This is a genomic window from Gemmatimonadota bacterium (assembly GCA_009838645.1).
Taxonomy (GTDB): Bacteria; JAAXHH01; JAAXHH01; order JAAXHH01; family JAAXHH01; genus JAAXHH01.
The window spans coordinates 1-54,986 of the sequence record VXRC01000020.1 but is presented as its reverse complement, the minus strand read 5'-3'; the positions used below and the strand labels follow the sequence as shown (position 1 = coordinate 54,986).

The 54,986-nt window shown below is 58.7% G+C and carries 37 protein-coding genes; 16 read left to right on the top strand and 21 right to left on the bottom strand.

Translation table 11 applies throughout. The features are described 5' to 3' along the window. Together mutS and F4Y38_06160 are read left to right on the top strand one after the other, a co-directional pair. A partial coding sequence (gene mutS / locus F4Y38_06165; protein MXY48872.1) for a DNA mismatch repair protein MutS occupies window positions 1-1,461 on the top strand: 1,461 nt, incomplete at its 5' end. Window positions 1,462-1,483: 22 nt separating this feature from the next. Next, entirely contained in the window at window positions 1,484-2,344 is an 861-nt protein-coding gene (locus F4Y38_06160) for an NUDIX domain-containing protein (GenBank protein ID MXY48871.1), read from the top strand. Window positions 2,345-2,414: 70 nt separating this feature from the next. On the opposite strand, the gene F4Y38_06155 is transcribed toward F4Y38_06160, so the two are convergent. The 3 genes from F4Y38_06155 to F4Y38_06145 form a co-directional block, all read right to left on the bottom strand. Continuing rightward, the gene (locus F4Y38_06155; GenBank protein MXY48870.1) at window positions 2,415-5,519 is read right to left on the bottom strand and encodes an efflux RND transporter permease subunit; all 3,105 of its coding nucleotides are present in this window, start codon (window positions 5,517-5,519) and stop codon (window positions 2,415-2,417) included. An 85-nt stretch (window positions 5,520-5,604) separates the two neighbouring features. Beyond that, window positions 5,605-7,035: an efflux RND transporter periplasmic adaptor subunit gene (locus tag F4Y38_06150; protein MXY48869.1), complete on the bottom strand. Its 1,431-nt coding sequence runs from the start codon at window positions 7,033-7,035 to the stop codon at window positions 5,605-5,607. A 15-nt stretch (window positions 7,036-7,050) separates the two neighbouring features. Continuing rightward, window positions 7,051-8,331, bottom strand: coding sequence for a TolC family protein (locus tag F4Y38_06145; GenBank protein MXY48868.1), 1,281 nt, complete (start codon window positions 8,329-8,331; stop codon window positions 7,051-7,053). A 517-nt stretch (window positions 8,332-8,848) separates the two neighbouring features. Here F4Y38_06145 and F4Y38_06140 point away from each other — a divergent pair. Beyond that, window positions 8,849-9,154 (top strand): hypothetical protein, encoded by a 306-nt coding sequence (locus F4Y38_06140; protein MXY48867.1) that lies wholly within the window; start codon window positions 8,849-8,851, stop codon window positions 9,152-9,154. Between the two features lie 92 nt (window positions 9,155-9,246). Here F4Y38_06140 and F4Y38_06135 read toward each other — a convergent pair whose 3' ends face one another. Continuing rightward, window positions 9,247-9,486, bottom strand: a complete 240-nt coding sequence (locus tag F4Y38_06135; GenBank protein MXY48866.1) for a type II toxin-antitoxin system Phd/YefM family antitoxin — start codon at window positions 9,484-9,486, stop codon at window positions 9,247-9,249. 7 nt (window positions 9,487-9,493) lie between these two features. Next, window positions 9,494-9,901, bottom strand: coding sequence for a type II toxin-antitoxin system VapC family toxin (locus F4Y38_06130; GenBank protein ID MXY48865.1), 408 nt, complete (start codon window positions 9,899-9,901; stop codon window positions 9,494-9,496). A gap of 360 nt (window positions 9,902-10,261) precedes the next feature. Between F4Y38_06130 and F4Y38_06125 the strand changes: the two genes are divergently transcribed. Together F4Y38_06125 and F4Y38_06120 are read left to right on the top strand one after the other, a co-directional pair. Beyond that, the gene (locus tag F4Y38_06125; GenBank protein MXY48864.1) at window positions 10,262-10,768 is read left to right on the top strand and encodes a MarR family transcriptional regulator; all 507 of its coding nucleotides are present in this window, start codon (window positions 10,262-10,264) and stop codon (window positions 10,766-10,768) included. Window positions 10,769-11,621: 853 nt separating this feature from the next. Next, window positions 11,622-12,098 (top strand): MarR family transcriptional regulator, encoded by a 477-nt coding sequence (locus F4Y38_06120; protein MXY48863.1) that lies wholly within the window; start codon window positions 11,622-11,624, stop codon window positions 12,096-12,098. 71 nt (window positions 12,099-12,169) lie between these two features. On the opposite strand, the gene F4Y38_06115 is transcribed toward F4Y38_06120, so the two are convergent. The 4 genes from F4Y38_06115 to lon form a co-directional block, all read right to left on the bottom strand. Then, entirely contained in the window at window positions 12,170-13,135 is a 966-nt protein-coding gene (locus F4Y38_06115) for an ROK family protein (protein MXY48862.1), read from the bottom strand. A gap of 49 nt (window positions 13,136-13,184) precedes the next feature. Next, entirely contained in the window at window positions 13,185-14,825 is a 1,641-nt protein-coding gene (locus F4Y38_06110; protein MXY48861.1) for a 2,3-bisphosphoglycerate-independent phosphoglycerate mutase, read from the bottom strand. Between the two features lie 213 nt (window positions 14,826-15,038). Beyond that, complete coding sequence (locus F4Y38_06105) at window positions 15,039-16,580, bottom strand: Do family serine endopeptidase (GenBank protein MXY48860.1); 1,542 nt, start codon at window positions 16,578-16,580, stop codon at window positions 15,039-15,041. A gap of 71 nt (window positions 16,581-16,651) precedes the next feature. Beyond that, window positions 16,652-19,150: an endopeptidase La gene (lon, locus tag F4Y38_06100; GenBank protein MXY48859.1), complete on the bottom strand. Its 2,499-nt coding sequence runs from the start codon at window positions 19,148-19,150 to the stop codon at window positions 16,652-16,654. Window positions 19,151-19,734: 584 nt separating this feature from the next. Between lon and F4Y38_06095 the strand changes: the two genes are divergently transcribed. The 6 genes from F4Y38_06095 to F4Y38_06070 all read left to right on the top strand — a co-directional run bounded on the left by F4Y38_06095 (window position 19,735) and on the right by F4Y38_06070 (window position 26,970). Next, window positions 19,735-20,241 carry a hypothetical protein gene (locus tag F4Y38_06095; protein MXY48858.1) on the top strand — a complete coding sequence of 169 codons (507 nt, stop codon included), beginning with the start codon at window positions 19,735-19,737 and terminating at the stop codon, window positions 20,239-20,241. Window positions 20,242-20,388: 147 nt separating this feature from the next. After that, window positions 20,389-20,859, top strand: a complete 471-nt coding sequence (locus F4Y38_06090) for a hypothetical protein (protein MXY48857.1) — start codon at window positions 20,389-20,391, stop codon at window positions 20,857-20,859. 19 nt (window positions 20,860-20,878) lie between these two features. Then, window positions 20,879-21,877, top strand: coding sequence for a VOC family protein (locus F4Y38_06085; GenBank protein ID MXY48856.1), 999 nt, complete (start codon window positions 20,879-20,881; stop codon window positions 21,875-21,877). Window positions 21,878-21,923: 46 nt separating this feature from the next. Further along, window positions 21,924-23,159: a GNAT family N-acetyltransferase gene (locus F4Y38_06080; protein MXY48855.1), complete on the top strand. Its 1,236-nt coding sequence runs from the start codon at window positions 21,924-21,926 to the stop codon at window positions 23,157-23,159. 116 nt (window positions 23,160-23,275) lie between these two features. Next, window positions 23,276-23,521 carry an AbrB/MazE/SpoVT family DNA-binding domain-containing protein gene (locus tag F4Y38_06075; protein MXY48854.1) on the top strand — a complete coding sequence of 82 codons (246 nt, stop codon included), beginning with the start codon at window positions 23,276-23,278 and terminating at the stop codon, window positions 23,519-23,521. Window positions 23,522-23,607: 86 nt separating this feature from the next. Further along, on the top strand, window positions 23,608-26,970 hold the full coding sequence (locus F4Y38_06070) for an NgoFVII family restriction endonuclease (GenBank protein ID MXY48853.1): 3,363 nt from the start codon (window positions 23,608-23,610) through the stop codon (window positions 26,968-26,970). Between the two features lie 71 nt (window positions 26,971-27,041). Here F4Y38_06070 and F4Y38_06065 read toward each other — a convergent pair whose 3' ends face one another. Then, window positions 27,042-28,268 carry a WYL domain-containing protein gene (locus F4Y38_06065; GenBank protein MXY48852.1) on the bottom strand — a complete coding sequence of 409 codons (1,227 nt, stop codon included), beginning with the start codon at window positions 28,266-28,268 and terminating at the stop codon, window positions 27,042-27,044. Window positions 28,269-28,282: 14 nt separating this feature from the next. Beyond that, window positions 28,283-29,086: a hypothetical protein gene (locus F4Y38_06060; GenBank protein ID MXY48851.1), complete on the bottom strand. Its 804-nt coding sequence runs from the start codon at window positions 29,084-29,086 to the stop codon at window positions 28,283-28,285. A 228-nt stretch (window positions 29,087-29,314) separates the two neighbouring features. Here F4Y38_06060 and F4Y38_06055 point away from each other — a divergent pair, with 228 nt between their 5' ends. The 3 genes from F4Y38_06055 (at window position 29,315) to F4Y38_06045 (ending at window position 36,630) form a co-directional block, all read left to right on the top strand. After that, window positions 29,315-32,623 carry an SAM-dependent methyltransferase gene (locus F4Y38_06055; GenBank protein MXY48850.1) on the top strand — a complete coding sequence of 1,103 codons (3,309 nt, stop codon included), beginning with the start codon at window positions 29,315-29,317 and terminating at the stop codon, window positions 32,621-32,623. Between the two features lie 214 nt (window positions 32,624-32,837). After that, window positions 32,838-36,341: a hypothetical protein gene (locus F4Y38_06050; GenBank protein MXY48849.1), complete on the top strand. Its 3,504-nt coding sequence runs from the start codon at window positions 32,838-32,840 to the stop codon at window positions 36,339-36,341. 127 nt (window positions 36,342-36,468) lie between these two features. Further along, complete coding sequence (locus F4Y38_06045) at window positions 36,469-36,630, top strand: type II toxin-antitoxin system HicB family antitoxin (protein MXY48848.1); 162 nt, start codon at window positions 36,469-36,471, stop codon at window positions 36,628-36,630. Window positions 36,631-36,735: 105 nt separating this feature from the next. On the opposite strand, the gene F4Y38_06040 is transcribed toward F4Y38_06045, so the two are convergent. From F4Y38_06040 to F4Y38_06015, 6 genes are all read right to left on the bottom strand, one after another. After that, window positions 36,736-37,428 carry an adenylate/guanylate cyclase domain-containing protein gene (locus F4Y38_06040; GenBank protein MXY48847.1) on the bottom strand — a complete coding sequence of 231 codons (693 nt, stop codon included), beginning with the start codon at window positions 37,426-37,428 and terminating at the stop codon, window positions 36,736-36,738. A 23-nt stretch (window positions 37,429-37,451) separates the two neighbouring features. Continuing rightward, window positions 37,452-38,360 carry a cyclic nucleotide-binding domain-containing protein gene (locus F4Y38_06035; protein MXY48846.1) on the bottom strand — a complete coding sequence of 303 codons (909 nt, stop codon included), beginning with the start codon at window positions 38,358-38,360 and terminating at the stop codon, window positions 37,452-37,454. A gap of 46 nt (window positions 38,361-38,406) precedes the next feature. Continuing rightward, the gene (locus F4Y38_06030; GenBank protein MXY48845.1) at window positions 38,407-38,727 is read right to left on the bottom strand and encodes a DUF1330 domain-containing protein; all 321 of its coding nucleotides are present in this window, start codon (window positions 38,725-38,727) and stop codon (window positions 38,407-38,409) included. Between the two features lie 47 nt (window positions 38,728-38,774). Continuing rightward, window positions 38,775-40,052, bottom strand: coding sequence for an ABC transporter substrate-binding protein (locus tag F4Y38_06025; protein ID MXY48844.1), 1,278 nt, complete (start codon window positions 40,050-40,052; stop codon window positions 38,775-38,777). 35 nt (window positions 40,053-40,087) lie between these two features. Continuing rightward, complete coding sequence (locus F4Y38_06020; GenBank protein ID MXY48843.1) at window positions 40,088-41,812, bottom strand: serine hydrolase; 1,725 nt, start codon at window positions 41,810-41,812, stop codon at window positions 40,088-40,090. An 87-nt stretch (window positions 41,813-41,899) separates the two neighbouring features. Further along, the gene (locus tag F4Y38_06015) at window positions 41,900-42,682 is read right to left on the bottom strand and encodes a hypothetical protein (GenBank protein MXY48842.1); all 783 of its coding nucleotides are present in this window, start codon (window positions 42,680-42,682) and stop codon (window positions 41,900-41,902) included. Between the two features lie 149 nt (window positions 42,683-42,831). Here F4Y38_06015 and F4Y38_06010 point away from each other — a divergent pair, with 149 nt between their 5' ends. Continuing rightward, complete coding sequence (locus F4Y38_06010; GenBank protein MXY48841.1) at window positions 42,832-44,676, top strand: hypothetical protein; 1,845 nt, start codon at window positions 42,832-42,834, stop codon at window positions 44,674-44,676. 162 nt (window positions 44,677-44,838) lie between these two features. Next, entirely contained in the window at window positions 44,839-45,954 is a 1,116-nt protein-coding gene (locus F4Y38_06005; GenBank protein MXY48840.1) for an aminopeptidase, read from the top strand. 17 nt (window positions 45,955-45,971) lie between these two features. Here F4Y38_06005 and F4Y38_06000 read toward each other — a convergent pair whose 3' ends face one another. From F4Y38_06000 to F4Y38_05985, 4 genes are all read right to left on the bottom strand, one after another. Next, complete coding sequence (locus F4Y38_06000; GenBank protein MXY48839.1) at window positions 45,972-48,482, bottom strand: tetratricopeptide repeat protein; 2,511 nt, start codon at window positions 48,480-48,482, stop codon at window positions 45,972-45,974. Between the two features lie 17 nt (window positions 48,483-48,499). Beyond that, the gene (locus tag F4Y38_05995) at window positions 48,500-50,989 is read right to left on the bottom strand and encodes a GWxTD domain-containing protein (GenBank protein ID MXY48838.1); all 2,490 of its coding nucleotides are present in this window, start codon (window positions 50,987-50,989) and stop codon (window positions 48,500-48,502) included. Window positions 50,990-51,085: 96 nt separating this feature from the next. Further along, window positions 51,086-53,464 carry an FtsX-like permease family protein gene (locus F4Y38_05990; protein MXY48837.1) on the bottom strand — a complete coding sequence of 793 codons (2,379 nt, stop codon included), beginning with the start codon at window positions 53,462-53,464 and terminating at the stop codon, window positions 51,086-51,088. 179 nt (window positions 53,465-53,643) lie between these two features. After that, a complete protein-coding gene (locus F4Y38_05985; protein ID MXY48836.1) occupies window positions 53,644-54,978 on the bottom strand; it encodes a hypothetical protein in 1,335 nt (444 codons plus the stop codon). Between the last annotated feature and the right edge of the window lie 8 nt (window positions 54,979-54,986).

Genomic DNA, 54,986 nt, shown 5'->3' with positions numbered 1-54,986 from the left:
GCGCGGGCCCTGCTGGACCATCGGCCCCTTTGGCGGCCGCCGGGCGGGCTCATCCGGGGGGGGTACAACGAGGAACTCGACGACCTGCGGGTAATCAGTTCGGGCGGAAAGCGCTGGATCGCCGAACTGCAGCAAAAGGAGCGCGAACGCACCGGGATCCAGTCCCTCAAAGTGGACTACAACCGCGTCTTCGGCTACTACATCGAGGTCACGAAACCGAACCTGGACCGGCTGGAAGGCGAGTACATCCGCAAGCAGACCATGCGCAACGCGGAGCGGTTCATCACGCCGGAGCTGAAAGAGTACGAAGAGAAGATCCTGGGCGCCGAGGAGAAGATCGGCGAACTGGAATACACGCTCTTCCTCGAACTGCGGGAGGAAGTGGCCGCGAGCCTGGGCGAGATCCAGGGCAACGCCCGGGCGATCGCGCAGCTGGACTTCCTGACCGCGCTGGCGGAACTGGCCGTCCGGAACGACTACGTGGCCCCGGAGATCGTGGACGGCCCGGTCCTGGAAATCGACGACGGCCGCCACCCGGTGGTGGAGCAACTGCTGCAGGGCGAGGCCTTCGTGCCCAACGATACCCAGCTCGACAACCGGACGAAACAGATCGCCCTGATCACAGGGCCGAACATGGCCGGCAAGAGCACCTATCTCCGCCAGGTGGGCCTCATCGTCCTCATGGCCCAGATCGGTTCCTTCGTCCCGGCGCGCTCCGCGAAGATCGGCATCGTGGACCGCATCTTCACCCGCGTGGGCGCCTCCGACAACCTGGCCCGGGGCGAGAGTACCTTCCTCGTCGAGATGAACGAGACCGCGAACATCCTCAACAACGCGACACCCCAAAGCCTCGTCCTTCTCGACGAGATCGGCCGGGGCACGAGCACCTTCGACGGCCTGAGCATCGCCTGGGCGGTCACGGAATACCTCCACAACACGACGGAACGGGCGGCCAAGACCCTCTTCGCCACGCACTACCACGAACTGATCGAACTGGCGTCGAGCCTCGACCGGATCGCCAACTACAACGTAGCCATCCGGGAACAGGAAGACCAGATCGTGTTCCTGCGAAAGGTGATGCCCGGCGGGAGCGACCGGAGCTACGGGATCCAGGTGGCGCGCATGGCCGGTCTGCCGCGCAGCGTGGTCGAACGGGCCCGGGTCATCCTGGCCGACCTGGAGGATGAGGATCTGTCTGCGGACGGCGTGGACGGCGTGGAGGGAGTGGGCGCGGCGGGAGGACCGGATGGTGCGGGTGACACGCCCCGCGGACCGAGCCCGGTGCGCCACGGAAGGCCGAAGGCGGAAGGCGCCGAATACCAGCTCAGCCTGTTCCTGCCGGCGGACCATCCGGTCGTCGAGGACATCAAGGAACTCGACCTGGACCTCATGACGCCGGTCGAAGCCATGAACGCCCTGTACCGGCTCCAGCAGAAAGCCGCCGGCCCCGACGGTGATTAGCTCTGTTCAGAAGGATGCAGCCGTGTCCGTCATCTCCTCCGCAATGCTGGTCAACTCAGACGGCGACATCCTCATCAACCTCCGCGACGACGATCCCCGCATCATCTTCCCGAACAAGTGGAGTCTCATAGGGGGGTACGCACAAGAAAAGGAAGACCCCGAACAGGGCCTGATCCGTGAGGTGAAGGAGGAGATTGGTTACGAGGTAACCGACCGCAGTCTGCTGGCGACATTCTTTGACAGAGCGGATGTGTGGCACTTGTATCTGGCGCCAATTAATGTACCCATCGATTACCTTATCCTGGGCGAAGGACAGGCCATTCGGTTCATCGACCCCGCCAGAGCGCTCACTGAACTGGATCTCTGTGTCACCAGCCGGTGTTTCATAGAGGTTTACCTGAGATACCTGGATTTCCAGGATTACGCCCGCTCACGAAAACCTACCGTGTCCGTTATTTCTTCCGCCATGCTGGTCAACCCCGCCGGCGACATCCTCGTCAACCTGCGCGACGACGATCCCCGCATCATCTTCCCGAACCAGTGGAGCCTCATCGGGGGTCACGTAGAGGAGAACGAAAGCCCGGAAGAAGGCCTGGTACGGGAGGTGGAGGAGGAGATTGGATATCGGTTGTCCGACTACGATCTACTGGCAACTTTCTTCGATGGCACGGACATACGGAATCTCTATATCGTCCCCATCGACGTCCCCATAGATGACCTTGTGCTGGGCGAAGGTCAGGCTATTCGGTACATCGACTCCGCACGGGCGCTAAACGAACTGGATCTGTGTGTCACCGGCCGGCGGTGCATAGAGGTGTATTTACGACACCTGGAATTCCAAGAGTACGTACGCTCGCGGACAGATGTCGGATCCCAGGCGTAGTAGTCAGTATCTACCTCCCTTTGATTCCCCTGGCTGAATGCGTAAGCACTGGTTCTTCTCAAAACCCTCCCTAAGCCTTCCTTAACCCCCACGACCTGACCATGTAGTAGATGACCGGGATGACCACGAGGGTCAGCACCGTGGATGTCACCATGCCGCCGACCATGGGCGCGGCGATGCGCTGCATGACCTCCGAACCGGTGCCCGTGCCCCACATGATAGGCATCAGGCCGGCGATGGTGGCCGCCACCGTCATCATCTTGGGCCGCACGCGTTCCACGGCCCCGTGCATGACCACCTCGTATAGATCCCGCCGGGTGTTGAGCGCGTTGCGGCTGACGCGGTCCCGGTAGGCCTGCTTGAGATAGAGCAGCATGACGACCCCCGTCTCCGCCGCCACGCCGGCCAGGGCGATAAAGCCGACCCCCACCGCGATGCTGAAATCGTAGTCCAGCAGGTACATCAGCCACACGCCGCCCACCAGCGCGAAGGGCAGCGACAGCATGACGATCAGGCTGTCCACCACGTTGCGGAAGTTCATGTAGAGGAGCAGGAGGATGATGGCCAGGGTGACCGGAACGACGATCTGCAGGCGCCGCTGCGCCCGTTCCAGGTACTCGTACTGTCCGCTCCACACCATGCTGTATCCCACGGGCATCGAGACCCGCTCCGCGATGAGCCGGCGGGCCGATTCGACGTAGGCGCCGATGTCCGTATCCTGGAGATCCACATACACCCAGGCCGTGGGCCGGGCGTTCTCCGACTTGATCCCCGACGGTCCCTTGCGGATCCGGATGTCGGCCACCTGGCTGATGGGAATCTGCGCCCCCGAGGACGTGGGGATCAGGACGCGCCTCAGGTCCGAGACCTCGTCACGCAACTCCCTGGCGTAGCGGATGTTTACCGGGTAGCGCGCCAGTCCCTCCACCGTATAGGTCACGTCCACGCCGCCCACCGCCGACATGATGATGTCCTGCACGTCGCCCACGGTCATCCCGTAGCGGGCCGCCTCGACGCGGTCGATCTCGAAGTCGAGGTAGTTGCCGCCCAGGGTCTTCTCGGGGAAGGCGCTGAGCGTCCCCGACAGGTCCTGCAGCTCGACGGCGACCTGCTGGGCCAGGTCCGACAGCACGGCCAGGTCGTCCCCCATGATCTTGATGCCGACCGGGGTCCGGATCCCCGTGGACAGCATGTCGATCCGGGTTCGGATGGGCATGGTCCACGCGTTGGTCAGCCCCGGGAACTGGATGGCGTCGTTGAGCGCTTCCACGAGCCCCTCGCGGGTCATGCCCGGCCGCCAGTCCTCCTCGGGCCTGAGCATGATGGTGGTCTCGATCATGGACAGCGGCGCGGGATCGGTCGCCGTGTCCGCCCTTCCCACTTTTCCGAAGACCCGGTCCACTTCCGGGAAGGAACCGATGATCCTGTCGGTCTGCTGCAGGAGCTGGCGCGCCTTGGTGACCGATATGCCCGGGTCCGTGGTGGGCATGTAGAGCAGGTCGCCTTCGTAGAGGGGCGGCATGAACTCGGAGCCGATCCGCTGCAGGGGATACCACGTGGCCGAAAGGGCGACGACCGCGACCCCGACCGTCAGCCACCTCACGCGGATCGCCGCCCGGATCACGGGCCGGTAGAGGAAGACGAGCAGCCGGCTCAGGGGGTTCCTGCGCTCCGGCAGCAGGCGGCCCCGGACCAGGTACCCCGTCACGACCGGCACGAAGGTGATGGCCAGCAGGGCGGCCGCGGCCATCGTGTAGGTCTTGGTAAAGGCCAGCGGCTTGAAGAGCCGGCCCTCCTGGGCCTGCAGGGCGAAGATCGGCGCGAAGGAGAGCGTGATGATCAGTAGCGAGTAGAAGAGAGACGGCCCCACTTCCTTCGCGGCGTCGAGCACGATCCGCCAGTGGTCCTTCTTCCCGCGGTCCCGCTCCATGTGCTTGTGCGTGTTCTCGATCATGACGATGGCGGCGTCCACCAGCGTGCCGATGGCGATGGCGATCCCGCCCAGGGACATGATGTTGGCGTTGATCCCCTGCCAGGACATGACGAGGAAGGCGGCGAGCACGCTGATCGGCAGGGTGAGGATGACCACCAGGGCCGAACGGAAGTGGACCAGGAAGATGATGCAGACCAGGGCGACGATGAGGCTTTCCACCAGCAGCTTGTCGCTCAGATTGTCGATGGCTCGTTCGATGAGGTTCGAACGGTCGTAGGCCGTGATGATCTCCACGCCCTCCGGCAGGCCCGACTTGAGCGACTCCAGCTTCTCCTCGACATTCCGGATGACCTCCATGGCGTTCTCGCCGTACCGCATGACGACGATGCCGCCGACGATCTCTCCCTCGCCGTTCCATTCCGCCAGTCCCCGCCGAAGTTCCGGTCCCGTCGTGACCCGGGCGACCTGGTGAAGGAAGACGGGCGTCCCGAATCCGTCGACGCCCAGGGCAACGTTCTCCAGATCCTCCACGGACTGGATGTAACCCAGCCCGCGGACCATGTACTCGGTCTCCGCCATTTCCACGACCCGGCCGCCCACGTCGTTGTTGCTTCGCTGGATCGCCGTCTTGATCCGGTTGAGCGGTATGTCGTAGACCAGCAGCTTGTTGGGGTCGACCTCCACCTGGTACTGCTTGACGAAGCCGCCGATGCTGGCGACCTCGGACACCCCGTTGACCGAGGTGAGTTCGTACCGGAGAAACCAGTCCTGGATGCTCCGCAGTTCCGCCAGGTTGTGCCGGTCGCTCCGGAGCACGTACTGGTAGACCCAACCCACGCCCGTGGCGTCGGGCCCGAGCGCGGGGTTCACGCCCGGCGGCAGGCGGTCGGTCACGTAGCTCAGGTACTCCAGTACGCGGCTGCGGGCCCAGTAGATGTCCGTGCCGTCCTCGAAGATGATGTACACGAAGCTGAGCCCGAAGAAACTGTAGCCGCGGACTGTCTCCGCGTAGGGCACCGCGAGCATGGCCGTGGTCAGGGGGTAGGTCACCTGGTCCTCCACCACATCGGGTGCCTGGCCGGGATACTCGGTCAGGACGATCACCTGCACGTCCGAGAGGTCCGGTATGGCGTCGAGCGGGATCTCCACCAGGGCCACGGTTCCGCCCGCGATCAGCAGCAACGTGACCAGGATCACCAGGAACCGGTTCCTGACGGAGTATTCGATAATGCGTTGCAACATGATGGATTCCTTTAAGTTCCGGTCGGGCCGGAAGGGACGGGCAGGCCAAACGGGCCGTGCAGGCCGGTCGACCCGGTCGCCCCGGTCAATGCATCATCCGGTGGTCGAGCATCTTCTGGATCGCCTCCTGAAGCCGGCTTTCCGAATCGATCAGGAACTGGGCCGAAGTCACGACCCGGTCGCCGGCGCGGACGCCGCTCGCGGCCTGCACGTAGCCGCCCTCCCCTTCCATGCCGAGGATCACCTCGCGCGGTTCGAACCGGCCACCTTCGAGGGCTATGAAGACCACGTTGCGCTCGCCGCTGTGAATGACCGCGCTGCCCGGGATCACGAGCACGGGCCGCACGCTGCGGGTAGACAGGCGGATGTTGGCGTACATCTGGGGTTTCAGTTCGAGACTCCGGTTGGGGAAGACCAGCCGGATCTTGATGTCCCGCGACGCGCGGTCGAGGTAGGGATAGATGTAATCGATCGTGCCGCGATAGACCTTCCCCGGATTGTAGGGCAGTTCCATTTCGGCCGCCAGCCCCGGACTCAGCCACGGAGCATCCGCGTCGTACACGTGGGCGAAGGCCCAGATGGTGGACAGGTCGGCCATGCGGTACATGTCCATGCCGGGCGTGACCCGCATGCCCAGTTCGGCCATCCGCTCCACGACGATGCCTTTCGAAGGCGCATGAATGGTCATCGTCCGGGCGATCGTGCCCCGTTCTTCGAGTTCCCGGATCTGCGCCTCGGTCACGTCCCAGTAGAGCAGGCGGCGCTTCGATGCGTCCAGCAGCGACTCCGCGCCGCGCGTGATGTTCTCGAACGTGCTGTTCTCCAGGTTTTTCACGTTCTGGAATGCCAGCAGGTATTCTTCCTGCGCCGCAACGAGCTCCGGCGAGTAGATGTCCAGCATCGGATCGCCCCCGGCGACCTGCTGGCCCGTCTCGTTCACGTACAGTTTCTCGATCCACCCCGCGTACTTGACGTTGATCCGGGAGAACATCTCCTCGTTGTAGTCCAGGTGGCCGACCGTCCGTATGGACCGGGTCAGCCGCCGTTCCTGGACGGTCGCGGTCTGGACGCCGATATTCTGTATGGTAACCGGGTCGATCACGATGGCCGCGCCGCCGGATGTACCGGTAGATTCGTCCGTGGACGCCGCGGACATTTCATCATCCGCATGCTCGTGTTCCATTTCAGTCTCGCGCCCCGCGTCGGCGGCCGGGGCCTGGTCATCCGCGGCCTCGTCCCCCGCGGCCAGTTCATCCGCTTCGGCCGTACGCTTCAACGGCGTCAGGTTCATCCCGCAGATCGGACACTGGCCGGGCTCCTCCGCGATCACGTTCGGGTGCATGCCGCACGTCCACAACTGGACCTGCGCCGTTTCGCCGCTCTCGGACGTGCCCGTCGACTCGGGGTCGCCGCAACCGGCGAGCATTGCGGCCGGCGCGACGGCCACCGTGGCGGCCAGCCACAGAAAGACCAGTAACCGAGACGCCCCGCGGCCTGTTTGTTTGACGAATCCCATGACATCCTCCTGTGGCTACGGGAGCGATCCTCCGGCGGCCCGTTCCAGCTGGCTGAGGTATTTGCGGTAGTTTGCCGTTTCCGCCACGTAACCGAGCCGGGTACGCAGCACCATGCGTTCCGCGTCGAGCAGGTTGAGAAAGTCCATCTGCCCCGTCTGGTAGGCGGCCAGCGTCGCCAGCACGCTGCTTTCCGCCTGGACGATCAGGCCCTGCTCGTAGACGTCGAGGGCCCGCCCGGAATGGCTGAGCTGACCGTAGGCCCCCGCGACTTCCGCCGTGACGGCATCCCGGATGCGCTGCCTGGCATGCCGGCTTTCTTCCACCCGCGCCATGGCCTCCTGCACTTCGGCCCGGGTGCGACTCCTGAACACAGGCATATTCACGCTCAGCATGACGCCGAATGCGTCTTTTCCCGCGTCCGAAGCCGGATGGTCTCCGATTTTCGGAACGGTGATATAGGAACCCTGCACCATGAAATCCGGCCGGCTGGCGAGGTGGGCGAGGCGGACGCCCAGTTCGTTTCGACGGATCCGGGCGTCGGCCGCATCCAGCTCCTGACGGACGGCCAGCGCCTGTTCGACCACCATGGACTCGGGCTGCGCGTATCTCGTGGTGTCAATGGACGCCACCGGATCGACCGGCGAATCGGACGGGCGGCTCAGCACGCCGTTGAGCCGGGCCGCGAGGGCGCTGCGCTCGCCTTCCAGCGTAATGCGCTGCTTCACAATCTCCGACGCTTCCACGTGGGACTTGAGCACGTCGGCCTGCGAACCGCTTCCGGTGGCGTACTTCTCCTCCGCGGCGGCGGTGAAGGTCTCCAGCAATACCAGGTAGTCCTCGAGGATGCGCAGGGACCGGTCGACCCGGTAGAGATCGTAGTAGACGGACTTTACTTCATAGGCGATATCGCGGGCGATGGACTGGATGACTGCGGTTTCGACCGCCGCCTCTTCTCCGGACATGTCGCCGCGCAGGCTCCGTTTGCCCGGATAGGGGATCGTCTGACCGAAGGCCAGCACGTTACGCTGAGGCCCGACGCGCGTTTCCGGGGCGGACAGCCACCGCGTGTACGACAATGTCGGGTCCGGGTAGGATGCTGCCTGCGGCCGACGGTGCTCCGCCGCTGCCCTGCGCTGACGCGCCGCCTGCAGGGCCGGGCTGCGGTCCAGGGCCTCGGCGACCAGCGCCTCGAGGCGCGGCGTCTGCGACCGGGCCGGCTGAACGGCGGAAGCCAGGGCGAGAGACGTAGCCAGTAATGCGATCAGAACGCCCGCGTATCGTGGGAATACGGACATGGGCCTGTTCCTCGGTTAAATACAGATGAATGGTTGCCAGTTGAAACGGCCGGGCGAGCGAATGGGCGGCCCCTGAAGGGATACCGCGCCAGATTCCGGACCGGACGCGTCGCATTGCGGTCGAGAAGTACCGCACTCCGGCCCGGCCGCACCGCATTGCGACGGAAACGCACCGCATTGCGACCGGGACGCACCGGAAGCCGGACAGCAACGTATCCGAAAGTCCAGGTACACGATACCGGTTACGCGTCGCGGGTTACGCGCACGGCCTGTTGTTACGCTATGGAGAAAGGAGTATTAAATGAGGTAGGTGCAGTAGAGTGTGCGCAATGGGGGTGGAGACCGGTTGGTTTCCATGTCGGAAGACCATCGCGTGACAAGAACCACCGGTTCAACCACCTGGAATCCCCGCAGCGGCGTGGTCAGGTCCAATTGATCGGGTTGAAAGGGAACGGATGCGGGAAGCGCGGCCGTCCCGGCTTGCCGGTAAGGGGCCGGCTCCACGCTGCAGCAGGACATGGCCAGCGTCCCCTCGGCGCATGTATCCGGCGTATGGGCTGTCGCGCATGAGACCGGTGCCGGGGTCGTCGCGCAACAGGCGTGCACGCCGCCGGTGGGAGTCGCGGCGGGAGTCGGGGCCAATGCCGTGATGCACGACGTGCCTACCGCGGCCGTAACCGCCAGGGACGGTGACGACATCGAGAGAACAAGCATGAGGACAGTGAATCGCCTGGTCAGCCTGGTCAGCCTGGTCAGCCTGGTTTGCCTGGTCAGCCTTTTCATGAACGGATACTCCGGGGAATCAACGGCGATCAATACGTAGAATCTACGCACATCCGGGTGAAATCGCAAACGAAAACCAAACCATCGGGCCGCATACGGGGCCGGGCCGGCCTCAAACGCGGACTGCTTTTCTCACTCGGATCCCCTCTTTTTTCCCCTGACGCGCTGGCGTCTCACGAGTTTGACCATTTCCTTCACCGTGATGCTCGTCTCGACCGTCGGCATATCCAGCGGTGATACGGGTGGCAGTTCGGGGACGACGGCGTATCGCCGACCATCTTTCCTGCGAATGATGACCTTGCCGGTCGATTCCGCTTCGTCGAGCAAACTCGACAGATGCTGCCTCGCTTCGGAATAAGTATATACGTCCATGGTGTAGTCAGCCCCCCTGATTTCCCATTCGCACCACGTCAATACCGAGCGACTCCGCGGCGCGGCCCAACGACCGGTCCAGGGTCAACAGCGGCGCGTTGTACCTGACGGCGGTCTCCAGCAGAAACGCGTCTGCCGCCACCCCCTTCATTCGAGACGCGATCGAAAGAACCTGCTCCATGTCCACGTCCACGTAACGCAAGGGTATATTATCCAGGATCTCCATCCCTCTTCGCGCTTCCACGACGTCTATACCTTTCTGCCGAATCATGACGGACAAGGCCTGGCAGACTTCCCACCGTACGAATCCCGGCGCGATGAGGACATGACCCGAAGCCGCTTCGGCAAGGGCATCCCGTTCAGGACCCCGCATGACCGATGCGATAATCGCCGATGTATCGATGACCATATTCATGCAGAAACCTCCTTTTATGATATTGTACAATTGTACATTATCATGTCAATGAAAACCGCAAATGATCCGTATACCCGGGCCTATGTAGTTTACCGGAAGGATCACTAAGCGTAGTCCGGCCTCAAAGACGCGGGACGCCGTTTAAAGGGGGTTCCACGTGGTCATTTCGTGATTTTTCTCACAATTATCCTCTTTCAGCGTCAATTATTCACACACTGGTCACACTTTTACCGTTATACTCAGGTAGAATGGGCGGTTTTGGACCGACGCACTTCCAAAGCCTGAGTCATCGTCACCTTATAGACATTGGACCACGGGCCGTATATACGCACGTTAATCACGTATTCGGGGAAGGCGCTCATGAACGGTGCAATGGGAGAAGGTGTCAGGGGAGAGTTGACGGACCGGTTTGTCTGTGCGATACAACATCTGAGTCGGTTGATGCACAATGAACGTCTTGGCGAGCTGAAGAAACTCGGATTGAACGCGCACCAGGCAAACACACTGATGATGTTGTACCACCACGGACCCACGCGGATGGGTGCCCTGGCGAATTACCTGGGCAGCAAGCTGCCGCATATGTCCATCATCGTAGATCACCTGGTTGGCAAGGGTTACCTGCAGCGAAGTTCGGATCCGAGCGATCGCAGAGTGGTCATCTGCGAGTTTACCGATGATGGCAGGAAGGCTACGCAGCGGATCATAAACCATACGAGGATTCGCGCGAAAAAGGTAGCCGAAAAATGGGATTTCAAGCAATTCGAGTCCGTGGTCGAGTCGCTGGAATCGTTATGGAGCACCGACGAGGAAAGGTCTGTCTGCATCGTTTCGGATCCAAACAAAGACAGGCTGTTCAACAAGATGTAAAGCCGGACCAGCAGGAAGCGTCCCGCTGGCCGTATGGAAGCGGTCCTTCCCGACCAGGCCGGGACGCCAATCAACGCCGGGACGCCAATCAACGCCGGGACGCCAATCAACGCCGGGACGCCAACCTCCTCCCGGTGGCCCGACCGGGTCGGGAGCCAACCCCGCGCCGTGATGCCAACCCGCAAGGGGCGCCGTACTTCTCCGTCCCGTAATCAACACATATGCTCAAATCCGGTGATCGCCGTCTGACGCGCTCCGGTGGCCGCCGGTTTCCTGCTCCCCCAGGGCGGGTGCCGCCATATCCACACCCGGCGATCGACGGACCTTGATCTCTTCAAGGCGATGACCGCCAAAGAACCCCAGTAATCGTCACCTTTTCCCACCTGGTGATCGGCGTCCTACCTGCTCACCGGTAATCGTCGCCGCCATCCGCCTTCGTGTACCCTTCGGACCGTATCTTGTCGCCCGCTTTATCGGACCGTTCCAGATCGGACGGATTCAGCGTGCCCCGCTGAATCCCGGTGAAATCGCTCCGGCGCCGTATCGCGGCAGCGCACACCGAAGGTCATGGGAAATAACTTAGCCGAGTTAAAGTTTGATTTGACAATTGTTAATTTGCTGGATAGTTTCTTATCAGTTTTGTTGAAGTGTATGATTTTTCACAGTACATTCCTTGCATCGGATCATTCGGTTTTAACTGACGCAGGTACGACCCGAAAGAACCGAAGGAAGTACCGCATTCGCCTTCCGGGCTGGGTCGACCGTTCCCGGGGTTGTTGCTTAAGAATCGGAACCATTCGATCCCGCAGAAAAGTTGCCTTACGAACCGCTCGCTTAAACCCTGGTGTCCGATTTGAACAACGAACGCAGACAGGATATCTCGGACCGCTACCTGAGTTCCGTGGAAGAAATCAACCGGATCATGTACAGCGGCCGTTTGCATGAATGGCAGGGGATGGACCTCTCGATTTCCCAGTTCAATACCCTGGTCATGCTGAAGCAGATGGGTTCCATGCGGATGGGGATGATCTCCTACTACCTGAAGAACACGCTGGCCGCCACGACATCGATCGTAGACCGCCTGGAGAAAAAAGGCCTGGTAGTTCGGACCAAGGATCCCGACGACCGAAGAGTGGTCATCTGCGAATTGACGGAAGAGGGACAGAAAGCCACGGAGCGGTTCTGGCGTGTCGCCCGGGAGGCGGCATTGAGGGTTGCCGGAAAGTGGGACCAGGAGCAGTTGGAGTCCGTGGTCAAGGCGCTGGAACTGATCTTGCGGACCCATAAGGAGATCGTTCAGTCCGGCGTTTCGTCCAGGGCCAACGAGTAGCCTCAGCCTGCCGACCGGGTAGCGCAGATCGCCTGGTTCTGCCTTAAGCGAACATTCCAGAACATCCAAAGCTACGTGGTACGGCTCAACATGAAGTGACGCGCGGCACCGATGATGCCGGCGTCGTCGCCGAGTCTGGCAGGCACGATTTCGAGGATGCCCGCGGACCACTTGTAGGCGCGCCGCGCCACCTCCGCGCGGACGGGGCCGAAGATCAGATCGCCCGCCTTGATGACGCCCCCGCCTATAACGATCATTTCAGGATTCAGCAGGTTGGTGAGACTGGAGACGGCCGTGCCCAGCAGCGTGGCGGACCGGTGCATCACCTCGCGCGCCGTCTCATCGCCCCGGTCGGCCGCCTCGGCGATCATCGCGGCATCGATGCGGCCGGGGTCGCTGCCGGCCAGTTCCGTCAATACGCTCGTCCGCCCGCCCCGCAACAGTTCCCGCGCCTGTTCGGCGATGGCCGTCGCCGAGGCATAGGCTTCCAGACACCCCGGCGCGCCGCAGCCGCACATTCTGCCGTTCTCCACGACGGTCATATGGCCGATCTCGCCGCCCGCGCCGTTTGAACCGCGCCAGACTTCGTTGTTCATGATGATCGCGCCGCCGACGCCCGTCCCGAGGGTGATGCATATGATGTTGGCGTAACCGGCGGCGCCTCCGACCCAGTGTTCCCCGATGGCGGCCGCATTGGCGTCGTTCTCGATCGCCACCGGAAGCTCCAGGCGTTCCCGGAGCAGCGACTGGAGCGGGAGATCCACCCATTCCGGCACGTTCGGAGCGTAGACCACGGTACCTGAATCGGCCGGGATCAACCCGGGCGTTCCCACGCCCACGCCCGCCACGCGGTCCCTGCCGCAGGAATCCATGGTCGTCTCGACGCAGGCCGCCAACCGGTCGATCACCTCCCCGGCGGTTCGGCTGCCCGATATGGACTGCCAGGCCCGGTGGGATATGCGGCCCCCGTCATCCACGACGGCGCTGTTGACGTTGGTTCCGCCCAGGTCCACGCCTATGACCAGGTCGCGCTTCATGCCCGCTCCGTGCTTCCGGAAAACGTGGCCGGACCGCCGTGGTCTCGCTTCATGCCCGCTCCGTGCTTCCGGCCGGATTGGCCCGGTTATTTGAACCGGCGCGATCGGCCGGAATGTCCGGGACCGCCAGGTCCGTGCCCGACATCGACTCCGGACAGGAAATGCCCATCATGGACAGCACGGTCGGCGCCACGTCCGCCAGGCGCCCGCCAGTGCGCAACAGTCCGTATTCACGCTTGTCGTCCACGAGGATGAGCGGCACGGGATTCGTCGTATGCGCGGTGTGGGGTTCGGAGGTGGCGGGGTCGACCATCCTCTCCGCGTTGCCATGGTCCGCCGTCACGACCGCTCCACCGCCGGCCGAGCGGACCGCGTCCATCACCACACCCAGGCACCGGTCGACCGTTTCCACGGCCGCGACCGCCGCGGGGAGCGAACCCGTGTGGCCCACCATGTCCGGATTGGCGAAATTCACCAGCACGAAGTCGTATTCCCCGCCGCGCAGGGTATCGGCCACCCGGGCCGCGACCTCGGGCGCGCTCATTTCGGGCTTCTCGTCGTAGGTGGCCACGTCCCGCGGAGAAGGGACCAGGATCCGGTCCTCGCCATCGAAGGGCCGCTCATCGCCGCCATTGAAGAAATAGGTGACGTGTGGGTACTTTTCCGTTTCCGCCACGCGCAGTTGCCGCCGGCCGGCCAGGCTGATCGTTTCTCCCAGGATTTTACGCATGCGTTCCGGGGGACGAAAGGCGCAGGGCACATCGAAACGCGCATCGTAGGGCGTCATGGTAGCGATGCGTATGTCCGGCACGGCCCCGCGATCGAATCCGTCGAAATTTGTTTCGATGAAGGCCCGGACGAGCTGTCGTCCCCGGTCGGCCCGGAAATTGAAGACGATCACCGCGTCGCCGTCCGAGATTACATTGGCGGGTCGTCCCGGTGCTGATTTGGCGGGACCGTCCGGCGCCGCACCGATCACGGTAGGCGATACGAACTCGTCCGTTTCGCCCCGGTCGTAAGCCGCCTGTACGGCTTCCGCCACGGTACCGGCCCGGTACCCCTTTCCTACGGTAAAAAGCTCGTAGGCCCTGCGCACCCGCTCCCACCGGTTGTCCCGATCCATGGCGTAGTACCGCCCGGTCACGGTGGCGATGCGGCTCACACCGAGTCGCTCGATGGCCTCCTGCAGCGTTTCGAGATAGGCCGGCGCGCTCCGGGGTGACGTGTCGCGGCCGTCCAGGATGGCGTGAACCAGGACGCGATCGCCGGTCAGACCCCGCCGCCGGGCCATTTCGAGCAGTGCCAGGTAATGCTTCTCGGCGCTGTGGACCAGTCCGTCCGACGTGAGTCCCAGCAGGTGCAACCGGCCTCCCGTCCCCCGAAGCCGTTCCAGGACCTCGACGAGTGCGGCGTTTTCGAAGAATGAGCCGTCGTCGATGGACTCGTTAATCCGGCTGACTTCCTGGCGGACCACTCGTCCGGCGCCCAGGTTGAGGTGGCCGACTTCCGAGTTGCCCATGATCCCGGGCGGAAGACCGACGTCTTCGCCCGATGCGCTCAGCATGGTATGGGAATACTGCTGCCACAGCCTGTCGAAGTTCGGCGTCTCCGCCAGCAGAACGGCGTTGGCATCGCCGCGGGGGGCGATGCCCCAGCCGTCCAGGATGACCAGTGCGACGGGAGCATTCATCTGGAAGTACGTACTCCGGCCGTATCGATGCGGGTACCCGATACCCTTCGGCCTAAGGGCTCATTATGAAGAAAACGCGGAAGGCGCTCCGCGTTTTCTGATGAGTTAAATGATGTTCCTGGAAGCCGGACGCGCGACGGTGTGCCGGACGCGCGACGGTGTGCCGGACGCGGCTTCAGCGTCTCCCGTTCGGACTATATGTTATTCTACATGTTATTCTTCGGGAATCCGCAGCCCCACCAGGAATTGTGCGTCGCCTCGCTGAATCCTGAAGCGGATCGCCTGGCCGGCTTCGAACTGCCGGACAATTCCGAGGAATTCCTGTACGCTGGACACGGATTCGCCGTTCACCTCGCGGATCAGGTCGCCCCGCTGAAGGTTCTTGTCCTCGGCCACGCTGCCCGATCGCACCTGAGTGATTACCACGCCCGAACCCGATTCGTAGAAACGACTCCATTCCCGGGTAACATCCATGACATCGATGCCGAGGTTGCTCGCGGGACTTCTTTCTCGCGAATCCTCCCTCGACGAGGTACGCGAGGGATCTCCGTCGGGCAATTCGCCCAGTTCGATCGCGACCGTCACGGGTTCGCCGTCACGGATAACCTCGAGTTCCACTTCCGTACCCGGTGCGATACTCGCGATCCGTTTGCGAAGGTCGTCCGAGTTCTCCACGTCTACGCCATCAACCCCGACGATCACGTCCTCTACCTGGAGGTCGGAATCTCTCGCCGGCCCGTCGTTGGTGATCGTGCTGATCACCGCTCCGTCAGTACCATCGAGCCCCATGGATTCGGCCACGACATCATCTAAATCACTGATCCCAACACCCAGGTACCCTCGGCTTATGCGTCCATCCTCAACCAGCCGGGTCATGATGTCACGGGCCATATTGGCCGGTACCGCGAAACCGATGCCCTGGTACCCGCCGGTCCGGGTTGCGATGGCCGTGTTAATGCCCATGAGGTTTCCTTCCAGGTCGACAAGGGCGCCGCCGCTGTTCCCGGGGTTGATGGCTGCGTCCGTCTGGATGAAGTTTTCGTAAGAGCCGTCAACCGGCAGCACTCTGTTCCTGCCTTTTGCGCTGACGATTCCGGCCGTGACGGTGTGGTTCCGTCCCAGGGGATTGCCCACGGCCATGACCCATTCGCCCACGCGCAGCTTGTCTGAATCGCCGAAGGGCAGCACGGACAGTTCATCGAGATCCACTTTGATGACAGCCAGATCGGTTCGGGGATCCAGGCCGACAATCTCCGCTTCCGCCTCGCGCTCGTCGATCAGTTGAACGGTCAGTTTTTCCGCGTCTTCCACCACGTGGTTGTTCGTCAGGATGTAGCCGTCTTCCGACACGATGACCCCGGATCCCACCCCCGAGAACGGCCTGGGTTGGACATCGGGCTGCTGCCGGCCGCCGAAGAACTCCTCGAAGGGACTCCAGAACCGACGCGCCTGCGCTTGCCTGACCGTCCGTTTACTCTCGATCAGCACCACCGAAGGCTTCACCCGCTCGGCTATGGTGGCGAAAGTTTCACTGAAATCCTGAAGCGATCGCTGGTCAGCAGCCACGACCGGCGTGATCGACCGGTATACGTCCCGTTCTGCAACGGATGCGTCCCAGTTGGAAATGAACAGTGCCCCGAGCACCATGCCCGTGACGAGCAACGCCGCGGCGGCCAGGCTACCGAACTTCCTTTTCTCCTTCATGCTCGATCTCCCTTTTCTGCTGGCTGAACCCAACTTGATCCAACAATGCATATTACCGGGCGCGCGTCCCGGCGTCAATCGTTTACGCCATACCTCACATAACGTCTTACCGAGTTTCCCGTTCAGTTCAGATTCGCGTCGCGGGGCGCAACCGCCACGCCGCCTTCAAGGCTCTCCGCCCACGCCTCGTCGCTTTCCGGTGCGTCGACGGGCTCAGCGTCGACGGGTTCATCGTTGACGGGCTCAGTCTCGACGGGCTTGTCCATGAGCGCCAGTTCCAGGACCTGGTCGATGTGGTCGACCAGGCAGAAACCGAGCTTCTCCTTGACGGCCGCGGGCACGTCGTCCAGGTCTTTCTCGTTCCGGCGGGGCAGTATGATAGTGGTGATGCCGGCCCGCATCGCCCCGAGGACCTTCTCCTTGATGCCGCCGACGGGCATGACCTTGCCGCGGAGGGTGACCTCGCCGGTCATGGCCATGTCGTTCCGTACGGGCCGGCCCGTGAACAGAGAGGTGAGCACCGTCACGAGCGCCACGCCAGCGGAGGGTCCGTCCTTGGGAATGGCGCCCACGGGCAGATGGATATGGATGTCGTGCGCGCCGAAGAACGCCGGGTCGATCTGCCAGTCCGCGGCGTGCGCCCGCACGTACGTGAGCGCGGCCCGGGCGGATTCCTTCATCACGTCGCCCAGTTGGCCCGTGAGCGTCAGTCCCTTGCCGCCGGACATCTTGCTGGCCTCCACGAACATGATCTCGCCGCCGGCGGGGGTCCACGCCAGTCCGATGGCCACGCCGGGTTCGCCGGTGCGCTCCGCGGTCTCAGAGAAGTACTCGGGCGGTCCCAGGTACCGGTGAAGGTCGTCTTCGGACACCGGGAAGGGGGGCGCCTGCCCTTCGGCGACCGAACGGGCCGACTTGCGGGCCACCGCGCGGATCTTGCGTTCCAGGTTGCGCAGGCCCGCCTCCCGGGTGTAGTCGGCAATGATCCGGCCGATTGCCCGGTCGTCGAAGACCACGTCCTCGGTGGACAGCCCGTGCGTCTCCAGTTCCCGCGGGACGAGGTAGCGCCGGGCGATCTCGATCTTCTCCTCTTCCGTGTATCCCGACAGCTCGATGACCTCCATGCGGTCGCGCAGCGGCTCCGGAATGCCGGCCAGCATGTTGGCCGTGGTCACGAACATGACGTTGGACAGGTCGAAGGGCAGATCGATGTAGTGATCGGTGAAGGTGTCGTTCTGTTCCGGGTCGAGCACTTCGAGCAGCGCCGAGGAGGGATCTCCCCGGAAGTCCCGTCCGAGCTTGTCGATTTCGTCCAGCATGAAGACCGGGTTGTTGGTGCCCGCCTTGCGGATGCTCTGGATGATGCGGCCGGGCAGCGCGCCGATGTAGGTCCTGCGGTGCCCCCTGATCTCCGCCTCGTCGTGCACGCCGCCCAGCGAAATGCGCACGAACTGGCGGTCCAGGGCGCGGGCGATGGACTTGCCCAGCGAGGTCTTGCCCACCCCCGGCGGTCCGACGAAGCACAGGATGGAACCCTTCAGGTCCGGCTTCAGGCTGCGCACGGCCAGGTGTTCGAGGATGCGGTCCTTGATCTTCTCGAGGCCGTAGTGGTCTTCGTCCAGGATCTCCCGGGCGCGCTCGATGTCCAGCTGATCTTCCGACGAGACCGACCAGGGCAGTTCCGACAGCCATTCGAGGTAGGTCCGCAGCGTCGAATACTCGGGGGAGATGGACGGGATGCGTTCCAGGCGCTGAAGCTCGCGTTCCGCCTCCACCCGGGCCAAGTCCGGCAGGCCCGCCTCATCGATCTTCCCGCGCAGATCGGACAGGTCTTCGCCCTGACCTTCGCCGTCTTCGCCGAGTTCCCGCCGGATGGCCTTCATCTGCTCGCGGAGATAGTACTCGCGCTGGGCCTTGCCCATCTTGTCCTCGACCTGCGACTGGATGCGGCTGCCCGTTTCCGCCACTTCGACTTCCTGGGCGATCAGGAAGGTCAGCGCCTTCAGCCGGTCCTTGACGTCGCTCAATTCCAGCATAGCCTGCTGGTCTTCGAGGGAGATCTTCAGGTAGAAGGCGATGAAATCGGCCATCTTGGAGGGCTGGTCCTCCAGGTTGAGCAGGGGTATCCGCAACTCCTCGGACATGGTCGGGACCAGTTCGATCAGGCGCTGGAACTGCTCCGCCAGGTTGTGGGCCAGGGCCTTGCCCTCCATGGACTCGTTCTTCCGCTCAGCCTGAAGCTCCACCCGGGCACGCATGACGGGCTCGGTTTCGAGCACTTCCAGCACCCGGGCGCGCGCGACCCCGTGGACGACCGCGTGGAGGCTGTCCCCGGGCAGCTTCATCATCTTATAGATCCGGACCAGCGTTCCGAATTTGTAGAGATCGTCCGGCGTCGGCTGGTCCGTCTCCGGGTCCCGCTGCGCCAGGATCAGCACCATCTTGTCTTGCTGCAGCGCTTCGTCCAGCGCCTTGACGGAACCCGGCCGGTCGGCCACCAGCGCGGCGGCCATGTGGGGATACACGACCAGGTTGCGCACGGGCAGCACGGCGATAGACTCGATTACCGAATCTTCCTGAAGGTTAGTCTGGATTTCCTGGAGTGCCTTGACCTCGGCCATGCGCTACCTCGCTTTCCCTGCCTTTGCTCCGCGACATCAAGAACCGCGTCATCAAGAGACTGTCGGCCGCTCGGGAGACGGCTGGCCGCTCGAAAGACGGTCGGACGCTTGCGCGTGCCTGCCTGTGGTGCACCCAATCGGCGGACGACCGGCCGCGACTCGCGGTAAGCTTACCCTCTTTATACGCACGAACCGGCCTGTACGCTTCATTTGGCCCGAAAGTTCGTGCTGTACTGCATAGATGGAGGGTGCAAACATCATGCCACGGCGATTTCAGGCCTGTGTAACGGCGATTCCGAGCCTGTGTGGGATGTAATTGGGGCGCCGGCACGACGATTCCGGCCCCGCGCACGATAGGCTCTCACTGCGATATGCCAAATTGGCAGTTCGGGTGGCAACAATTGACAAATTGGCATATCATGGACACTGTCGGTCCAAAATGCATTTATCGGACGATACGCGTTTCCCGGATAAGGCGTACACGGCGTGTTGCGAAGCAATCGATCTGCGTCCGGGCAGTTTTCATTGACCTTATCGCCAACTCTCCTACCTTGTTGTTGAATCCCACCATGGAGGAAGATCACATGTATCGCATTCTTGGATTTGTATTGATTGCCGCGGTCATCTCACCGGTCTATGCCCAACAGACAGAGGTGATGATGCTTAATAACGGCCAAATCACATCGCCTGAAAATTTCTATACTCCTCCAAAGGAGCGGGTAACCGAAAAGAACCCCTGGATAGCGTTTCTGTTGTCGACTGCTATAACGGGCAGCGGGCAGTTCTATAACCAACAGTACAGCAAGGGTTCCGCAATGTTCGTCGGTGCTGCCACAGGAATCGGCATGTATTTCTTCTCAAGAGAAGACAACTTCACGCACTCGATATCCTTCAAGCATATCGATCGGAAAGACAACGATAGTATGGGTAATGTAGGAATAGGTTTGACATTGGGTTTCATCGTGTGGTCCATGGTCGATGCGCCAGTTTCGGCCGTTAGAATAAACGAGCGCAATCAGCAGGTTATGACCATGAGACCGATGATTGCCAGAGATCAGATTGGGGTGGTATTCAGCCTGAATTTCGATTGAGCGCAGGTCTTCAATACCGCGCGATGACCGTGCGTTAAATGAACGATCTTTTGGCCTGTTCCATCGTCAATATATGCGTGTTCCCGGCGGGAATCGCCCCGGCGGGAATCGTCCAGGAAACTCCCTTTCTCCAGAAGAGGAACACCCATGAAACGTCCTTTCAATCGGATCGTGACTTCCGCCCTGGCCTGCTTCCTGATCGCGGGATGGGCCGTGGCGGGTTGCGGCGGCGAAGACGGCGGTGAAAGCCAGGACCACGGAGCGGAACCGGCCGAGATCGAAGCGCCCGATCCCAATATGGAGGCCCGCCAGGAGCATATGAGAGAGATCGCCCGGCTCTGCGAAGGCATCGCCAGGGCGGTCGAAGAAGGTTCGCTGGGGACGATCGGGTCCGACGTGACCCATCTCAAGGAGATCATGGAGGAAGTGTCGACGATGCCGCCGCGGTACGACTCCTCCAGGTACGGGTTCTACGCCTCCGACTTCCAGATACGCGCCGAGACGCTCATTGCCGCCGCGGAGACCGGTTCCGCCATCGAGGCCGACTCGGCGCTGCAGGACCTGACCATCACCTGCGGCGTTTGTCATTACAACTGCAAGTTTCCGGCCGATCCGTAATCCCCGGCAAGGAGGAATCATGATCCGCCAGTTCACTGCCGCGCTGGCCTGCGCGGCGCTCGTAACCGTGGCGTGCGGACAGTCCGCAGAGCCCGAACCGTCCGAAGCACCCGCGCCGCCCGAAGAGGAGTCCGCACCCGTGAATCCGATGAACGAATACGGCATGACGGCCAGCAACGTTTTCCTGTATTACGCCGACGTGGAAGCGGCGACGACGTTCTACACCCGGACCCTGGGCTTCGCCGTGGCGGCCGACTACGGGTTCGCCAAGATCCTCCGCGTGGGGCCGAGTTCCTTCATCACCCTCGTCGACGAAGAGATGGGCATGCACAGCGCCAGCGATCCCAAGACCGTCGCCATCGCCCTCATCACGGACCAGCTCGACGAGTGGTGGGACTACATGAAGGACCAGGACGTGGAGATGCGCTTCCCGTACAACCCGGTCGAGGGACGCCCCCACCACGGATTCGTGGCCATCGACCCCGAGGGCTATCTTCTGGAGTTCGAGCGGTTCAACGAACACGCCGAGAACGAGATGCTGATCCCGGTGCTGAACGAGACCGAGACCATCTATCCCGCCGAAGGGGCGTCAAACGTGCCTCCGGGACTGGGTTTCAAGGCGACCGTGGTGTGGTTCTACTACAAGGACATGCCCGCGATCCAGGCGTTCTACGAAGAGGTCATGGGCTTCGATCTGATCGTGGACCAGGGATGGACCAAGATCTACCGCATATCGCCCTCGGGCTACATGGGCCTCGTGGACGAAACACGCGGCATGCACAACTTCACGGAGACGAAGGCCGTCACCATGTCCTTCTGGACGGACCGCATCGACGACTGGTACGCCTACGTCAGTAGCCATGGTTCCTTTGAGATGCGTTCGGAGAAGGTCGAGGAAACGGACCGCTACCGCGCCTTTGTCGCCTACGATCCGGAAGGCTACTACCTCGAGTGGAACGTCTTCAAGGACGCGCCGGACAACGAGACCCTGCACCGGATGCTGCGGGGCGAGGAGTAGCCCGGGGCGAGGAGTAGCCCGGGGCGAGGAGTAGAAGGAAAAAGGAATGGCGATCATCAGGGCCTATGACCCGAAACGCGACCAGGACGCGATCATCCGGGTCTGGCGGGAAGTCCACTGGATCACCAGCGATGAACAGGCCAAGTGGGCGCCTCAGTTCATGGAGAAAGCCCGGACCGATGTGGCTGAAGTGAACGGTGAAGCCGAATGCCAGGCTTCGTCGGCCGACGGCACGTTCCGTTACCTGGACGAAGACCTCACCATGTCCGCCATCGTGGGGGTGACGACCAGCCGGATCGCCCGGAAACAGCGCCTGGCCCAGCGGGTAACCGCGCACCGCATCGCCCAGGACGCGGCGAACGGCGTGGAGATCTGCACGCTGACCATGTTCGAACAGGGATTCTACGACCTGATGGGGTTCGGCACGGGTCCCTACGGCCACAGGGTACGCTTCGATCCCGCCGACCTCACGGTAGACCGTCCGTTCCGTGTGCCCAGGCGCCTGAAAGCCGACGACTGGGAGATGATCCATGCCGCCATGATAAACCGGAGGCTGACGCACGGCGGCTGCAGGTTATATCCCGCGGAATTGTTGCAGGTCGAGCTGAATCATGCGGAGAAATCCTTCCTCCTGGGGTATTGCGATGGCCCCGGCGGCGAGCTGACCCATTTCTTCTGGGCCAGCGACCATGAAGAACACGGTCCCAGCTATATCTACATGATGGCCTACCAGGACCACGACCAGTTCCTGGAACTGCTCGCGCTCATGAGATCCCTCGGCGACCAGATCCGGCTCTTCCAGATGGTCGAACCCCCTGACGTGCAGCTTCAGGACCTGATCAAACAGCCCTTCCGGGCCAGGATGGTCTCCGAAAAGGGATCATTCAACACCCTGATCCGGGGTGATGGATACTGGCAGGCCCGGATCTGCGACCTGGAAGCCTGCATGGCCAAGACCCATCTGGACGGACCGCCGGCGCGGTTCAACCTGGCGCTGCGCGACCCGATCGAGAAGCACCTGGATACGGATGCGCCGTGGCGCGGGATAAGCGGCGAGTACGTGATTTCGCTCGGTCCGGAATCAAGCGCCGGACTCGGCGCCGACCCCGCCCTGCCCACGCTGACCGCCTCGGTGGGCGCCTTCACCCGCCTCTGGCTCGGCGTCCGTCCCGCCACCGGCCTGGCCGTCACCGACGACCTGGACGGTCCCCCTGAACTGCTGTCCGCGCTGGACCGGACCCTGCGCCTGCCCGTGCCGGGGTTGTGCGGGTGGGAGTACTAGGTTTCGTAAGGCTTCTCCGACTAGTGCATCTACGTGTTTCCCGGCGGATCTATATCATATGAGGAATCCCGGTCGAGAACGTACAGCGTGGTCGAGCTAACGGTTAGAGTTTCGATATGTTGATTAAGATCGATCCTGCAGGACAGGTTACCTTACCGACAAGTGTTCTGGACGCCCTCGGTGTGGGTCCCGGCGACCGGATCGAAATCGTAGAGGGGCCGGATGGGTTCATCCTCAGGCCACCAAGGAAAATCGACTACTCCAGTCTGGGGACATTGAAGGACAAAATCAGGGGCGATTATGAACCGCTCGATATCCATGTCTTCCGCGAGCAACCTTATGACCCGTCGCTTAGAGACTGATGTGTTAATCCTCTCAGACTGCTGAACAAAATATGGCCAATTTGACTGTTGGGAATCGCCTTTAGCAGTTCTTCGGGAACGCCTACATGCCACAGATTTTCGATAACATAGAAAAGTCCCTTCTGCCGGCACTTGCACAAACCATGAAGTTGTCTGACAGTGCAGACTTCTGCGTGGGATACCTTAACTTGCGTGGCTGGAGATCCATCGACCAATACGTGGAGAAATGGAGTGGTGGAGAAGGCCACTGCTGCCGATTGCTGGTGGGAATGCACCAACTACCCCACGATGAATTCCGGGCGGCAAGCAGCCTGGTCGAAAGCCGATCTGCCCTGGATAACCGGAAGGTAATTCAACTAAAGAAACAGCTAGCTGAAGAGTTCAAAGATCAGTTGGCAACGGGGGCACCAAGCAACGCGGATGAACAGGGACTACGAAGGCTTGCCAAACAGATAAAAGAAAAGAAAGTCGTCGTTAAGTTGTTCCTCAGACACACGCTGCACGCAAAACTCTACCTGTTGTTTCGTCCTGATCCTATAAACCCGATCGTCGGGTACCTGGGAAGCAGTAATCTCACTCTGTCCGGTCTCTCCAAACAGGGAGAACTAAACGTCGATGTTATGGAACACGATGCCTGCGAGAAACTAGCTCAGTGGTTCGAAGCACGCTGGGATGATCGCTGGTGCATCGATATATCCAAAGAGCTTGTTGAGATCATCGAGGCAAGCTGGGCAAGGGAAGAACTGATACCGCCCTACCAAATCTACCTAAAGATGGCTTACCACCTTTCGCAGGAAGCCAGGGCGGGGCTCGCCGAATTCCGCATTCCCCGCGATTTTGGAAACAAGCTGCTGGAATTTCAAACGGCAGCGGTGAAGATCGCTGCGCATCATTTGAATAAGCGCGGCGGTGTTATCATTGGAGACGTTGTTGGATTGGGCAAGACGCTCATGGCCACGGCGCTGGCGCGCATTTTCGAGGACGATCACAATCTCGAAACCTTAATCATTTGTCCCAAGAATCTGGTGGCCATGTGGAAAGATTACCGGGAGCAATTTCGGATGCGCGCGCGGGTGTTATCGATCAGTCGTGCCATAAACGAACTGCCCGGGATGCGCCGGTATCGTGTAGTAATCATCGATGAAAGTCACAATCTCAGGAATCGCGAAGGTAGGCGCTACAGGGCTATTCGGGAATACATCAGTGAAAACGAGAGTAAGTGTATCCTGCTGTCGGCAACCCCGTACAATAAGACGTACGTCGATCTGTCCAACCAGCTACGACTCTTCGTTCCGGAGCATGAAGATCTTGGGATAGCACCGGAGCGCATGCTTCGCGAAATGGGCGAAACAGAGTTTATACGCCATCATCAAGCTCCTGCCCGATCACTGGCCGCTTTTGAACAGTCCGACTTCGCGGACGATTGGCGCGAACTGATGCGGCTGTACCTAGTACGAAGAACGCGCAGTTTCATCCAGGACAACTACGCTGCCACTGACGAGAACGATGACCGGAAGTACCTTACCTTCGAGGACGGAAGTCGGTCTTATTTCCCAACGCGTATACCCAAGACGGTCGAGTTCGAGATAGACGACCAGTATGCCCGGTTATTTTCGGACGATGTGGTCGATGCTATCAACAGCCTGGAACTTCCTCGCTATGGTCTAGGAAACTACGTTGCGGAGGAACCGGCCGTAGCACCTTCGCAGGAAGAAAAGAAGATCATCGAGGATCTGTCACGGGCTGGCAAGAGACTCATGGGATTTTGCCGAACCAACCTGTTCAAACGTCTCGAGAGTAGTGGCCATTCCTTCATGCTGTCGGTCGAACGTCATGTTCTGCGCAACTATGTGTTTCTTCACGCCATCGAACAAGGACTGCCGTTACCGATTGGTACGACGGATACTGGAATCCTGGACACACAGTCCTACGACGAAGATTCGGATTCGGCGACAGGCAGCATCTTCGATATGGACGAAGAAGATGAAAACGAGGCCCCGAGTAGCGAGACCGGTCTTAAGGTCGAAGAGGATTTTAGAGCAAGAGCAGCCGAGATCTACCAGCTTTACTCCGGTCGGTTCAAGAACCGGTTTCGGTGGTTGCCGTCACAGCTATTCGTCACGGGGCTAAAAAAAGTACTCACATCTGACACTAAAACACTGACGAGTCTCATCGAAAGATCCGGACCATGGCAACCGACGCAGGATGCAAAACTGGATGCGCTGGAGAAGGTTCTGAAGGAGAAACACAAAAATCAGAAGGTCGTTGTTTTTTCACAATTTGCTGATACGGTGCAATACCTGGACAACCAGCTCAAGGTCCGCGGCGTTTCTGAGTCTTCCCCGGTCACAGGCGATTCAGTAGATCCCACCGCGCTGGCGTGGCGTTTCAGCCCGATTTGCAACGAGAAACAACAGTATGCGACCGACCACGGCGAGATACGGGTCCTTGTCTCCACCGATGTGCTCAGTGAAGGACAGAATCTGCAGGACTGCGCCATCGTGGTAAACTATGATCTACCGTGGGCTATCATACGGTTGATTCAACGGGCAGGCCGAGTAGACCGTATTGGCCAGAAGGCAGCAGAAATCCTGTGTTATTCATTCCTTCCAGTCGAGGGTGTGGAGCGCTTGATACGCCTTAGAGCGCGGGTGCGTACACGTCTGAAGGAGAATGCCGAGGTCGTAGGAACAGACGAGGCATTCTTCGAGGATGAGGATACGAAAACGGTGTTCGACCTTTACAATGAGAAATCCGGTATTCTCGACGATGACGACGAATCGGATGTCGACCTTTCTTCGTATGCTTATCAAATTTGGCGTAATGCAACCGATGCAGATTCGTCGCTCAAGAAAACCATCGAGGATCTTCCCTCGGGTGTTCATTCATCAAAATCCTACAGTGTACGCCCGAAACGACCGGATGGGGTGCTCGTTCATATGCGGACTGGTCAAGGGAACGACGCCCTGACGTGGGTAAACAGGAACGGTGAGAGTATCTCGGAGAGTCAGTTCGAGATTCTTCGTTCCGCCGAATGCGATCCGAATACGCCGGCGATGGTTCGTCACGATACACACCACGAACTCGTGACGCAGGCGGCGAAACATATACGAAGGTCGGAAAAACGCGTTGGCGGGCAGTTGGGTCGGCCGTCAGGCGCGAGGTTTAGAACCTATGAAAGGCTTAAGAGCTACGCCGACAGCGTTCAGGGCACTTTGTTCGAATCTGACGCTTTACACAAAACGATTGATGAAATCTATCGCCATCCCTTACGACAAGCTGCGGTGGATACGTTAAACAGACAACTACGTAGTGGAATTTCAGATGAAATCCTGGCCGAACTGGTAATTGCGCTCAGAGACGAGGGCCGACTCTGTATCGTGCAGGAAGATGACGAAGAACTGGAGCCAAGGATCATCTGCTCGATGGGGTTGATTTCGGAAGACTAATCAGATGTCCAGAGTTCAAGCACCAGTGGTCTCGATAAATCCCCTCAGTATTCCATATCAACCCAATGCCGTTACCATCTTGATCCCCAGCGTTTTGCTGAAGGTTTAATCTTGTAAGGCCCGGTAGGCGTCAACTCAATTTCGTGCCGCGGCACGAAGGCCGTACTGGTCAATCGAGCATCTTCAATCCGATCAATCCTGTAACTCCTGTGGGCGTTCTTGTCTACGTTATGCGCGTGAAGTATAACATTGCCCACCCTGGATCGTCGCAACGAATACGGTTCGATTTTTCGTGTCCTACCCTGGTAACGCAATTCAGCACATATCCGATTGGCGGCAGCAAATCGAATAACCTCGAGATGTGCTCGCGCCCTCCTTGGAACTGCATTAACGATATACCTGTCCCGAATCAATTCCTCCCCTTCCTCACCCGTGTATGGAGCAGGTCTTTCAGGTATTAGCTTACCGAACAACCAGAGAAAGAACTCTTCGAGTTGATCCCAAAAGTGTTGCACTGGGAGTAGTGCCGGTAATTGATGTCCCAACATTGACTCCCATGCGCCCTCCAGCTCCGGTCTGAACGGCTCCAGCATATCCAAAGTTGGTACGTCGATTCCCTTGAATTCGCATTTGGAACGTAGCACATCGAGTAGCACTCTCGCTGAAGGACGAATACCCTCATTTCGGTATAGGTTGATTACATCGTATAAGTCCCGCGGCCGGGTTCTCTCACCCAGGGCACGTACTTTTTCGGCAAAGACCTCCTCATAGGCATAACACTGCACAACGATTCCGTTTTCAGGATCGTCACTGAATGGATGAAATATACGGGTCTGAATCGGAGGTAAGGCGATACGTTCGTCTGATATTAGATCGAGTTTGATCCTCGGTGCGTTGTTCCCATGAGGCGATACAGGTCCTCGATATCCGACACGCCCCTGACAGGCATTCTCACCACGTTGGTTTTCATAGATTTCGAATTGCCTGAATTCAGCTGGCAGTGCAATCCCTGTTTCTTCGTGGATCCTTTCGCATGCCTCGGTGAATGCTGATTCGAGAAATTTGGCGTTCAAATGTGATGGATCCATTATTGTAAAGTCTAGATCTTCTGAGAAACGATAGGTCTCGAAGAAACACTTCTTTAGGCAAGTTCCGCCCTTAAACACCCAGTTTCCAGCGAGTTCCTCGTTTCCGAATATACCCCACAGTACCCACCCCAAGACGTAGTCTTTTTCGGTGATTTGGGGACGGACTTTAGATATCTCCGCGGCGCCGAGAATCTCTCTTCTATCGATCATTAATGTTTATCCTATTACCAACCCGGTGGAACCCACAACCGCCATTTAGTTACTAAGCGCGTACATTTAAGTGCGGAATCAATCCTTGCGTTACCCGTGGTCATATGCTCTTTACACCATTTCGTGAGCTTTGATGGACCGGACAGCCGTTCTATCAAGAAGCCCAAGCGCTTCAGTACTGCTCCATTACCAAGTTTCTCTGCAAATGCCATCAACGATTCATCACTTCGTTCCGGCTTCTTCAAGTATTCATCCAGGCAATCCGACACATGTTGTATGCCACCACCTAGCTTTGGATTATGCAACATGTCGATAATGGTTCGGTGAATGTCCGAGAGGGTCACTCTTGTGCTTCCTCGCCAAACCGTCTTAGTGCCGAACACCTTGCGCTTGTGAACATGAAACACCAGGAACCTTGCTCCATGTCGGATCTGCTGCTTTTGTCTAACCGGATTCGACGTCATCACGACTGTGTCATTAAACAGTTGTTCCGTCAGGTCCCAGTACTCCGCAGCGGTCCATCCACCAATGTAGGATGATCCGTAAAGTGATGGCACTAGTACCCAGTGATCGTCCAAAACATAGCGACTGCCAAGTAAATCCAAAGGAACGGGTATGTAAGTCCCACGCCCTACTCGTCGCAACCAACCTTGACCGGCCCATCTGGATAATAGCTTCGAGGCTTCGATTCGTGTTACAGATAGCGTCTTGACTACATCGTCGGTTTCGATGACTTCGTTCGCGTCTTGCAATACCGTTGAAAGCCTTAATCTTCCAATTGGGTTTGATCGTTTGTCATCGGTACTAGTATTTATCATCGTTATTTCTCATTTAATGTGAATTAAAGTAAGTGAGTTATACTAGTCAGAAAATACGGATTGATTCTTTCGTTGTCAAAAACATTTTATGTTTCAAAGATCGTTTGTATCTCGATAACACTATAACCTTAGTCGCAGTAGATTAGTAAATCCTGAATGTTTTCTAGTACGGGTTCCTTACTAAAATCGGCTCAGATCAACAAGCAGCATACTCATCTGGAAATACAAATGCCTACTCCAATTAACAAAGAACAGGTTCGAGAACGTCTGGAAGATTTCGACCTACAGCCACTCTTCATTGAGGATCTAGGCTGGGATCACGGTGGAGAGAACCTCGAGGTAACGGTAGGTGATCGTGCTTATCGTCTCGATGCCATAGCGCATAAGCGCGGAATGGTCGCGTATCAGCAAGTGGCACAATCAGATGGCGACTTCCCGGACTATCCCACCCGTCAGAAGATTGAGAAATCGGTCACCAAAGCCGTACGCGAACATATCATCGTCTACACGCCTCACGACCGTTCGTCGCAACACTGGCAGTGGGTGAAACGTGAGCCGGGGCGACCAGACCGCCCTCGATCGCATTTCTACAGTCAAGAACAATCGGGCGAAGCATTGATACAGAAATTGGAGCGTCTGGTTGTCAGCATTGAAGAGGAAGAAGATCTGTCCATTGTCGACGTATCCGGCCGTGTTCGTGCTGCATTTGACGTGGAGAGGGTCACCAAAAGGTTCTACGATCGATTCAAGACCGAACACCAGGCCTTTCTGGGATTCATCGAAGGCATCCTGGAAATGGCCGACCGCGAGTGGTACGCCTCGATCATGCTGAACCGGATGATGTTCATCTACTTCATCCAGAAGCGCGGGTTCCTCGACAGCGACATAGACTATCTCCGAAACAAACTAAACGCGGTACAAGAAGCAGAAGGGGAGGGCAAATTCCACGGCTTCTATCGACTGTTTCTCATGCGTCTCTTCCATGAAGGCCTTGGCCGACCCGAAGCGGATCGGTCAGCGGAACTTACGGCGCTGATCGGCAACGTCCCATATCTCAACGGCGGTCTCTTCGATGTGCATGACCTGGAACGAGACAACCCGCAGATCGAAATCCCCGATGAAGCCTTCGAGTGCATATTTGATTTCTTCGACGCCTACCAGTGGCACCTTGACGACCGAATTCTGCGCAATGACAACGAGATCAACCCCGATGTGCTCGGTTACATCTTCGAGAAATACATCAACCAGAAGCAGATGGGCGCCTACTACACCAAGGAGGACATTACCGGGTACATCAGCCGCAATACCATACTGCCCTATCTCTTCGACGAAGCGAAGAAACACTGCCCCATCGCTTTTACGTCCGGTGGCGGTGTCTGGCGATTGCTACAAGACGATCCTGACAAGTACTTCTACGACTCGGTGCGTCACGGTATCACGTATGACGTCCATGACGGTAAGCCGTTAGTTGAGAAACGTTCATTGCCACCGGATATTGCCGCTGGCCTGCAAGACGTGACCAAACGGGACAACTGGAACGAGGCTGCCCCTGCCGAATACGCACTTCTAACTGAGACCTGGCGCGAGCATGTCGCCCGTCGCGAGCGTTACGAAGAAATCTACGCCAAACTCGCGAGCGGCGAAGTCACTGCCATAAACGACCTTATCACCTACAATCTAAACATAGAGCAATTTGCGCAGGACGTGATCAGCAAAAGCGAAGGGCCGGAGTTGGTCCGCGCATTCTGGAAGGCCGTCACCAGCATATCGGTCCTCGATCCGACCTGCGGGTCCGGAGCCTTCCTGTTTGCCGCCCTAAATATCCTGGAGCCCGTATATTCCGCCTGTTTGGACGCGATGCAACAGTTCCTTGAAGACCAGTACGTCTCGAAACGGAAACATCACCCGGAGAGCCTCAAAGACTTCCGCAATGTGCGCGACGAGGTGGCCAGTCACGACAACGAAATCTACTTCATCCTCAAGTCCATCATCATCAACAATCTCTATGGCGTGGACATCATGGAAGAAGCCGTAGAAATCTGCAAGCTGCGGCTCTTCCTTAAACTCGTCGCCCAACTGGAAAGTTACGATCAGATCGAGCCGTTGCCTGATATCGACTTCAACGTTCGAGGGGGTAATACCTTAGTCGGCTTTGCGTCGCTGGCCGAGGTGGAACGAGCACTTGGCGGCGATCTGTTCAAATTGTCGGAACTTCCCAAGATCGAAGCGCGAGCCGGAAACGCCGATCAGGCTTTTCGACAGTTCAAAAGCATGCAGACACAGCACGAAATTGATGCGGGTGGCGTTGCCAACGCGAAAGCTGTCCTTCGGGGATGTTTGGACGAACTTCGAGTGGAATTAGATAGCTATCTGGCAGGCGAATACGGCATAAAAACCGACGACTCGTTGGCTTACGAACAGTGGAGAGAAAGCCATCAGCCCTTTCACTGGTTCGTCGAGTTCTTCGGGATAATGCAGAGTGGTGGGTTTGACGTGATAGTTGGGAATCCACCGTATGTGGAATACAGCAACGTTAAAGCGGACTACACCGTAATAGGATACTCTACGGAATCCTGCGGTAACTTATATTCATATGTACTAGAGCGCTCATATGCCACACTACCTTCAGGCGGTCGTATGGGAATGATCGTACAACTATCGGTTTCCTGTACTCAAAGGATGATACCCGTCCAAACCAAACTCCACGACGATAGTGTCGGTCTTTGGTTCTCCCATTTTGATGACCGTCCAGCCAAGTTGTTCGATGGATTGCAACATATACGAGTCACGATCATACTTTCGCATAAGGAAAAAACCAATAACAAGCGTACGTATTCCACTTCCTATTCACGCTGGAGATCAATTGCACGGGTGCAGTTATTTCATTCTCTGGCACTGACTTCCATAGGGGAATATCTGAGCATCGTTGAAGGGTCAATTCCAAAAATTGGACAAGTGTTAGGTTCAAAGATAATCCACCGTATTTCAGACCACGAGAAGCTTGGTAACCGACTACTTCAACACGGATCTGGTCTGGTTTATTTCCATAACGCCCCTCAATACTGGATCCGTGCGATGGATTACGCTCCATATTTCTGGAACGAACGAGACGGAGAGCAAATTTCTACGCAGGTTAAGAAGCTGGTTTTAGATAAAAAACCGGATGCTGCTGCGACAGTGGCGGCACTTAACAGTTCGCTTTTCTACTGGTGGTTCTTGATACTGTCAGACTGTAGACACCTGAATCTACGAGAAATCGAGTATTTTCCGCTTGGGCTTGATCGAATGACGGTGGACATGAAAGCTCGCCTCGCCAACCTAACTGACCGACTAATGGCAAACTTCAATAAACACAAGACGCGCAAGGAAACTCTGTACCAAACAACTGGAAAAGTCATCTACGACGAGTTCAATCAGAAGCCGTCGAAACCTATCGTTGACGAAATCGACCGGGTGCTTGCTGAACACTACGGATTTACAGACGAAGAGTTGGATTTCATCGTAAATTATGACATCAAGTACCGCATGGGGCGGTAATGTTCACAGACGTAGATTCTGATGATGTCCACCTTCTCAAATCGTAGTCTACAAACGTTCCTGCAATCCCCTCAATAAATGTAAACCTGGTATGCGACACCCTCCTACGAATCTGTACATTGATACAGAAGTGTTTTGCAGGAACGACCTTAACCTGGACACTACGCATTTCAGAATCCTCAATGAGACCTTTGTAAAAGGAGGACTGAGATTATTGATTCCTGCAATGATGGAAAGGGAACTTGCGAGAAAATACAGAGAAAGAGCAAGTGAAGCGCGAAAGACGTTCGAAAACGCTGTCAAAATACACCCTGTCAGTTCTCTTGGATTTGAGGATCTCCCGTCAGGAGAAGAACTGGAGGAGCAATGCCTTGCCGAACTGCAACAACAATGGGAGGTTTTCAAGGAACACTTTATTGTTGAAATGCTGCCCCTCGTGGGGAGCTTAGAAGAGGTTGTAAATTGGTACTTTGCGGTCAAACCGCCGTTTGCTTCGGGTAAAAAACAAAAGGAATTTCCCGATGCATTAATACTGAGTGCTTTGGATCAATACCACCATCAGCATGGTGCGAGCATAGCCATCGTGACAGCAGATCAAGTGTTTAAAGAGGCATGTCAACCAAGACCATATATAAACCACTATTCTAAATTGGCCGATTACATTAGAGCATTTGAGCCTGAATTCAAACCAGACACATCCAAAATCGAACCTGTAGATCTGTCTAGCCCTATAGTCACTGAGGACCTCACCGTACTCAAGGAGGTACTAGGAAGGGGCAGTTCCGTTACACAGATTGAAATTGACCGTGTGATAATGTTACTGCGAACTCACGGTACAAACTACACCTACTTTTTTTTAAACTGTAGCGATCCAGATTGGTTAAGTCGTCTCAAAAACGACTACTTTCAAAATCCCCCCAGTAAAATCGTTCTCCCTGACGGTACTGTTCAATATCCATCTTGGCCCGAACTTTTCTATCTTCAAAAGATATGCCAGCACGTACCAGATGATGTCATAGATATCGTATTGGAACTCCCGAAAGTCGATAACCCAAGAATCTATGAATATGTTCTGGAAATCGCACTGTCACTTGATGGTGGCCAAGCCGTCAGCCTACAGCCTAAGATTCTGGAGTACGCCAGCCTGAGTCGCTATCTCATACCACACAGATTCGCTGAGATATTAGCCCATTGGACTACCGAGGATCAGACGCAAGCTGCCTTGGATCTTACAGATGTACTTATTCAGTTTCAGCCCGATCCCCAAGCTGAGGACAAATACCAGCGGAAAGCGGAGTACAGTCAGGATGATGTATCTGTATCAATGGATACGATGCTTGAAACTGCCCCGCTTTTAGACGATTGGAACTATCAGCAAGTCATGGAAAAAGGAGTTCGCCCGCTGGTATTGAAAGAACCCTTCAAGGTCGCCCGTATGCTCATAGATGCGACAGCGAACTTGATTCGCCTAGGAAAGCATCAGGACGAGATCGAACAAAGTATAAGCTATGATTCATCGGAAGTATGGTGCCCAAAACTTGAAGAGCAACGACGAGAAAACGCAGAATCCAAGGAAACACTCGTAAACACATTAACATATGCCTGTAAGGAAGTCTTTGCCCAGTTATCTAGAGCAACAATCGCGTCCTTAGATCGTGTTCTAAGAAACCAACGCTGGCAAATATTCGTGCGGCTCCGTCAACACCTTTACACTTTGTATCCGAATGAACAGACAAAACCTTGGGTTCAGGAATTGATCCTTGGCTACAACGATTATGCGGAAGGATCTAGGTATCCCTATGAATTTCAAAGGATGATTAGGACTGCCTGCGAACATTATGGAGCCGCCTTTCTCAAGGAAAGTGACCGAATCCGGATTTTTGATTTGATCGTTAAGGGACCTGAACTGGCGACGTATCGTGAATGGTTTGGCGATCAGTTTAGTGAAAGGGATTTCGAACAATGGAAACGCGAGTACCATCGATTGCAGCTCAGGCCATTTGCTTCAGTACTTTTTGGTGATTACGCCAGTTATTACCAATCACTCGCCAGTGATGACGATGCGGACGAAGTTTCTGATGATACCTATTTGTCCGTCCGAGTACCAACAGGCGGTTTTTTTTCTTATCGAAGTCCAAAAACCTCCGAAGAACTATCCACTTACTCAGACGAGGAAATACTCGAGTACATCAACGCATGGCAGGATGAACATTCGGACAAAGACAACTGGTTGATCAAGGTAAACATCCCGGCATTGGCCGGTGCGTTTCAGTCCGTATTCATCAAGTCGATCATCCCGGATGATAATAGGCTTTCATTCTGGTTAGAGCAAAACTGCGATCTTATAAATCGGCCGATCTATGTAGAATACATGATACAGGCCATGCAAACGCGAGTGGAAGCGGGAAACTTTGATCAACTCAACCGATGGTTTGACTTCTGCAAATGGGTTTTATCCCATCTCGATGAAGATCGCGAGGCAACTATTCGTTACCACGATAGATTAGGGGAAGATGTAAGTTGGCGTTCTTCCAGACGGGCTGTTGGAGACTTAGTTGGGATGTGTCTCAAAGAGGAAAACAACGTTCCGATTTCTAACAGGGTGGCGCTTGCCAGTTTGCTTGAGATTCTCTGCACTCAGTTTGACTACAGTCTTGATCGTGACCAGACCGTGTTGCGAAATCCTGACGATCCGTTTACGTACGCAATAAACACGACAAGAGGTCGTGCTTTGGAACATCTTGTCGATTTCGGCCTTTGGGTGCGCAGGTATAACACCGAGACCGATGTCAGTGAGATCACTTTAATTCTAGAACAACGATTTAAACACGACGCGCGATGCCCTCTGACTATACCGGAATACGCTCTACTTGGTAGATACTTTCCACACCTTCATCACCTTTCCAAGCCATGGGCTGAAAATCACAAGCCTAAATTCTTTCCTAGGGACAACATGCCCGTCTGGCTTGCAGGTTTTGGAAGTTTACTCATATGGAATAACCCCTACATGCCAATCTTCGAGGTTATTCATGATGACTACAAATTTGCTCTGGACCATATGGATGATCTTAAAAAACAGAGTCATCCCGGTCGGGAGGCAATTGACGTTCTAGGTGAACATCTGTTTGTTTTCTATGTACGAGGAGTGTTTCCGCTTTCGGGATGCGGTAGTTTACTGGAGCGTTTCTACCAACGATTGAACGGCGAACGAGAACGGTGGGCGATTTTGTTCGACTACGTAGGTCGTCAACTGAATAGTACAGGTAAGCGGCAAGTTGACGAAACGCTGTGGCAGAAGATATCCGCCTTCTTTGATTGGAGACTTAAAACCGGTGAACCGAAGGAACTTCGTGAATACACATTCTGGATGAAGTCCGAGTGTTTGGAAGCCGATTGGAGATTGGACGCCTATACAAAGATTCTAAATGTTCCTGGTATATTGGATACTAAGATTGGTGAACCACGTTACGCTTCTCTTCATATAATGGCGCTACGAAAGATGATTCCGGAACATACCGCGAAAGTTGTCTTTTGTTTCGCTAAGTTGATCCAAAACATGCCGACAGAAGGTTTGATATACGTCCCTCCTGACGACACTAAGGCCATTTTGAAGGCAGGTCTTAATAACGAAGACGAAAACGTACGTAGGACCGCCGAAGAAGCCCGGGAAACTATACTACGGGGTGGACAATTTGGTTTCTTGGATTTAGACGATTGATCAGTGGCGGCAAAACAACCAGTAAGCAGTGCAAAGGACTCAAAAACTCAGGACGGCCTGACACAAACAACCCGTGCTTTACAAATGGAGTAAGACACCCCGAACGACTCAGCAGAATCAGTGTACGATGAAAAACGAGTTTAAGGCGATTATCGAGTGGGACGACGGTTGGTACATCGCATATTGTGATGAAATACCCGGAGCAAACGGTCAGGGTCGGACCGTAGATGAGGCCCTCGATAATCTGGACAAAGCTATCACGCTAGTGCTGGAAGATCGCCGGAAGTAGGAACTACGAGGAACAATTCCTGAAAGCATACTTTATAAGATCATAGTTGATCTGCGCACGCCGATACTGTAGTTCGATTACTCCGTGCTTTCGCTGGTCGAGCGACTACACACTCCACCACCAGGTTGAAGTATATATCCTCTTATTCCCGATTTCTGGAGCTGTTGTTGAAGTCCACATGTTCTTTCCATTCTGGCCGAACTTTGAGTTCTTATGAAGCATGTCGTATACGTCACTGGTTATCTGTGTAGGTGGCCCAGACCGCGCAGATAATTTGGCAGCATAGTTGGCCGCTCGGCCAACCCACACGAGGTCATTAGCTCCCCGGATACCCGTTCGTGCCACAAAGAGTTCGCTGGTGTCGATTCCTACTACATGTTTAACCGAATAGTTAGTCTTGGGATATTGTTTTTTTATTGCAGGATTGACGATGTTTTTCACGGCATAGTTGATTTTGAGAGCTGTGCGTGCAGCACTACTATTCTTTGAATTACCGATAAAGACCGCCATTACGCGATCACCGTCGTAGGATGTGATTTCTCCACCCTCTGAGCGGATAATCCTGGCAGCGCATACCAAGTAGCATTTGTAAATCTCTGCCGCGAAGAACGGCTTCTTCGTGTCTACCAACCTGGTAGAATCGTCAAGATCTGCATATAGTACCGTGCCATCTAGAATAACCGCATCATTACCGAGTTTCAGGTCATCTGCTTCTGGAATAACCTGGCCAGTGCGTTTGCTCCAGGTCTCTTGGAGGATCTTTCTCACTTCTGAATTGAGGTCGTCACCAAGTCCCATACTCTCTACTCCTTTAACCAGCTTCAGCGCGGACCGACCTTCAGTATTCGGTTTCTCAGTTGGATACACATTGGAGCAATCGCAGATGGAAGCTCGCACTGTGGCCTTTGCTCGTATGTCAAGGGTGTGATTCCTGCGAGGTCCGTTGGAATCTTAATGTCGATGCTATATGGATAGACCAGGAACGTGCGCGAATGTCCCAAGGCTCCCATGAAGAGTCCCAGTTCGAACACTATGTTGTCCCTCGGCGCGTCACTGGTGGTTTCACGGCTGATCACCGTATCGTCAGGAGACAGGAGAAGGACGGCAAAATCGACTATAGACAACTCGCGCTCCAATGATAGGATTGGGAAGTCGGATGCCTCGAAGATGTCATCGGTCCAGACTTTGACTTCAATTGGGTCGTGGGCGAGAGCCGATTGGATAGCTTGAGCGACCGGGAGCGACTCTGTTGAACAGCCAACGAATAAGACGGGCCGTGGATTCATTGATGAGACGAATCGGTTTCGCTGCCTAAGACGTTCGGCCAATGTACGAGCGATGTTCCGCCATAGTCGCGCATTGGCTTCTGCCAGGTTTATGAAAGTCCTTGCAGAAACTCGGGCGACAACTACCTCACCATCAGCGACCGCTGATGCGGACCGTGGCTGTCCAGGATCCACCACTGCCATCTCACCGATGTGCTGTCCCGCTGTCCTAACCGCGATCTCTCTGCCACCTACTCGGATCGAGACCACGCCGGCCAAAATGAAGTAGATGTCGTTGTCTGGTGCTGACTCTTTAATTATGGTAGACCCTTGAGAGAATCCCACGACCTCTGCATGGTTGCAGACAGTCTCAGCGAGTCTGGCATCCCCGCTTGTGACAGACTGATCCCTTAGCGCATCAATCACGAAGGTTCGTCCATCCTGGCCAGTGAATCTCTCAAGCATAGTTAGGCTTTCCTATTCTAACACTTAGTGGTTATGACGGTCCCCGTCACAACTTCGGGTCCGGATCCCGGGTATTCTCGCCACCTTCCTGAATCAGCAGATAGTTCATCGTCGAAGCGGCCTGGCGAAACTTCATCGCCTCCTGGTACGCCGGATCGTTGTACCACGCCTCTGCATGCGCCCTGCTTGGAAACTCCAGGATCACCATCCGCCCGTCGTAGTTCTTGCCCTCGACACAGGCGATTTCCTCGCCCCGTGTCAGGAACCTGCCCCCGTGCTTCTTGACGATGGTTGGGGTCCGGTCGGTGTACTTCCGGTAGGTCTCGGGGTCATGGACGGACATCATGGAGATGACATAAGCAGGCATTGTAGATGCTCCCCAGTCTGGTTGGCGATTCCTGGTAAACGATGAATTCAGCGCGCGAAGCACAAAGACGCCTGACTGACCTCCGGCGGATGTACGATGCGACTGACCAGGCCGCCCGCCCCGTCGTCCTGCCACTGGACCTGTATGCCCTTCAGATCGCGCTGAGCGCCGGCCTGGGCGTCGCCCAGCGGATAGACGCCAAAGGGTCCAAGTACGGTCTGTTTGGAGGTCGCAAACAAAAAGTCGCGTATGGACGCGCGGTCGATTCCCCCTGTGGGCGTAGCGGCCCGGTTGATGCCCTCCGCGAGGAGTTCGACGGCGCCGAAACCCGATGCGGCCTGGTAGTCCGGCATTTTGTTGTAGGCCGCTTCGTAGCGTCGTACGAATGTCTCGTTCGTGGCGATGTACCCTTCCGTACGGATCGATGGATCCCAGGCAGCGTTGCCGATGACGCATCGCCCGGCCGCGCCCACCTCGCCTATGAAGGATGCTCCGCTCGCCAGGAGGAGGGATGTCAGGAGCGGCTTGTAATCCACAACGGCCACGGCTTTCGCGAACGCGATCGCGTCGTCAGAATACCCTCCACCGATGAACAGATCGGCGCCCGCATCCCGGGCCATGGCCGCCAGTGCCTCGTGGTCCGCGCTTCCCGCCGCGTAGGCTTGCTCCATCACGAGGTCGAGTTCCCAGGTCCGAGCCGCATCGCGAATACCCTGGGCCACCGCCGTGGGAAAGGCCGTATCCTCCCACACCAGCGCCACCGTGCGCGCACCGGCCTGCGCAGCCAGTTCCACGGAACCCTCGAGATAAGTCGGGCCCGGATTCGACATCTGCACGCTCCACTGCCGACCTCGATTCTCCCAGATCACGGGAGCCGCTGCTGCCGAAGAGACGAGCGGGATCCCGGCCGATTCCGTCACGTTGATTACGGGTTCGGTGATCCCGCTGCCGTATGGGCCCAGAAAAGCGGTGATGGAATCCGATGCGATCATCTCCTGGTAAAGGCGAACGCTCGCGTCCGCGTCGCTTCCATCGTCGTGAATCACCAACTGCACCTCCCGCCCGCCGATGCCGCCCATCTCATTCAGCATTTCAACGGCTAGTCTGTATCCGCGGCTGACCTCCGATCCGGGCGTGCTGAGGCGACCGGTCTCCGCAACGGCCGTCCCAAGCACGATGGGTTTCGGTTCCGCCATCGGCGCCGGATCAGGCCCCGTCGGATCATCGTTGCCGCACGCGGCCACCGCCATTGCCATCGCTACCGCCGTCACGAGTACCATCGCCAGTACGCCAAGCCATCTTTGCATCATGATCGCGCCTCTCATGTCGTATTGTGCGGGGTATGGCGGCGATTCAAATCCTACCTCACCCTTTCAGCCCGGTGAGTCTGTCCGTCCTGGAGAAAGAGGAAGTGGTCGACGTTTCCCTCTTCGTCCGGGACGAAGGTAATCCGGGCGTCCTCGTCTTCCAGGTAGAAGTCCCCGGACGATTCGAGGATCAGTTCGCTCCGGGGCTGGCCGGGCGGCTGGCCATAGAGCTTGCCGTCGCTGAAGGTGATGTCGACGGTGAATTCGGGGGAGAAGGCATAGGTGCCCGTGCAGGCCACGTAGGCGGTCTCGGTCATTTGCACTACATTCCTCGGGGGCGGCGCCAGGGGGTTTCGGGCACTTAAGAGGTGGAACCCGATGTCCTCGACGCTGGCCGAGCTGTTGGACAGCACCACGACACCCTTTCGCCATTCCTTGAGGAAGGCGGCGAAGGCGTAGAACCCGTTGGTCCGGCCGGTGAGCCAGTGGATGTCGCGGCCTCGCCCGTCCTGGCGCACCTTCCAGCCCAGGGCGGTCCGGACGCCCTCCTCGTCCGTGGGATTCCGGGCCACGATGAGGCTGTCGAAGGATGCGTGATAGCGGGTCGAATCGTCTTCGGTGAAGTCTTCCGGCAGGGCGTAGATGATTCCCATGCTGGCCGACACCAGGGTCATCATGTCCAGGAGATTGGACCGCAGCCCCGTGCCGCCCACGAGGGTCGTGTCGGACCAGGCGGGCACGGGCCGGCGGCCGTCGTCGTGTCCTGTCGCCAGGTACGTCTGCATGGACGGCGTAGGCGCGTTGGCCGTGTTGGCCAGCTTGAGGGGATTGCCGAGCAACTCCCGGACCAGGTCGTCATAGGACTGATCGGCCGCGCGCTCGAGTACGTGTCCCAGAAGCCCCATGCCGAGATCGGAATAGGCGTACCGGTCTTCCAACTCGAAAGGATCGTCCGCCCCGTAGCGGCCTTCCATTTCGTAGCGGCCCTCCGGATCAACACGGCCCGGCGTATCCGAACGGTCTTCGCCTTCACGAGCCAGAGGACCTTCGCCAACCGGATCTACGCCGTCCCGATCTTGGGGACCTTCGCCATCCGAAAATCTGCTGTCCGGTTCTTCGAAATCGAACGGGATCTCGAGCCCTTCGCGCTGCGCCTCCGCGTACCGGTCGAGGAAAGCGTACATCAACTCCACCGAGTACCCCTTCAGCGGATCATCCGGTGCTGAAGAAACCAGGTTGTCCGGCAGGCGGGGCAGTCCGGAGGTATGGGTGGCGAGGTGCTCGATCAGGATGGGGTTTCCTGCGCGCGCGGCCGGTACGTTCACCGTCTCCGGGAGATAGGCGGACACCTCGTCGGTCAGGCTCACGTCGCCCCGCTGGACCATGAGGGACAGCATGGCCGTCGTGTACAGGCTGCTGAGCTGCCCGATCTCGAAGACCGTCATGCCGCTCACGCGCCGGATCGTGCCGCGGTTGAGCGTGCCGTGGGCATAGACGTACCGGTTGATGCCGCGAATGATCCCGGCGACGACGCCCACCGTCTGGCCGTAATCGTCGACGCGTTCCCGCAGCACGCGCTGCACGGGATCCTCTTCCTCGGCCTCTTCCGCACCGGGACTTCCCGCGCTGCCGGTCAAATTGCCCCGCGTACCCTGTGCGTGCGCCGTTCCTGGTGCGAACGCCGTGCCCGGTGTTAACGCAACCGTCGACACGGTGAGCGAAAACAGGATGCCTGCACCACACAACCATGTGAGAAAACAGTTCAGCGAAAACCGCATGACGCCGACCTTCTCCCAGTATGCTTGATGTGCCCAACGCGTTCAGACTACGCAGCGTATTCAGCGCGCTCAGTACAGGCAGCGCGCTCAGTGCCGCGGCACCACCACTTCGTTAACACAGTCCATCCGGACGGGTTCCGCATAGTGGTACACGTTGACGCCTTCTGCGACCGGAGTGGGAACCCGGACTATGAACTCCACCCAGTCCGGTGTATTGAACGCGGCAAAGGCCAGTTCGATCCCTTTCATCATGTCTTCCGGGTCGTGGGACAGGTCCGGCAGCAGCACCGGACCCGTGTCCGGCTGGTAGATCCAGTCCCGCTCGTTGGCATTGATCGTCTTGACCGGGTATTCGAGCACCGCAGCGTACCGGTCGTTCCCGATGGTCGTCCGGGCGTTCAGGGGGACGTTATCGAGGACGGCCTCCACGATGGCCCGCGGCGTCTCCAGGACGCGGCCTTCGACGCGGGACAGGTCGATTCGGACGTCTTCGAAGGTCTCCTCGATGGCGACGACCTGCCGTTCGGGCTGCTCGCCCAGCGTAGGCGGGTAGAGCGTGGCGCCCCGGTCGGCCACTTCGTAGGTCTTGATGGCCATGAAGGTGTCCGACGAGAAGATGGGCTTGAAGTCCGCGTTGGGGATGTGCCAGATATCCCGTTCCACACCGACCTGTTCGGTCTTGCAACTCACCCCCAGGACGTACTCTTCCCGGAATCCACCGTCCTTCGCGGCCACGGTCAGGGCGGCCTCGATGGGTATGCGGGCGTTGTTCAGGGAGTACGGCACCTTCCGGGTCACGGTCTTCGGCGGCTTCTTCTCGGAATCCACCCGGAAAGTAAAGGTTGAACGCGCGAAATCAATGGTCTGCATGGGTCCTCCGGAAATGAACGGAACACGGTGTGTCCGGGCTCCGCATAATATAGTGTTCCCAGCGGGATTCCGGTATAGATTATGCAAGGCGAAACGACCAGTGATCAAAGCCGTCATGGCGAAAGAGCCGTCATGGCGAAAGGGCCGTCATGTCGAACGAACTGACCAGGACCTACCGCCCCTTTTCGGACTCCCGTCCCTACACGCGCTGGTGGTGGTTCCACGACGACATCCGGGAAGAAGACGTCAGGTCTCAGCTTAAATGGGTGTGGGACCAGGGGTTCGGCGGGGTGGAGATCGCTTTCATGTATCCGCAGCCCGGGGCCGGGGAAGGACCCCGCTGGCTGAGCGAGGCGTGGTCCGGCCTGGTCGCCGGCGCCAAGGCGGAGGCGGACCGGCTGGGTATCGGATGCGACTTCACCTTCAGCACCTCATGGCCCTTCGGCGGGTCGATCGTACCGGAGGAGGACGGGGGACAGGTATTCGGCGGGCCTTCGGACCAGCGGCTGGAGAAGTCGTGGGAGCTGTCCTACTACGGCCGGGGCCGGATCCTGAACCACCTGGATCCGGACGCGCTGGAGCGGTACGCCGGCCACGTCGGCGGCGCGTTGGAACCGGCCCTGCGGGGCACCACCTCGGCGCTGTTCTCCGATTCGTGGGAGGTGTACCCGGAGGGGCTCTGGAGCGCGCACCTGGATCCGGTCTTCCGGGACCGATTCGGGTACGACCTGGAACCCTTCAAGGCATCGATCGACGAGCATCCCGATGTGCGTTACGACTACCGGAAGCTCCTGTCGGACGCGGCGATCGAGGGCTTCTTCAGGCCCTATGCCGAAATCTGCCGCCGTCTCGGTTCCGTGAGCCGCGTGCAGTGTCACGGAGCGCCGGCCGACCTGCTGGCCGCCTTCGCGCTCGCGGACGTCCCTGAATCCGAGGCCCTGCTGTTCGAGACCTTCTTCTCGGCCATCCCGGGTTCGGCGGCGGCCCTGGGTGCGCGGCCCGTCGTGACCTGCGAGACCTTCACCTGCATCTACGGCTACGAGCCGTGGCCCGCGCCGTCGCCCCATCACGGCGAGGAGAAGGTGGAGGACCTGAAGCTCATGGCGGACGCGGTGTTCGCCAACGGCGTCAACCACATCGTCTGGCACGGCATGCCCTACAATGCGCCGGGCGGGTCCAACACCTTCTACGCGACCACGCACGTCGGTCCGGACAGCGGGTTCGCCGGCCAGCTTCCGGCCTTTAACGCCTATCTGGCGGAGGCCGCCGATTTCGTCAAGCAGGGCAGGACCTGCACGGACGTGGCGGTATACCTTCCGCTGGAAGACCACTGGATGCGCCACCTGCTGCCCGAGGAGCGGCGCGGTCCGGCCGCCAACTACTACTGGGAACTGCAGACCGTTGAACGGCCGGCCGGCCTTCTCGGTTATCACCCCCTGTGGATCTCGACGCCTTTTCTGGAGGAGGCGGTTGTGGAGGACAGGCGCGTCCGGTACGGCGAGGCTGCGTTTTCCATGATCTACGTGGACGCGGAGTGGCTGGACGGCGACGGCCTTTCGGCCCTGCTTCGCCTCGCCCGGGAGGGCGCCCGGATCTGCGTTCCGCGCCGGATCGCCGCACCGGGCCACCGTCCGCCAGCGGATTACGGGGATCGCCTGACGGAACTGATGAGCCAGCCCTCGGTCACGGCGGATCCGGTCGCCGCGCTACGCCATCCTCCCCTCGTGAGCGGCCGGGACGCGCCGGAGTTCTGGTGCCGGGAGGTCGACGGCGACTACCATGTATTCTTCGCCCATCCCGACACGAAGCGGATCCGGTACCCCATGGCTTACGAGGGCTGGCGTTCTACGGATCGGGTCGAGCGAGAGGTGGTTCTCCACGTCAACGGCAGGGAGCGGACGGTGTACCTGGCCTTCGAACCCGAAGACGCCATGCTGGTCAGGATATCGGCGTCGGGCGCGGTGGACGTGAAACCGGGGCGGATCGAGGTGTGAAACGCAGGCGTGGGCGGCGGGCGCGGACACGGGCTGGTGCGGGCGGAGGACCAGCGCATGCGGACGCGATCTGAGCATGCCCGGCGATTTCCCGAGTGACCGCGTGAAAGGCCGATCCAACTATAAGATCACAATACTGAAATCCAACGGAGACAGAACCCCATGCGCGACCCACGATACGGCGACCTGGCGAAAGTGCTCACCGGACATTCGACGAAATTAAAGGCCGGGGACCGGGTGCTCGTCGAGGCCTTCGACGTGCCCGACGACATGGTGATCTCGCTGATCCGCGCGATCCGGGAGGCGGGCGGCGTGCCGCTGGTCTCCATCAAGCACCAGCGCGTGATGCGGGAACTGGTCCGCGCCGGGGACGAGGACGCCATGGAAGCCGCAGGCGCCCATGAATCCCATCGCATGGAGCGGGTGCAGGCCTACATGGCCCTGCGCGGCAGCCGTAACGTGATGGAGATGTCGGACGTCCCGGGCGAAGCCATGCGGCTCTACGAGCAACGCTGGCTCAAGCCCGTGCACTTCGAAATCCGGGTGCCGAAGACCCGGTGGGTTGTGCTGCGCTGGCCGACTCCGTCCATGGCGCAGCAGGCCGGCATGAGCACCGAGGCCTTCGAGGATTTCTTCTTCGACGTGTGCACGCTGGATTACGGGAAGATGGAACGGGCGCTGGCGCCGCTGAAGGAGCGCATGGACCGCACGGACCGCGTCTGGATCACGGGTCCGGGCACCGACCTGGCCTTCAGCATCCGCGGCATTCCCACCGTGGGATGCTCGGGCGACCGCAACATCCCCGACGGCGAGTGCTTTACCGCGCCGGTGCGCGACTCGGTCAACGGCGTCATCCGGTTCAACACGCCGACACTGTACCACGGCGTGACGTTTACGGACGTGCAACTGAGATTTGAGGAAGGCAGGATTATCGAGGCGACGGGCAACCGGACGGAGAAGCTCAACGAGATCTTCGACACGGACGAGGGGGCGCGCTACATCGGCGAATTCGCCATCGGCTTCAACCCCCACATCACCGCGCCCATGCTGGACATCCTCTTCGACGAGAAGATCGCCGGGTCCTTCCACTTCACGCCGGGTCAGGCCTACGAGGAGGCCGACAACGGCAACCGGTCCGCCGTCCACTGGGACATGGTCATGATCCAGACGCCGGAATTCGGCGGCGGGACCATCGAGTTCGACGGGGAAGTGATCCGGAGGGAAGGGAGGTTCGTCGTTCCGGAACTGGGGGGCCTGAACCCGGAACGGCTGAAGTGACGGACCGGCGGGACTTTCTACTGCTCCAATAGAATGAAGCTGGTCGATCGGGTTACGCGCTCCCCGGTTTGCCGGTCCTCCACCGTCACATTGAGCACGTACACCCCGGGCGTCAGGTCCGCGGTGTCGATCGCCGTATATTCTGCTTCCTCGGACGCATCGCCCTCGCCCTCGTAGGTCAGGACGACGGTCTGCTGGTCTCCGGGCCCATCACGCCGTCCAGGCTGACCTGGCCGACCAGGCTGGCCACCGAATCGACCGCGTGAATCCGGCATGCCCTCGGGGTTGATCTCGAAGTGGGTCGCGTAGGAGGTACTGCCCGCTTCATCCTGGCCCAGGTTGTATACTTCGTAGTACACGTAAACCAACTGTCCCCGTCCGTAGGCGCGCAGGGGATGAGGTAAGATGTTCAGTCCCTGCCTGACGAAAGGTCCGGGCTGGTCGGCCGGCGTGATGCCCGTGGACAGCTTGAGATCGCTGATCATCAGATGGCGCCCCCCGTAGTCGGGAACGGTAACCGGTTTCTTGTATATGCCGATGCGCCGTGAGGCTTCATCTCTCATCTCCACCGCCGCCGTAAATTGGCCCGGAGGCACCTGTACGTCGACTGCCAGTGCGTAAGCCGACACCCTGGCCTGATCGGAACTTATCTTACGCTTCGGCCGTTCGATGGGCCCGAAGCGGAACCTCTGATTGAACACAGGGCTGAAGACCGAGTCGCGCAGCGCGGCCTGGTTGCTCAGGAAGGATTCGGCCCCCCGGCCGTCGGTGACGTCGCCGAACTGCCAGACCGGAATGCTGTAGGCCAGTTCCATCACCGTCCAGTCGCCTGCCCCCCGGAAGGTGGTGACGTCGAAGGCATAGTCCAGAGACTCGCCGCCGAAATCGTGCGCATAGTCCTCGGGAGTTTTCTCTATCAGTTCCTCGGCAACCCGAGTGGGATGGTACCGGTGCTGACGGACCATGGTACCCCGGTTCGCATCGGCGGTCCATAATGGATAGTCGAAATTGCCGTTACTCAGCAGATCCACGAAGAAAAGTTCCATATCGTGTTTTACGTACACCCAGCTTTCGACCGTGTAACCGTAGTTCAGTTCCCTTTTCGCCCGCATCGCGATTAAATCCACGGCGGGTGGAGGTGCGGTGCCGTAGCCTCCGAAAAGAAACCCCTGTCCCGGACCTCCCTGCAGCCTCAACTGATAACCCGCAAGCAGGTTCCTTTCACGGATCGCATCCACGGCGGGATTCCCGGTGAGTTGGTGGTTGATGTCTGGATCCTGGTAGGGGCTGAACACGAAACGGCGGCGGTCGTCGGGCGCCCCATAACGGACATACACCTCTCCGCGGCGATCATAGGGATGTTGTCCACTGGAATACAGAAGCCTGGAGTACATCACCCGCTTGTAATGTTCGACCAGGCGTTCATTCTCGACCGTGGCCGGATTGGAATCCCGGGCGTTCCAGAAGTCCCGCCACACCTTTTCCCGGTCCGCGCCTTCCGAGGATCGCCAGGCTTCCAATACGTCCGGGGGCGCCACGTGGACCAGATCCGCATACACTTCCTGTTCCGGCGGGTCAAGCGTCTTGATGTACGTCTCCAGCGACCGCTGGAGCAGATCGTACTGTTGCTCGTTGCTCATGGTCAACGCTTCGAACTGCGTGAGCATGGCCCTGATCACATCCGGCACGATGCCCTCCATCTCCTCCGCCATCTGCCGCAGCCGCTCCGCGCCCCGTTCGTAGTATTCGAACCGGTGGCAGATTCCCGCGAATCGCCGAAGCGCCTCGGGATGTTCCGGATTGACCTGGTACTGTTTCAGATAGGCGTTCAACGCCTGGATGTAGTCGTTGTAGCGGTCCCTGACCAGATTTTCGCGGTCAGCCAGATTCAGTTCCTCGTAGCATCGTCCCAGTTGAAACCAGGCGTCCGGATGCGTGGGATCCAACTCCACGGCCCGCTGGAAGTAGTCCCGTCCATCCGGGTCACTGCCGATCAGCCAGCCCTTGTCGCCCTGGTCCATGAAGGTCAGCCCCATGATGTACCGGTATTCCGCGCTTCCCGGGTCGAGTCTTAACGCCTTACGAAGCGCCTTCCGCGCATCGAGCCTCCGGCGGGGCATGCGCGCGTATACGAGTCCCATGCCAACGTGACCCGGCGCCCAGTACTTGTCCCGCCGTACAGCCGTCTTGAAGGACTCGAGCGCTTCCTCGTCCCTGGACAGGGCGTACAGAGCCATCCCCAGCCAGTAGTGGGCAGGCGCCGCCTTTTCGTCATCGAGGACCGCCTGCTCCAGGTGAGACAGCGCATCGCTGTACGCGCCCAGACCGTAGAGGCGCCTGCCCTCTTCGAGCGGGGACAGGCCGGCCGGCGTAGTCTCCAGCGGGCCTGTCCCTGGTGAGCCTGTCGGTGTCGACCCGGACGAACCGGACTGGGCAAGCGACTGGCCGCACGGCGCGCCAATGAACAGTATCAACGCTGCAGCCGGAATGAAACGGGCGGCCGTCGCAACAAAAAGGAGTGTAGTCATGGTCTCCTTGAACTTTCCTACCGTTCCATGACCAGGAAGTTGGCCGATTTGGTCACACTGCTTCCCGCGTTCAAATCGGTGAACGTGACGGTGAGCACGTATTCACCCGCCGGCAAACTGGAGGTATCCAGCGACGTGTACTCCCGGTCCTCGGCCGCGTATCCTGCTCCGGAGAAAACCATCATCACCGTCTGCATGTCCCCCTGCCCGCGGGCTGACCAGCCACGCCGCTCATTACCGTTCCGGGGACTGATCTCGTAGAGGATTTCGTACGCCGTCTTCCCCTCCCCGTCCAGGTTGAGATTGTAAACCTCGTAGTAGACATAAACGGGGTTTTCCCGGATGTAGAGTCGTCCCGGATTGGGCGTGATGTTCAGTCCGTTGCGCACGAAGGGGCCCTGTACGCCGGACGGCGTGATCAGGGTGGCCAGCTTGAGGTCGCTGATGAGCAGTTCTTCCCCGCTGTAATCCGACAGCCTGACCGGCCTTCGATACACCCCGATTTTCTGCGACGTTTCGTCCCGCACCTGGACCGCTAGCGTGTAATCTCCCGACGGCGCCACGACGCGCTCGGGCAAGGTATACACCGGGACTTTCACGTGGCTCTCGGCCAGTTGCCGCTTCGGCCGGTCGAAGGGACCGAATCCGAACGCGTGGCTGAACCTCGGGCTCATGGCCGAATCGCGCAGGGTGACCAGGTGCTCCAGCCTGGTGCTGTTCCCCTTGCCGTCCGAAACATCCCCGAACTGCCATACAGGTATGCTGTAGGACAGGTCCAGTTCCGTCGCACCGTTGTCCGCCCTGAAGCTTACGGCGTCGAAGGCGTACTCGAGCGGCTCTCCGCCAAAGTCATGCCGGTATTCCTCGGGACTGCGCTTGATCAGTTCCCCGGCGAGCCGCCGGGGACTGTACAGTTCCTGCCGGACCGTCTCCTGCGGGGACGTTAGCAGGTTTCCCCATGGGTAATCGAACCTGCCCCCGCCGAACTGGTCGACGAAGAACAGCTCCAGGCCGTATCGGGCATATACCCAGCTTTCGGTGGCGTATCCGTGCCCCATCAACTTTCTCTCATCCTGCATGGCCAGTTGTCCGGTTGATGCGACGATCCCGTCGGCCAGTATACCGCCGGCCTCGTACATTTCTTCAGTCATTCCCTCGGGCGTGACGATCGTCATGCGGCCCCGGTCGACACGCAATCGATAACCGTACCGGTTATTCCGCTCCCGGACAGCGTCCACGGCCGGATCATCGGCAATCGCGGCCGACCCGTAGGCGTTTCGATCCGCTATATGGACGTCGCCGCGGCGGTCTTCCGGTGCTCCGAAGCGGACGTGTATTTCGCCGCGGCGGTCATAGGGATGCTGACCCTGCGAGTAATGGTACCGGGCGTACATCACCCGCCGGTAATGCTCCACAAGGCGTTCGTTCACCACCGTGGCGGGATTCGAATCCCTGGCGTTCCAGAATGCATGCCAGCGCGCATCGCGTCCGCTGCCGCCGGCTTCCTGCCAGGACGCCAGTTCGTCAGGCGGGGCTACGTGCGCCAGGTCCCGGTAGACTTCCTTTTCGTCAGGTTCTATAAGGGAAAAGTAGGTCTCAATAACCTCATGCAACACGTCGGGCCGTGGTTTTGCGTCTTCGGAAAGCGTGCTGAATTGCTTCCGCAGGGCCCCGATTATAGCCGGTCCCAATGCGCCCAGGTCGTCGGCTGTTCCCGGGTTGTCTGTTGCGCCCAGGTCGTCGGCTGCGCCCAGGTCGTCTTCGGCCCCTTCGAGCAGCTCCACAGCCAGACCGTACCAGTCGGTTAGCAGGGCCAGGTAGACGAAACGGCCGAGTGCGTCGTTATGAAAAGGATTAACTTTGAACTGCGAGAGATAGGCCGCCATCGCCTTGTCGAATTCGGGCGATTCGGGCCGTTCGTAACAACGGCCGATCTGGTAAAAAGCATCGGGATGGGCAGGATCCAAAACCGTCGCCTTGAGGAAAAAAGACCGTCCGTCCCTGGCGCCGCCGACAATCTGGTCGGTCAGTCGCGGGTTCATATGGGCGATGCCCAGGTGGTACTGGATTTCCGGGTCGGTCGGCGCCAGCCTGGCCGCCATGCGCAAGGCGTTGCGTGCGTCCAGTATCCGGTATTTGATCCGCAGGTAGGACTTGCCCAGCCCCAAGTAGCCCGATGCCCACTTCTCGTCCAGTTTGACCGTACGCTTGAACGAACTCGCCGCCTTCCGATATGCTGCAAGTTTGTAGTGAGCCATGCCCCGCCAGTAGTGCGCCGGAGCGGAACCCCCGTCCTCCTCTATCGCCTGCTGAAACTGCGCCAGCGCTTCCCGGAACCGTTCTGCTTCGTAATGCGCCTTGCCCGCTTCCAGGGAAGAATCATGGAGATTCTCAGGTACAGAATGCTCAGACGCGGGTACGGGCGCGGGTGCGAGCAGGGCCTGGGCAGGACGCTGTGAAGCGCAAAACACCAGGGCCGCAACAAGCAGTACGCAGAATCTGGACATGATTTAAACAGAACTGTTGGCGTGCTTGGACGCGAAAGGAGTGGTATATCTTAAAAAAACTACAATAAAGCGATTCAGTGGTCAATCTTAATTCGCCTACTCGCGCCGCAGGGTATCCGCCGGATTGATCAGGGCGCTTCGGAAGGTCTGCAGGCTGACGGTGACCAGGGTTATGGCAAGGACCACGATACCTGCCAGGATAAATGGCCCCACGCCGAGTTCGGCGCGGTAGGCGAAGTCGGCCAGCCATTCATTCATGAGCCACCAGGCCGCCGGCCAGGCCAGGACGTTCGCGATGAGGACGAGGTAGACGAACTGTTTCGACAGCAAGCCCATAATGTCCGATACGGCGGCGCCCATCACCTTGCGGATGCCGACCTCCCGTGTGCGTCGTACGACCTCCAAAGAAACCAGGCCGTATACACCCAGGCAGGCGATCAGCAGGGCGAAGACCGCCGAATAGGTGAAGATCCGCGCCAGGTTGGTCTCTTCCACGTAGAAGCGGGCAAGGTCGTCATCCAGGAAGAAGTACCCGAAGGGCGATCCCGGCGCCACTTCGGTCCACACTTCTCTCAGCAGATCCAGCGTGGCGGGCAGGCCCCGCTCGCTGACGCGCACCAGGAAATAACGGATCTGGTCCATTTCATCCCCGAATACCACGGGATTCAGGGTGAGTATGACGGGTTCGATCTCGTGGTGCATGGACCGGTAATGATAGTCTTCCACCACGCCGACGACCGTGACGCCGTGCGGCAGCGTGCGGCCAACAGGATCTTCCCATCCCATCGACCTGGCCGCGGCCTCGTTGATGATGCATGACCCCGATTCGTCTCCCCCGAACTCCCTCGAGAAATCGCGACCCGAGACGAGGTTCAGTTCCAGGGTCTTCACGTAGTCGTAGTCCACGGTATACATGAACGCTTCCAACCGGTTGCCGGCCGTGTCGGCGTACGCGGCCTGGGCCAGTCCCCGGTTCGGACCGAAGGAGTTTGATACACCGGTCACGTCCAGTACGCCTTCGTAGGATATCACCCGATTCCTGAAAACATCCAGGCTGCCGGAACCCTGGTCTTTCTCGATCACGACGATGTTCTCGGCATTGAAACCGAGGTCCCCGGTCCGGGCGAAATCCAGCTGCCGCGTCATGACCAGAATGGAGACGACGAGCGCCGCGGACAGCCCGAACTGCACGACCATGAGGCCCCGGATGAGCAGGTTCGGCCCGCCGACCTGGATCCGCCGCTGGAAGATGGCAACCGGATTGAACCGGGAAAGGACCAGGGACGGGTAGCTGCCGGATACAAGGGCGACCAGCAAGGTGAACGCCAGGAGTGCGGCCAGCGTGAAACCGCTGGAAAGGTAGTCGAGGACGAGTGAACTCCCCGCCAGCGAATTGAAGACGGGCAGGAAGAGATGGGCCAGGATCACCCCGAGCACGAGGGCGAAGCAACTCAGCACCAGCGATTCTCCCAGGTGCTGTCCCGCGATCTGCGACTGCTGCGCGCCGAACACCTTGCGGAGACCGACCTCCTTCGCGCGGGTCGAGGAACGGCATATGGCCAGGTTCATGAAGTTGACGCACGCTATGAAAAGGACGAGCAGCGCGATGCTGATCAGCAGGTAGGACCGGTTCGGATCGCTGGCGGTACCCAGACCGTTCCCTACGCCCGGGTCCAGGTGGGTGTCCGTGAGCGCCTGGATTTCCAGCACACTGGACATCTGTCCCGAAAAATGGGCGCGTGAGAAATCGGGGAACTGTTCCGTGAGCAGATCGGCCTGTTGCGGATCCGACAGTTCCGCGTACGTGGACGTGACCGAGTAGTTCCAGCTGTCAACGGCATCGGCGAGCCAGGCTGCCATGCCAATCGTCCGCTCGAAGGGAAGCAGGAAATCGAATTGAATGCTGGAATTTCCCGGGGTTTCCTCCGTCACGCCGGTCACGGTAAACGGTTCATCCATGATCGTGAGGCGCCGGCCCAGTGCGCTTTCCTGGCCAAAGTACTTCTCCGCAATGGACCGACTGATCACTAAAGCGTTGAAATCGGCGAATACCGTCTCGGGATCTCCTTCGATAAGCGGAAACGAAAACACCAGGAAGAACGAGGGATCGCAGGTGAGCATGCGATCTTCCCTGAACGTGTCGTCCCCGACACGCACCACCAATCCACTACCGAACGACCGGATCCTGACCGTTTCGACCACCCCGGGGAACTGGCGTTTCAGCGCCGGCGCAAGCGGAATCGGTGTAATCGCGGTGCGGAACGGGGTACCGTCGAAGCCCTGCCCCGATACGTTCACACGGAAAATCCGGTCCGCTTTCTCGTGGAAGGTATCGAAGGTCCACTCCTGGCGCACGAAGAGGAATACGAGCAGGCTGCAAGCGATGCCGGTCGAAAGACCCAGCGTGTTGATGAGGAAGTAACCCTTGTTGCCGAAGAGGTGCCGAAGCGCGATGACGAGTTGGTTTTTGAACATGGCCACACCCACTCCTGGGTCTCACGGTGGCACAAAGTAAGCACTCACCGGGGGAACCGCATTCCCGGTGGGATGCAAAAGGGGATCTACGGTTTCGACCCGCCGATCCCCTTGAAGGTTGCATGTTGGAAACTGTTAAGATTCAAAACTTCCGATACGCTGATACGCGTCCTGGTCGATCAGGGATCAACGGTAAACGTGTTTTCGCTGCGGCGGTGACTTCTTTCACCATTGAGCGTAATCTCACCGACCAGTCGATACTCACCCGCGACTTCGGAATCGTATGGGCATGCATCATACATCACCCGTGTGGCTTCAATGTCCGTCCATGTACTGCCCATATCATCGCTTCGCTGCCATACGGAGTAATGGACGGTAAGGGTGTCTCCAGTCACGGAATTATGCCAGTCTATAATGCCCTCGGGGGGAAAGGGTGCAACAATTGCGATTAAACTGTTCTTCGTGAAACAGACAGAGCCTTCTAGTACAATCTCAAAACCTGTTGAAGTACTGAATATCAACTTATTGCGCTCGACCCTCACACCTTCCCACTCGACGTATTCAATCTCAGGAACCGGCACCATCACCGTAATGCTCACCTTGTCCGACACTTCACCGGAAGTGGCCGTGACTTCGGCCATGCCGTCGCCCACCGCTTCTACCAATCCGTCCTCGGCCACGGTCGCTACGGCTTCGTCACTGCTCATCCACTTTACGTCCGGTTCGGCAATGGGCACGTCGTTCGAGTCGCTGACCGATGCCATGAGCTGCAAGGTCTGACCTATCTCGGTCAGCGTGGTGGCTTCGGCGTCGACCTCGATGCTGATGTTCGCCGGAACCTGGGAGACGGTGATCGCCGCGCTACCCATGGCATCACCGGCCTGGGCTGTGATCTCCGCCGTGCCATTGCCCACCGCGGTGACCAGGCCGTTCGCGTCCACGGTCGCCACGGACTCGTCGCCGCTCGACCAGGTCACCGTCGCGTCCATCATGGCGTTTTCACGCTGGTCCAGCACTGTGGCAGTTAATTGCACGGTCGCATCAATTGCTTCGAGCGTGTGCGCATCCGGCTCGACCAGGATGCTGGTCGCCACAGGCTCGAATACGGTTACGGTGATCGCCGCGGTCCCCATGACGTCGCCGGCCTGGGCCGTGATCTCCGCCATGCCATTGCTCACCGCCGTCACCAGTCCCTGGTCGTCCACGGTTGCCACGGACTCGTCGCCGCTCGACCACGTCACGGTCACGTCCGACATTACATTCTCGTTCTGATCACGTACCGTTGCCGTCAGTTGTACCGTCGCGCCGATCATCGCCAGGGTATGCGACGAAGGCTCGATCGTGATACTTGTCGCTACGGGAGTCGCGACGGTAATCGACGCACTGGCAGACAGGCTGCCGGCCTGGGCCGTGATCTCCGCCATGCCATTGCCCACCGCGGTGACCAGTCCCTGGTCGTCCACGGTTGCCACGGACTCGTCGCCGCTCGACCACGTCACGGTCACGTCCGACATTACATTCT

Bases quoted from the DNA above. Each gene is read 5' to 3' on its own strand.
- F4Y38_06070 (MXY48853.1), top strand. From the start codon at position 23,608: ATGCCACAGATTTTCGATAACATAGAAAAGTCCCTTCTGCCGGCACTT.
- F4Y38_06075 (MXY48854.1), top strand. From the start codon at position 23,276: ATGTTGATTAAGATCGATCCTGCAGGACAGGTTACCTTACCGACAAGT.
- F4Y38_06035 (MXY48846.1), bottom strand. From the start codon at position 38,360: ATGCTTGAGAGATTCACTGGCCAGGATGGACGAACCTTCGTGATTGAT.
- F4Y38_06020 (MXY48843.1), bottom strand. From the start codon at position 41,812: ATGCGGTTTTCGCTGAACTGTTTTCTCACATGGTTGTGTGGTGCAGGC.
- F4Y38_06135 (MXY48866.1), bottom strand. From the start codon at position 9,486: ATGGACGTATATACTTATTCCGAAGCGAGGCAGCATCTGTCGAGTTTG.
- lon (MXY48859.1), bottom strand. From the start codon at position 19,150: ATGGCCGAGGTCAAGGCACTCCAGGAAATCCAGACTAACCTTCAGGAA.
- F4Y38_06040 (MXY48847.1), bottom strand. From the start codon at position 37,428: ATGGGACTTGGTGACGACCTCAATTCAGAAGTGAGAAAGATCCTCCAA.
- F4Y38_06140 (MXY48867.1), top strand. From the start codon at position 8,849: ATGGCCAGCGTCCCCTCGGCGCATGTATCCGGCGTATGGGCTGTCGCG.
- F4Y38_06085 (MXY48856.1), top strand. From the start codon at position 20,879: ATGATCCGCCAGTTCACTGCCGCGCTGGCCTGCGCGGCGCTCGTAACC.
- F4Y38_06045 (MXY48848.1), top strand. From the start codon at position 36,469: ATGAAAAACGAGTTTAAGGCGATTATCGAGTGGGACGACGGTTGGTAC.
- F4Y38_06080 (MXY48855.1), top strand. From the start codon at position 21,924: ATGGCGATCATCAGGGCCTATGACCCGAAACGCGACCAGGACGCGATC.
- F4Y38_06055 (MXY48850.1), top strand. From the start codon at position 29,315: ATGCCTACTCCAATTAACAAAGAACAGGTTCGAGAACGTCTGGAAGAT.
- F4Y38_06090 (MXY48857.1), top strand. From the start codon at position 20,389: ATGAAACGTCCTTTCAATCGGATCGTGACTTCCGCCCTGGCCTGCTTC.
- F4Y38_06030 (MXY48845.1), bottom strand. From the start codon at position 38,727: ATGCCTGCTTATGTCATCTCCATGATGTCCGTCCATGACCCCGAGACC.
- F4Y38_06065 (MXY48852.1), bottom strand. From the start codon at position 28,268: ATGATCGATAGAAGAGAGATTCTCGGCGCCGCGGAGATATCTAAAGTC.
- F4Y38_06145 (MXY48868.1), bottom strand. From the start codon at position 8,331: ATGTCCGTATTCCCACGATACGCGGGCGTTCTGATCGCATTACTGGCT.
- F4Y38_06095 (MXY48858.1), top strand. From the start codon at position 19,735: ATGTATCGCATTCTTGGATTTGTATTGATTGCCGCGGTCATCTCACCG.
- F4Y38_06010 (MXY48841.1), top strand. From the start codon at position 42,832: ATGTCGAACGAACTGACCAGGACCTACCGCCCCTTTTCGGACTCCCGT.
- F4Y38_06125 (MXY48864.1), top strand. From the start codon at position 10,262: ATGAACGGTGCAATGGGAGAAGGTGTCAGGGGAGAGTTGACGGACCGG.
- F4Y38_05985 (MXY48836.1), bottom strand. From the start codon at position 54,978: ATGTCGGACGTGACCGTGACGTGGTCGAGCGGCGACGAGTCCGTGGCA.
- F4Y38_06150 (MXY48869.1), bottom strand. From the start codon at position 7,035: ATGGGATTCGTCAAACAAACAGGCCGCGGGGCGTCTCGGTTACTGGTC.
- F4Y38_06155 (MXY48870.1), bottom strand. From the start codon at position 5,519: ATGTTGCAACGCATTATCGAATACTCCGTCAGGAACCGGTTCCTGGTG.
- F4Y38_06130 (MXY48865.1), bottom strand. From the start codon at position 9,901: ATGAATATGGTCATCGATACATCGGCGATTATCGCATCGGTCATGCGG.
- F4Y38_06015 (MXY48842.1), bottom strand. From the start codon at position 42,682: ATGCAGACCATTGATTTCGCGCGTTCAACCTTTACTTTCCGGGTGGAT.
- F4Y38_06025 (MXY48844.1), bottom strand. From the start codon at position 40,052: ATGAGAGGCGCGATCATGATGCAAAGATGGCTTGGCGTACTGGCGATG.
- F4Y38_06105 (MXY48860.1), bottom strand. From the start codon at position 16,580: ATGCATTGTTGGATCAAGTTGGGTTCAGCCAGCAGAAAAGGGAGATCG.
- F4Y38_06000 (MXY48839.1), bottom strand. From the start codon at position 48,482: ATGACTACACTCCTTTTTGTTGCGACGGCCGCCCGTTTCATTCCGGCT.
- F4Y38_06115 (MXY48862.1), bottom strand. From the start codon at position 13,135: ATGAAGCGCGACCTGGTCATAGGCGTGGACCTGGGCGGAACCAACGTC.
- F4Y38_05990 (MXY48837.1), bottom strand. From the start codon at position 53,464: ATGTTCAAAAACCAACTCGTCATCGCGCTTCGGCACCTCTTCGGCAAC.
- F4Y38_06060 (MXY48851.1), bottom strand. From the start codon at position 29,086: ATGATAAATACTAGTACCGATGACAAACGATCAAACCCAATTGGAAGA.
- F4Y38_06005 (MXY48840.1), top strand. From the start codon at position 44,839: ATGCGCGACCCACGATACGGCGACCTGGCGAAAGTGCTCACCGGACAT.
- F4Y38_05995 (MXY48838.1), bottom strand. From the start codon at position 50,989: ATGTCCAGATTCTGCGTACTGCTTGTTGCGGCCCTGGTGTTTTGCGCT.
- F4Y38_06110 (MXY48861.1), bottom strand. From the start codon at position 14,825: ATGAATGCTCCCGTCGCACTGGTCATCCTGGACGGCTGGGGCATCGCC.